The organism is Undibacterium sp. TC9W, from assembly GCF_049339865.1.
Taxonomy (GTDB): Bacteria; Pseudomonadota; Gammaproteobacteria; order Burkholderiales; family Burkholderiaceae_D; genus Undibacterium.
In genome coordinates this window covers 1-57,671 of the sequence record NZ_JBMPPJ010000022.1, presented here as the reverse complement: position 1 = coordinate 57,671, position 57,671 = coordinate 1, and the positions used below count along the sequence as shown (strand labels likewise).

At 50.2% G+C, this 57,671-nt stretch carries 47 protein-coding genes (1 of these 47 running past the window's edge); 26 read left to right on the top strand and 21 right to left on the bottom strand.

The window, feature by feature from the left end:
• Positions 1 to 196: the 3' portion of a DUF2855 family protein gene (locus tag ACO0LN_RS24250; RefSeq protein ID WP_422978291.1), read on the top strand. 926 nt of this gene lie to the left of the window's left edge; only the last 196 of its 1,122 coding nucleotides appear in the window; its start codon lies off the left edge, out of view; it ends in the stop codon at positions 194 to 196.
• Here the strand turns inward: ACO0LN_RS24250 and ACO0LN_RS24245 are convergent.
• Entirely contained in the window at positions 193 to 990 is a 798-nt protein-coding gene (locus ACO0LN_RS24245) for a substrate-binding periplasmic protein (protein WP_162058061.1), read from the bottom strand. The two genes, ACO0LN_RS24250 and ACO0LN_RS24245, sit on opposite strands and share 4 nt — an antisense overlap.
• A 220-nt stretch (positions 991 to 1,210) precedes the next feature.
• Between ACO0LN_RS24245 and ACO0LN_RS24240 the strand changes: the two genes are divergently transcribed.
• From ACO0LN_RS24240 to ACO0LN_RS24225, 4 genes are all read left to right on the top strand, one after another.
• Positions 1,211 to 1,591: a tautomerase family protein gene (locus ACO0LN_RS24240; RefSeq protein ID WP_422978289.1), complete on the top strand. Its 381-nt coding sequence runs from the start codon at positions 1,211 to 1,213 to the stop codon at positions 1,589 to 1,591.
• Between the two features lie 120 nt (positions 1,592 to 1,711).
• Positions 1,712 to 2,296 carry a TMEM175 family protein gene (locus ACO0LN_RS24235; RefSeq protein WP_422978356.1) on the top strand — a complete coding sequence of 195 codons (585 nt, stop codon included), beginning with the start codon at positions 1,712 to 1,714 and terminating at the stop codon, positions 2,294 to 2,296.
• Between the two features lie 5 nt (positions 2,297 to 2,301).
• A complete protein-coding gene (locus ACO0LN_RS24230; RefSeq protein WP_422978287.1) occupies positions 2,302 to 3,297 on the top strand; it encodes an alpha/beta hydrolase family protein in 996 nt (331 codons plus the stop codon).
• A gap of 103 nt (positions 3,298 to 3,400) precedes the next feature.
• Entirely contained in the window at positions 3,401 to 4,225 is an 825-nt protein-coding gene (locus ACO0LN_RS24225; RefSeq protein WP_422978285.1) for a DUF2189 domain-containing protein, read from the top strand.
• Positions 4,226 to 4,263: 38 nt separating this feature from the next.
• Here ACO0LN_RS24225 and ACO0LN_RS24220 read toward each other — a convergent pair whose 3' ends face one another.
• Both ACO0LN_RS24220 and ACO0LN_RS24215 read right to left on the bottom strand, forming a co-directional pair.
• Entirely contained in the window at positions 4,264 to 6,234 is a 1,971-nt protein-coding gene (locus ACO0LN_RS24220) for a hypothetical protein (protein WP_422978283.1), read from the bottom strand.
• Between the two features lie 200 nt (positions 6,235 to 6,434).
• The gene (locus ACO0LN_RS24215) at positions 6,435 to 9,755 is read right to left on the bottom strand and encodes a S41 family peptidase (protein ID WP_422978281.1); all 3,321 of its coding nucleotides are present in this window, start codon (positions 9,753 to 9,755) and stop codon (positions 6,435 to 6,437) included.
• Between the two features lie 325 nt (positions 9,756 to 10,080).
• Here ACO0LN_RS24215 and ACO0LN_RS24210 point away from each other — a divergent pair, with 325 nt between their 5' ends.
• On the top strand, positions 10,081 to 11,862 hold the full coding sequence (locus ACO0LN_RS24210) for a glycoside hydrolase family 44 protein (protein ID WP_422978279.1): 1,782 nt from the start codon (positions 10,081 to 10,083) through the stop codon (positions 11,860 to 11,862).
• A gap of 93 nt (positions 11,863 to 11,955) precedes the next feature.
• On the opposite strand, the gene ACO0LN_RS24205 is transcribed toward ACO0LN_RS24210, so the two are convergent.
• Positions 11,956 to 12,969: an NADP-dependent oxidoreductase gene (locus ACO0LN_RS24205; RefSeq protein ID WP_422978277.1), complete on the bottom strand. Its 1,014-nt coding sequence runs from the start codon at positions 12,967 to 12,969 to the stop codon at positions 11,956 to 11,958.
• A 168-nt stretch (positions 12,970 to 13,137) separates the two neighbouring features.
• Between ACO0LN_RS24205 and ACO0LN_RS24200 the strand changes: the two genes are divergently transcribed.
• The gene (locus tag ACO0LN_RS24200) at positions 13,138 to 14,031 is read left to right on the top strand and encodes a LysR family transcriptional regulator (protein WP_422978275.1); all 894 of its coding nucleotides are present in this window, start codon (positions 13,138 to 13,140) and stop codon (positions 14,029 to 14,031) included.
• On the opposite strand, the gene ACO0LN_RS24195 is transcribed toward ACO0LN_RS24200, so the two are convergent.
• The 3 genes from ACO0LN_RS24195 to ACO0LN_RS24185 form a co-directional block, all read right to left on the bottom strand.
• The gene (locus tag ACO0LN_RS24195) at positions 14,014 to 16,035 is read right to left on the bottom strand and encodes an alpha/beta fold hydrolase (protein ID WP_422978273.1); all 2,022 of its coding nucleotides are present in this window, start codon (positions 16,033 to 16,035) and stop codon (positions 14,014 to 14,016) included. The two genes, ACO0LN_RS24200 and ACO0LN_RS24195, sit on opposite strands and share 18 nt — an antisense overlap.
• 140 nt (positions 16,036 to 16,175) lie before the next feature.
• Positions 16,176 to 17,366: an acetylornithine transaminase gene (locus ACO0LN_RS24190; protein WP_422978271.1), complete on the bottom strand. Its 1,191-nt coding sequence runs from the start codon at positions 17,364 to 17,366 to the stop codon at positions 16,176 to 16,178.
• 274 nt (positions 17,367 to 17,640) lie between these two features.
• Positions 17,641 to 18,666: a CDP-6-deoxy-delta-3,4-glucoseen reductase gene (locus ACO0LN_RS24185; RefSeq protein ID WP_422978269.1), complete on the bottom strand. Its 1,026-nt coding sequence runs from the start codon at positions 18,664 to 18,666 to the stop codon at positions 17,641 to 17,643.
• 12 nt (positions 18,667 to 18,678) lie between these two features.
• On the opposite strand from ACO0LN_RS24185, the gene ACO0LN_RS24180 reads away from it, so the two are divergent.
• Complete coding sequence (locus ACO0LN_RS24180; protein ID WP_422978267.1) at positions 18,679 to 19,587, top strand: SDR family oxidoreductase; 909 nt, start codon at positions 18,679 to 18,681, stop codon at positions 19,585 to 19,587.
• On the opposite strand, the gene ACO0LN_RS24175 is transcribed toward ACO0LN_RS24180, so the two are convergent.
• From ACO0LN_RS24175 to ACO0LN_RS24165, 3 genes are read right to left on the bottom strand one after another with little or no spacing between them, the layout of a single operon-like run.
• The gene (locus ACO0LN_RS24175; RefSeq protein ID WP_422978265.1) at positions 19,521 to 22,253 is read right to left on the bottom strand and encodes a CHASE domain-containing protein; all 2,733 of its coding nucleotides are present in this window, start codon (positions 22,251 to 22,253) and stop codon (positions 19,521 to 19,523) included. The genes ACO0LN_RS24180 and ACO0LN_RS24175 overlap by 67 nt on opposite strands.
• A gap of 27 nt (positions 22,254 to 22,280) precedes the next feature.
• Complete coding sequence (locus ACO0LN_RS24170) at positions 22,281 to 24,062, bottom strand: GspE/PulE family protein (protein WP_422978263.1); 1,782 nt, start codon at positions 24,060 to 24,062, stop codon at positions 22,281 to 22,283.
• Positions 24,063 to 24,096: 34 nt separating this feature from the next.
• Positions 24,097 to 24,915, bottom strand: coding sequence for a spermidine synthase (locus ACO0LN_RS24165; RefSeq protein ID WP_422978261.1), 819 nt, complete (start codon positions 24,913 to 24,915; stop codon positions 24,097 to 24,099).
• A gap of 245 nt (positions 24,916 to 25,160) precedes the next feature.
• On the opposite strand from ACO0LN_RS24165, the gene ACO0LN_RS24160 reads away from it, so the two are divergent.
• On the top strand, positions 25,161 to 26,096 hold the full coding sequence (locus ACO0LN_RS24160) for a hypothetical protein (protein WP_422978259.1): 936 nt from the start codon (positions 25,161 to 25,163) through the stop codon (positions 26,094 to 26,096).
• Positions 26,097 to 26,152: 56 nt separating this feature from the next.
• On the opposite strand, the gene ACO0LN_RS24155 is transcribed toward ACO0LN_RS24160, so the two are convergent.
• Entirely contained in the window at positions 26,153 to 26,740 is a 588-nt protein-coding gene (locus ACO0LN_RS24155) for a DNA-deoxyinosine glycosylase (protein ID WP_422978257.1), read from the bottom strand.
• A gap of 223 nt (positions 26,741 to 26,963) precedes the next feature.
• Between ACO0LN_RS24155 and ACO0LN_RS24150 the strand changes: the two genes are divergently transcribed.
• The gene (locus ACO0LN_RS24150) at positions 26,964 to 27,476 is read left to right on the top strand and encodes a DUF3016 domain-containing protein (protein WP_422978255.1); all 513 of its coding nucleotides are present in this window, start codon (positions 26,964 to 26,966) and stop codon (positions 27,474 to 27,476) included.
• A 72-nt stretch (positions 27,477 to 27,548) separates the two neighbouring features.
• Here ACO0LN_RS24150 and htpG read toward each other — a convergent pair whose 3' ends face one another.
• Positions 27,549 to 29,456 (bottom strand): molecular chaperone HtpG, encoded by a 1,908-nt coding sequence (gene htpG / locus ACO0LN_RS24145; protein ID WP_422978253.1) that lies wholly within the window; start codon positions 29,454 to 29,456, stop codon positions 27,549 to 27,551.
• Between the two features lie 256 nt (positions 29,457 to 29,712).
• Here htpG and ACO0LN_RS24140 point away from each other — a divergent pair, with 256 nt between their 5' ends.
• Entirely contained in the window at positions 29,713 to 30,474 is a 762-nt protein-coding gene (locus tag ACO0LN_RS24140; protein WP_422978251.1) for a transporter substrate-binding domain-containing protein, read from the top strand.
• Between the two features lie 246 nt (positions 30,475 to 30,720).
• Entirely contained in the window at positions 30,721 to 32,868 is a 2,148-nt protein-coding gene (locus ACO0LN_RS24135; protein WP_422978249.1) for a TonB-dependent receptor plug domain-containing protein, read from the top strand.
• A 92-nt stretch (positions 32,869 to 32,960) separates the two neighbouring features.
• Here ACO0LN_RS24135 and ACO0LN_RS24130 read toward each other — a convergent pair whose 3' ends face one another.
• Both ACO0LN_RS24130 and cysS read right to left on the bottom strand, forming a co-directional pair.
• Positions 32,961 to 33,581: a hypothetical protein gene (locus ACO0LN_RS24130; protein ID WP_422978247.1), complete on the bottom strand. Its 621-nt coding sequence runs from the start codon at positions 33,579 to 33,581 to the stop codon at positions 32,961 to 32,963.
• 70 nt (positions 33,582 to 33,651) lie between these two features.
• The gene (cysS, locus tag ACO0LN_RS24125) at positions 33,652 to 35,025 is read right to left on the bottom strand and encodes a cysteine--tRNA ligase (protein ID WP_422978245.1); all 1,374 of its coding nucleotides are present in this window, start codon (positions 35,023 to 35,025) and stop codon (positions 33,652 to 33,654) included.
• 419 nt (positions 35,026 to 35,444) lie between these two features.
• On the opposite strand from cysS, the gene ACO0LN_RS24120 reads away from it, so the two are divergent.
• Entirely contained in the window at positions 35,445 to 36,530 is a 1,086-nt protein-coding gene (locus tag ACO0LN_RS24120) for a GGDEF domain-containing protein (protein WP_422978243.1), read from the top strand.
• A 61-nt stretch (positions 36,531 to 36,591) separates the two neighbouring features.
• On the top strand, positions 36,592 to 37,248 hold the full coding sequence (gene leuE / locus ACO0LN_RS24115) for a leucine efflux protein LeuE (protein ID WP_422978241.1): 657 nt from the start codon (positions 36,592 to 36,594) through the stop codon (positions 37,246 to 37,248).
• Positions 37,249 to 37,270: 22 nt separating this feature from the next.
• On the opposite strand, the gene ACO0LN_RS24110 is transcribed toward leuE, so the two are convergent.
• Entirely contained in the window at positions 37,271 to 38,692 is a 1,422-nt protein-coding gene (locus ACO0LN_RS24110) for a PLP-dependent aminotransferase family protein (RefSeq protein ID WP_422978239.1), read from the bottom strand.
• A gap of 183 nt (positions 38,693 to 38,875) precedes the next feature.
• Between ACO0LN_RS24110 and ACO0LN_RS24105 the strand changes: the two genes are divergently transcribed.
• The 10 genes from ACO0LN_RS24105 (at position 38,876) to ACO0LN_RS24060 (ending at position 48,623) form a co-directional block, all read left to right on the top strand.
• Positions 38,876 to 39,490, top strand: a complete 615-nt coding sequence (locus ACO0LN_RS24105; protein ID WP_422978237.1) for a LysE family translocator — start codon at positions 38,876 to 38,878, stop codon at positions 39,488 to 39,490.
• Positions 39,491 to 39,539: 49 nt separating this feature from the next.
• Positions 39,540 to 40,412 (top strand): DMT family transporter, encoded by an 873-nt coding sequence (locus ACO0LN_RS24100; protein ID WP_422978235.1) that lies wholly within the window; start codon positions 39,540 to 39,542, stop codon positions 40,410 to 40,412.
• Positions 40,413 to 40,750: 338 nt separating this feature from the next.
• The gene (locus tag ACO0LN_RS24095; RefSeq protein WP_422954251.1) at positions 40,751 to 41,209 is read left to right on the top strand and encodes a RidA family protein; all 459 of its coding nucleotides are present in this window, start codon (positions 40,751 to 40,753) and stop codon (positions 41,207 to 41,209) included.
• Between the two features lie 62 nt (positions 41,210 to 41,271).
• A complete protein-coding gene (locus tag ACO0LN_RS24090; RefSeq protein ID WP_422978233.1) occupies positions 41,272 to 42,465 on the top strand; it encodes a PLP-dependent aminotransferase family protein in 1,194 nt (397 codons plus the stop codon).
• Between the two features lie 212 nt (positions 42,466 to 42,677).
• Entirely contained in the window at positions 42,678 to 43,292 is a 615-nt protein-coding gene (locus ACO0LN_RS24085) for a glycine zipper 2TM domain-containing protein (RefSeq protein ID WP_422978231.1), read from the top strand.
• 217 nt (positions 43,293 to 43,509) lie between these two features.
• Positions 43,510 to 44,346, top strand: coding sequence for a substrate-binding periplasmic protein (locus ACO0LN_RS24080; protein ID WP_422978229.1), 837 nt, complete (start codon positions 43,510 to 43,512; stop codon positions 44,344 to 44,346).
• Positions 44,347 to 44,370: 24 nt separating this feature from the next.
• On the top strand, positions 44,371 to 46,365 hold the full coding sequence (locus ACO0LN_RS24075; protein WP_422978227.1) for an ATP-binding protein: 1,995 nt from the start codon (positions 44,371 to 44,373) through the stop codon (positions 46,363 to 46,365).
• 48 nt (positions 46,366 to 46,413) lie between these two features.
• Positions 46,414 to 47,130 carry a pseudouridine synthase gene (locus ACO0LN_RS24070; protein WP_422978225.1) on the top strand — a complete coding sequence of 239 codons (717 nt, stop codon included), beginning with the start codon at positions 46,414 to 46,416 and terminating at the stop codon, positions 47,128 to 47,130.
• A 132-nt stretch (positions 47,131 to 47,262) separates the two neighbouring features.
• On the top strand, positions 47,263 to 47,877 hold the full coding sequence (locus ACO0LN_RS24065; protein ID WP_422978223.1) for a ParA family protein: 615 nt from the start codon (positions 47,263 to 47,265) through the stop codon (positions 47,875 to 47,877).
• 137 nt (positions 47,878 to 48,014) lie between these two features.
• On the top strand, positions 48,015 to 48,623 hold the full coding sequence (locus tag ACO0LN_RS24060; RefSeq protein WP_422978221.1) for a lysophospholipid acyltransferase family protein: 609 nt from the start codon (positions 48,015 to 48,017) through the stop codon (positions 48,621 to 48,623).
• A gap of 44 nt (positions 48,624 to 48,667) precedes the next feature.
• Here the strand turns inward: ACO0LN_RS24060 and ACO0LN_RS24055 are convergent, their stop codons facing one another.
• Entirely contained in the window at positions 48,668 to 49,753 is a 1,086-nt protein-coding gene (locus ACO0LN_RS24055) for an acyltransferase family protein (RefSeq protein ID WP_422978219.1), read from the bottom strand.
• 330 nt (positions 49,754 to 50,083) lie between these two features.
• On the opposite strand from ACO0LN_RS24055, the gene ACO0LN_RS24050 reads away from it, so the two are divergent.
• Positions 50,084 to 50,734, top strand: coding sequence for a flagellar basal body-associated FliL family protein (locus ACO0LN_RS24050; RefSeq protein WP_422978217.1), 651 nt, complete (start codon positions 50,084 to 50,086; stop codon positions 50,732 to 50,734).
• Positions 50,735 to 50,792: 58 nt separating this feature from the next.
• On the opposite strand, the gene ACO0LN_RS24045 is transcribed toward ACO0LN_RS24050, so the two are convergent.
• From ACO0LN_RS24045 to ACO0LN_RS24030, 4 genes are all read right to left on the bottom strand, one after another.
• Complete coding sequence (locus ACO0LN_RS24045) at positions 50,793 to 51,668, bottom strand: EF-hand domain-containing protein (RefSeq protein ID WP_422978215.1); 876 nt, start codon at positions 51,666 to 51,668, stop codon at positions 50,793 to 50,795.
• A 100-nt stretch (positions 51,669 to 51,768) separates the two neighbouring features.
• Positions 51,769 to 52,788: an ATP-binding protein gene (locus ACO0LN_RS24040; protein ID WP_422978213.1), complete on the bottom strand. Its 1,020-nt coding sequence runs from the start codon at positions 52,786 to 52,788 to the stop codon at positions 51,769 to 51,771.
• Entirely contained in the window at positions 52,785 to 53,576 is a 792-nt protein-coding gene (locus tag ACO0LN_RS24035; RefSeq protein ID WP_422978211.1) for a response regulator, read from the bottom strand. The genes ACO0LN_RS24040 and ACO0LN_RS24035 overlap by 4 nt, the downstream gene beginning before the upstream one ends.
• Positions 53,577 to 53,578: 2 nt before the next feature.
• Positions 53,579 to 54,064 carry a CinA family protein gene (locus tag ACO0LN_RS24030; protein ID WP_422978209.1) on the bottom strand — a complete coding sequence of 162 codons (486 nt, stop codon included), beginning with the start codon at positions 54,062 to 54,064 and terminating at the stop codon, positions 53,579 to 53,581.
• A 389-nt stretch (positions 54,065 to 54,453) separates the two neighbouring features.
• On the opposite strand from ACO0LN_RS24030, the gene ACO0LN_RS24025 reads away from it, so the two are divergent.
• Complete coding sequence (locus ACO0LN_RS24025) at positions 54,454 to 55,281, top strand: HDOD domain-containing protein (RefSeq protein WP_422978207.1); 828 nt, start codon at positions 54,454 to 54,456, stop codon at positions 55,279 to 55,281.
• A 64-nt stretch (positions 55,282 to 55,345) separates the two neighbouring features.
• On the opposite strand, the gene ACO0LN_RS24020 is transcribed toward ACO0LN_RS24025, so the two are convergent.
• On the bottom strand, positions 55,346 to 56,953 hold the full coding sequence (locus ACO0LN_RS24020) for an NAD(P)/FAD-dependent oxidoreductase (protein ID WP_422978205.1): 1,608 nt from the start codon (positions 56,951 to 56,953) through the stop codon (positions 55,346 to 55,348).
• Positions 56,954 to 57,671 lie beyond the last annotated feature (718 nt).

Below are 57,671 nucleotides of genomic sequence, written 5' to 3'. Positions count from 1 at the left end.
GAATGGTGTGCAATCCCGTTTAGCTCTGGCCTGGAAGGCTTTCATGCGACCTGTTATGGAAGCAGAAAGACCATGGATGCAGGTGATACACGGGCAGGGCGAAGCTGCTGTACGACAAGTCTATGATGATATGCTGAGTGGCGCTGCCAGGCCGGATCAGGGCAATGTCCTGACTTTGCTCAGCACTGAGATTTAGTTTTTCCAGAGGGTGGGCAAGTCGCCAGACTTCCTGCCCTTGATGATGGCTGCGTTGATCTTGTTGATGACATCTAACCTGGTATTGGCGCCAGTCGTGAAATGGATAGGATCTACCAGCAAGGGCTTGGCAAATACTTTGACACCATAGTTCATCTGCGTTTCGTTGCGCAGGTTCTTTTCATCCAGATAAAGATTCAGTTCTGCTTCCAGGTCTTTGGCATTTGGCATGCGTGAATTGACCAGCATGACATCCATGCGACCCGATAAAAGTTTCTTCAGACGTGAGCTGTTTTGTGGCTGGTCTTCTTCTACGCGAAACATGACATTACGTAATTTGTCGATATCATCGCCAAAGCGTATGCCCCTGACTATGCCGACTGATTTGCCCTGCAAATCACTGATACCAGCATATTTCATGTGCGTATCATCCCTGGCCACGACCCAGACAAAATCTGAAAAAACAGCTTCTGAATAGCGCATGGTTTTCAGACGTTCAGTATTTTTCGATAAGCCAAATCCCAGTCCTTCACCCTTGCCTATGTTTTCTATGACGCGGGGCAGGGGATAACGGCGCACCTCAAATTTCACATCCATGGCGCGTTCAAAATAGGCGATGATTTTTTGGTTCTCTGGCCGGATGGGAGCAATTTCACCATTTTCATCGCGGGTTTCTGCGAGTAGCAAAGGCAGGACAGTTTCAGCATGCGCTTTTGATTGCAGGCAGCACAGACAGAGCAGCATCCCTATAAACCGGGAGGCCTTCAGCAAAACGGCGTGGTGCTTATCTGACATGCAATGTTTTTGTGCGGAAATGATGTGCGATGATACCTTTGCTGATATGCGCTTGCATAGCTGTCTTAGGTAAGGATTTGTTAAGCAATGCCTGACATAACCTAAATGTCGGGAAGCCTAACCAAAATAAGTATAAAGAATTTCAAAAGAGCTATTTAATTTGCTAAGATGGAAATAAGCTTCTTTAAGAAGTCGCAGTTTTTGTAGAAAAGGAGACATCATGCCCCTCGTCACAATTACCGTCTGCAAACCCAAGTCCCTGCTGTTCAAAGAGACTGTCCTGAATGCCGTGCACGCGGCATTGATAGAAGCGGGTGTGCCAGAGAAAGACAAGTTCCAGCGCATACTTGAACTTGATACAGAAAACTTCCGCTTTGATACTCACTACCCTGATCTGCACAAGGACAGAAACCAGGACTTTGTCCTGATCGAGATACTCTGGTCCGTCGGGCGCAGTGTACAGATCAAGAAGAAGTTACTGGATACTCTCATGAAGCGTCTTTGCGACAAGAGCATGAATCCAGAAAACATCATGGTCTGCTTCAGGGAAACTGCCTGGGAGAATTGGTCGTTCGCTGGTGGCAGGTTATTGCACACCTGAGGCGCTGACCACATCAGATGTGCATCTGCACGCTTACTCCGGCTTCACAAAGTTTTTTGCTGGCGCTGGGCAAACATATCCGTCAGAATAATTAAAGTTTAACAAGACGGAGCAAGCATGATGGGCAAAACCAGACTGGAAGCATTCAGCGATGGCGTGATCGCTATCCTGATCACCATCATGGTGCTGGAAATGAAGGTACCGCATGGCGGCACATTGGAAATCCTGCTGCCTGTATGGCCGGTATTCCTCAGCTATATACTGAGCTTTGTTTATGTCGGTATCTACTGGAACAACCATCATCATATGCTGCATACCTGCCGCAAGGTGACTGGTGGGATTTTATGGGCCAACCTGCATTTACTGTTCTGGCTTTCACTGATTCCATTTGCGACAGGCTGGGTAGGTGAAAATCATTTCGCCCCCATCCCGGCAGCCTTGTATGGTGCGGTTTTGCTGATGTCGGCGATTGCCTATTTCATCCTGCAACAGCAAATCATTGCTACTCAGGGTGAGGATTCATTGCTGAAAAAAGCAGTGGGTGCAGACTGGAAGGGCAAGCTCTCGCCAGTGGTCTATGCTACAGGCATGATGCTGGCCTGCTGGTATCCTCTGTTGGCGATGGCAATGTATGTTGCGATGGCACTGATATGGTTGATACCTGACCGCCGCATAGAAAAAGTTCTCAAAAACCACGAAGAGTAAATCCCATGCGCATGATGATATTTGCCGCGGCTGTAGTGGCAGTCGTTTTTTGCACATCGGCTATCGCAAGACAGGCCGATTATGATCAGGATATCGTACTTGCTACCTCGGGCGGCAAGATTGATGGCAGCCTGCTCATGCCCGCCAATGCGGTGAAACCGCCAGTTGTATTGATTATTGCAGGTTCTGGCGCCACTGACAGGGATGGCAATACGGTCGGCCTGAAAGGCAAGAATGACTCATTGAAAATGCTGGCAGCATCCATGGCTCAGGCTGGGGTAGCGTCTGTACGCTTTGACAAGCGCGGCCTTGCAGGCAGTGCAGGTGCTGTAGCATCTGAAGCTGATCTGCGCTTTGAAACCTATGTGCAGGACGCTGTAGCCTGGATAAGGCTGCTAAAAGCAGATGTACGGTTTTCTGGTGTTGCCATACTTGGTCATAGCGAGGGCTCGCTGATCGCCATGCTGGCAGCGCAGCAAGAAGCTGTCAAGGCATACATCTCTGTGGCAGGTCCGGCGAAAAATGCTGCCGATGTCTTGCGTTGGCAGTTGCAAGGCAAATTGTCACCGGCGCTGGCCGCCAGTAATGAAGAAATCCTGAGTGCTTTGCAGGCGGGCAAAACCTATGCTGAAGTACCGCCAGAATTTAAAATGCTGTACCGTGTCAGCGTGCAGCCATATCTGGTTTCCTGGTTCCGTTACACGCCGGAAAAAGAGATAACCAAATTGACTTGCCCGGTGTTGCTGATACAGGGTGACAAGGACATACAGGTAGATACTTCGCAATTGACGGCGCTTAAACTTGCCAAACCAGATGCTGAAAGCCTGCTGGTACACGATATGAACCATGTGCTGAAAATCACAGGCGATGATACTGCACAGCAAATGGCTACTTATACTGATCCGGTCTTGCCCTTGGCTCCAGAACTGACTAAAGGCCTGAGTTCCTTTTTGCTTGACAGGCTTAAAAGCAATCTCAAAAGCAATCTCGGAACCAAATAATTCTCTTGCAATGCAAGTGCTGATTGTAATTCGTGCCAGACTGTCTTAGGATGGAAATTGATCCGTATCAAAGAAACGGACATTTCAAAACAATGGAGACAGCATGACAAACCAATCGCAAGGCAGAAGTGGGGATAGTGCACCGCCCGACATCAGAACCGTCATCGATCATGAAGCCGTTTTCCCGCCCTTGCGCCGGGTCGGCATGTTCCGTCCCCTGGTCTGGCTCAGTTTGGGATGGCGTGATTTTCGCGCTTCTGGCAGTTCCAGCATATTTTATGGCGCTTGCTTTGCTGCGATGGGTTTGGTCTTGAGACTGGTACTCAATAATGTACCTGAATATCTGTCTGCACTCACATGTGGTTTTTTACTAGTGGGGCCTTTGCTTGCACTGGGTTTGTACGACATCAGCCGTCGCCTTGAAAATGTGCGTTCGGGTTTGCTGGGCAGTGTCTTTTCCATGCGTGGGCGCTGGAGTAATATTGGCGTGCTGGCTCTGGTGCTGGCCATTATCATGATGGTGTGGGCGCGTGCTTCGCTGGTGATCTTTGCACTGTTTTATAACAAGGGTATGCCGACAATGCAGGGTTTTCTGACGCAATTGTTCTCTCTGAATAATCTGGAGTTTTTGGCGGTCTATATTTGTATTGGGTTTGTCTTTGCCAGCGTGGTATTTGCCATCAGTTGGGTGTCTATCCCACTGATGCTGGACAGGGACACGGATGCCATCACTGCCATGATCATCAGCTGTGTTGCCTTGTTCATCAACGTGCCTGCGACCATGGTCTGGGCTTTACTGATCATCGCAAGCGTGGTGCTGAGTTTCATGAGCTGGAACCTGGGTTTCCTGATACTCATGCCCATCATAGGCCATGCAAGCTGGCATGCGTATAAAGACGTAGTTGGCAATGCGGGCGACAGGCAATAGACCTGTCGCTTGCCGTATAAAGCGTTGCCTTGATTTGTTCAGATATTGACGTTGATATTACCCGCAGCTTCTTCATTCTCTGGCTCACCCAGTTCTTCTGCCCGGTGATAAGCCGCGTCAGCCTCCGCATCATGACGCTGGCTTTGCGCGTGTTCATGCAGATCGAGGGTGACGGGCTCTACCACCGTAACCGGCTCGGGCGCTGTGACTTCGTCGCTCTCTGCCGACCGCAGTTTATCTATGCTATCAGCCTGTATGCCGTCCTTGACCCTGTAGGCAGCGACTGCGGCAGAAATCAGGGGATTGATGCTGGCCTGTATGCTGGTGGCCGCATTGGCTGTGATTACTGCGCTGTTGCTGACAGGGGTGGTTTGTTCAATGACAGTAGCGGTGGCGACGGGATTGGCGACAGTTGTTGATGCCGGGCTGGCTGATGCCGTTTGACTTTTTGCCGCTATATTATTCGCCGCTGCCGTGGCCTGATTGATGGTATCGAGCGTCTTGCTGACTTCATCAAATGTGGAAGGGGTAGCAGCCGTTGCCTTGCCATTATATATCGTTGCACTACTTTCTGCGTCAGAAGCAGCGCTCTCATTTAGTTTCTTCGAATTTGCAGCTACCTGACTCTCCAGCTGACTTTCTGTCAGTAGTGACGGTGGTGTCGTGGCGTTTGCGGCCAACTTGTTTTCAGCAGTCAGAGTACCTGATGGTGTGGTGCTATCCACATTATCTGATGGCGATGTTTGCGTGGCGGTTTGTGTATTCAGTGCCCGTAAAGACGTATCCCCCGCAATGTCAGTGGTATCTGTCGCAGTTGAATTCGTACTTGTGTCCTGAGCTATTGCTTGCGTATTCAATGCCGCACTTGAGGTGTTGGTGCTTGTATCAGTGGCAGGAATAATCGATGTCGCATCCGCAGGAGTATTTGTTGCTGCCTTGGCCGCCGTGCTGGTTTGAATGGTACTTTCCACATTATTTGTAGCAGACAGATCTGCGGTACTTGTTGCTGGTGTAGGCGATATGTCTGACGCTGCCTGTGCTGTATTGTTCGTGGATTCGGTATTTGCAATGGCGGCTACTGTCTGGGTATTTCTGGTGGTATCAATTGCATCACGCAGCGCCCCATCTTCTAGTGTCTGTTGCAGTTGTATATCGGCGGCTGTACTTGTATTGGTATTTGGAATCGTGGATGTGTTAATGGATGTAGTGGCGGGTGTATTCACTGCTTCTTCATTCAAAGTGTTGGGTAGGACTGTGGTACTGACATTGCTAGTTGAAATAGAATTTACCACATCCGTGTTCTCCGTAGCAGTAGGAGCAGTAGCATTAGTAGTAGCTGCAGTAGCCAACAGGTTGCCAGAAGTTAGTTCCTGATTCTGTGTAAGGACGGCGCTCTCGGCGCTGCCCAATATCTGTAATGCCTGCGCCAATAATGCTGCCGTTCCTTCAGGGTTTGCGGTGAGTGCATTTTGAAAAGCATTCACATCCAGCGTCAGCAAGCTATTGCTGTCTGGCCGGGCAGCATTTTGCAAATTGATTCCTATGTCAGCTAACTGCTCGAACAGATTACTGCCGTCTGCATTTTGTGCGCCAGCATTCATGACTTGCAAGAGACTGTCACTACTGCTGGGTATCAAGGGGTTTTCGGACAGATTAGAGTTGCTGGCTTGCAGTTGGTTAAATGTGTCTACAAATGAAGTCGCAATCGCAGTGAGCTGGGCAATGTCTGCTTTAGATTCAACTTTCGTTTGCGTGGGATCAGCCTGCGTTACGGCATTCGCAGTTGAGCCATTGGCAGTTCGCCTGCTTTGTAAACGCGCTGTGTAGGCCAACAGTTCACCCAGCGCAGAAACATCAACAGTGATGTTATTGCTACCTATTGCAATTGCATCAAGCAAGCCGGGGTTGCTGGCTCTTGCTGGCGACAGAGGATTAATCGTACCAAGATTGATTGCTGACGCTGCTTGCAATGCCGGCGTGGTCACTGAACTGATGGGCGAGATAATCATGGGCTACCTGCTTTCTGGAAACTTACTTTTATACGTATTTACAACGTATAGCTAATTTCACAAATACTCTGTACGTTGTCCCACTTAAGGTGCAAAACCAATGACATTAAGAAAAAAATCCTCATAGTGATTAGCTATGAGGATTTTCACGCAGCAAAAAAAACTATTTATTTCCTACATATCTACTACTTATTTGCCATTCATTTCAATGGCGGAATGACTTGTGGCACCAGTGCTTTAATGGGCTGTTCTTTCAGTTTTTTCTCCAGCAATTGTATCGCTGCTTCCAGTTGCTGGTCTTTGCCATTGAAGGTTGCGTGCGGCAGATTCTCTACCTCGACATCTGGCACCACGCCTATGCCTTCTACCAGCCAGCGGCCATCCATACCAAACTGCGCGTTTTCTGCTGCCCTGATCATGCCATTGTCAGACAAGGTATTGTTATCTGACAGCCACACACCTGCACCTGCCGTGCGTTTGCCTACCAGTGGGCCCAGCTTCAGGGCCTTGATGCCGGCGGCAAAGGTTTCGCCATCAGAGTAAGTCAATTCATCCACCAGTACCACCAGGTGACCACGGAAGGTTTGCTGCATATTGGTGTAAGGCGCAGAGGTTGGCGATGCCCAGTAAGCCCATGCCTTGCGCAAGAGTTTTTCTATGATCCAGCTATCGATATTGCCACCACGGTTGCGGCGTACATCAATGATGAGTCCATCGCGTTCGATATTACTGTAAAAGTCACGGGCAAAACTGTTGATGTCCTGCGCACCCATGGCACGCAAATGCAGGTAGCCAATACGGCCTTGCGATGCCTTGTTGACTTCCTCGCTACGGCTTTGTTCCCAGTCGCTATAACGTAGATTCGCATGCTTCATCATATTGACAGGTGTGACGATGATCGCACGGGCGGCATGGTCGCCACGCTTGACATGCATTAATACCTGCTTGTCTGCCTGGTTGATCAGCAGGTCTGAGATGTCGCGCGCTTCCATCACAGCCTGGCCATTGATAGCGGTGATGATATCGCCTTCCTTGATGTCCAGATCCGGTTGTGACAGAGGGGTACGCTCGGATGGCAATTCCGCTTCGGTTCGATAAATATGGTCGATGCGGTATCCAGCATTGGTGCGACTCAAAACCGCACCGAGTGAGGCAGCTTGCCCTTCAGGTGCAGCGCGGCGTATATCACCTGGGCGGCTTTGTGAATGCAGAGTACTCACTTCGCTGGCCATCATGCCAAGTACATCATTCAACTCTGCCCTGTCGGTGATACGCTCTACCAGCGGAGCGTATTTGCTACGTACCTTGTTCCAATCTACCCCACGCATTTTGTCGTCAAACAAAAAGTCCCTGTGCATGCGCCATGCATCGGCATACATTTGCTGCCATTCAAGTTTAGGACTGAGGAAGAAAGTCCAGTCATTCATATTGACTTTGGACTTGCTGACATCGCCCGGTTGTTTTGCACCAGCTTCCACGACATAGAATTCATTGGGGCCAGTATTGATTTGCTGGCGGTAGAACACGTGTTTCTTGTCGGCAGACAAGTCAAACTGACGGATATTGCCCGCAAAAATTTCTGGCTGGGGAGAGGTCTTGCTGATCGCCAGAGTTTTCAAGGTAGCTTTGCCATCGCTGCCTTCGAGTTCTGTGAAATACAGGCGTTTGTCATCAATGGCCAGATCACGATAATTGCCATACGCCAGAGGCACCTGATACAAGCGTTCGGCCAGACCTGCATACTGGATGGCGGGCAGCGCAGGCTTGACAGGTTTTTTGGTTTCTTCTGCCTTGTCTTTTGACTTGTCGGCGCTCTTGTCGTCAGTTTTATCTTTGTCTGCTGGTTTGTCAGTTGCCTTGTCGCTGGACTTGCTCAACTCATCATCTGCCTTGAAGGGAAAGCGGTTCCCTGCCTGCAGGGCCAACGCATACAGGCCAGTACGCTTCTCGAAATGCGGGCCCATATTGCGGTCCCCCCAGGGGGCACGGTTGCTGACCTGAAAATTGCGTTCAGAATAAAAATACAGCCAGCGGCCATCCGGGGAAAATACCGGGGCGCGTGAGTTATACCTGTCGCTGGTGACGAAGTGAATCTGTTTGCTTTCTATCGAGTACAGGCCTATCTGTGGTCTTTGCAATTTATTGTCAGCCCTGACGATGGCGATGGTCTTGCTGTCCGGTGACCAGATGACTTCTTCCTGCCTCTCAGCACCTATCTTGCCTGCATCATCAATGACCTGATTGGTCTTTGTCGCCAGGTCCAGCAACCACAGCCTGCCGCGCTTGTCGGTATGCGCCAGCCATTTGCCATCAGGGGAGGGGATGATACGGTAGCGGTGGACGTCGCCGTTGCTCGTCAGGACTTCTGGTTTGCCCAGGCCATTGGCCGGGAATTTCCAGATTTCATTTTCACCGGTAGTATCGACGATGGCATAGACGGATTTGTCGTCATGCGAAAACACGGCTTCACGTGCGCGGGCGTTTTCTGGTACCGGTAAGTCTATGCGCCTTTGCGGGCCAGAGCCAGCTATGCTCAGGCGTCCGCGTGCGGTGAACAGCAGACGCTCTTCTTTGCCAGCGATTTCTATATTCGATACATACTCCATAGGGTTTTTGATCTGGCGCTTGCGCTGCTGATCAAAGTCGGACACCAGGTCTATAGTCAGAGTCTGGTCTTTGGCACTGCTGATGTCGAGTACATGCAAGTCTGCGCCCAGTTGATAGGCTATCTTGCCATCGGCTATGCTGGGGTTGCGTACTTCCCATTCCTTGTGCTGGGTCAGGACACGGGCATCTGTGCCGTCAGGATTGGCGCTCCAGATATTGAAGGCGCCATTGCGGTCGCTGATAAAGTAGAGCTTGCCCTTCCATAGCATGGGGCGACGGTTATTGCTTTTGTCGTCGGCAAATAATTGTGTGGCTTCAGTCTTGGCCTGCATGTCATAACGCCAGACTTGTGCAGTAGCGCCGCCGCGATATTGCTTGGCATTGTCATTGGTCATATGCAGGCCAAAACGGGTGAAGTACAGATACTTGCCGCTATCGTCGAGCACAGCTTCATTCGCATCTGCCACCGGGAAAACCCTGCGCATCAGGGTTTGTGGATTGATGGCGGCGATGATGCGGTGCGAAGCCGGGCCTGTACTGTTGAGTGTTGTTACCAGTACTTCACCATTGGCAGTCCAGCCCAATACGGATACCTGGTCATTTTCAAAACTGATGCGCTTTGGCACACCACCTGCCATGGGCATGACATAAGCTTCGGTCGCACCTTCATAAGCGGCTGAAAACGCCAGCCACTTGCCATCTTGTGAAATGGCGGGCAAGACTTCTGCCGCAGGATGGCTGGTCAGCCTTTGCGCCTGGCCACCACTGCTTGCCACTTTCCAAAGATCGCCTTCTGCAGTAAACACCACAGCATCACCACGAATGCTGGGGAAACGATAGTAGGCTGGTGCGGCAAGCACGGTTGTTGCCAGACTGGTCAGGCTAAGGGAGAGGGCGAGTTTGCTTAGTCTCATTGTTCTTCTCGAAAATGGATTTGGATGGTTTTTTAAAATACTTGTACAAATTAAAAGACAAATAACAAAGTCGTGTTGCAAACAAAAACAGCCTCAAGTACATACAAAGGCTGGGTAAAAGCTATATCAAAAGCTATATCAACAACGGGATTTGCAACATTCTGTAAGCAGTTTTTCGCTATTACCAAGGAAGCCCTTGGGTAATGTGTCTTACAGTTACATTTACTCGCCGGATATTTCTTGAATTGTTAAAAACGATGAAGTACCCTGAATATTAAATTTCCACTTGGAAATAATTTATTGACGAGCAGACCAAGGGTGCATCATGAGACAAGTCAGCTTGTGCAAAGTTCTTTTAATTCTGGGCATTTCGGCAGAAATTTCGACAACGTCGGCACAGAATGTCACATTCTCCATTGATACCCAGGCAGAGCGCAAGACCATCAGCCCCTTGATCTATGGTTATAACGCCTATGCCGATGGAACCGGCCGCGCAGGCTGGGCCAATCAGGGCGGGCAAGCTAGTTTGCAAAGCCTGAACCTGCGCTCGCGTCGCCTGGGTGGCAATAATATGACCAGCTACAACTGGGAAAATGGCGTTAGCAATTCCGGTAATGACTGGTGCCATTCATCCAATGCGGGTGTCAGTGCGACAGCCGGAGCGGGCAATCCCAATTCAAATAATGGCCTGGCGTATTACACTCCTGGTGCAGCACTACAAAATTTCCAGGATCAGTCGCTGGTGCTGGGCACTTATTCCTTGCTGCAATTGCCTGCCGCTGGCAAGCTGCCCAAAGACATCATCAATCTCAATCCACCAAGCACTTGCATTGGTTCCCAGCTTTGGCAAAGCACTGCCGGGCCATCAAATGTAGATACCGCGCGCTGGGTCAATATTGTCAATGACAAACCGGCTGCGGCTGGTGGCCTGACTCTGGCACCAGGTCTGAATGATGGCGTGGTTTATATAGATGAAGAAATCAATTTTCTTGTCCAGAAATATGGCAATGGTGCATCCACAAATGGTGTTAAAGGTTATGAGCTCGATAATGAGCCTGATCTCTGGCATCACTGGACAACCAACAGCGGTGAAAGCGGTACGCATGCGAATCTGTATCCAACGCTGACCACGGTTACTGATGTCTTACAGAGAAATATCAGCCTCGCAAACACAGTAAAACGCATGGACGCCAGCGCAGAAACCTTTGGGCCGGCAATCAGCGGCTACCTCGGTCTGTTCAGCTTGTGGGCAGTATGGGATGGTTCAGCCTCGCATCAGCCATCTGACTGGGCGCAATACAATGTAGAGCCTTATTACAGCAATAATACTGGTGACCGTTATCGTTACAACGGCATGTCCATGGCGAATGCCTATTTGGCAAAAATGAACCAGGCTTCGCAAAGCGCTGGCCGCCGTTTGCTCGACGTGTTTTCTTTCCACTACTATCCACAGGCTTCTTACAATGCCACTGACAGGGTGCAGGCTGCGCGCAGTCTGTGGGATGCGACTTATGTAGAGCCTAGCTGGATTACCCAGAATGGTAATGGTTTCACTGATGGACGCTCTTTGCAAATGCTGCCCAAGCTGCAACAAGCCATCAATGATTTTTACCCAGGCACCAAACTGGCCGTGACTGAATATGATTTCGGTGGCAAGAGCGATATCACAGGCGCAATTGCCCAGGCAGATGCACTCGGTGCTTTTGGCAAACAAGGCGTGTATCTGGCGACTTATTTTGGCGATACAGAGCAGTACATCGCTTCCGGTTTCAAGATTTACCGGAATTATGACGGTAACAAATCTGTTTTTCCAGCCACTTCTGTGAAAGCGGTTTCCAGCAATAATAGCAATGCAGCAGTATATGCGGCAGTCGATCTCAATGACCCTAATGTCATCCACGTCATTGCCATCAACCGCCAGAGCAGCAATGTCACGAGCAGCTTTCAACTCAGCCACCCTGTGAATTTGAAATATGCGCAGGTCTGGGGTGTCAGTGGCAACAGCATGAATATCACTGCCAGGAGCGGGCTCAGCAATATCTCCAAGAACAAGTTCAGTTACACTTTGCCTGCTTTGTCTGTGCTGCACTTTGTATTGAAGCCATAAGTAACTAAGCTTAAGCAAAAAGCCACCAGCGCGCTGGTGGCTTTTCATTTGATGTTTACTATCAATGCTTACTATTGATGCTTACTATTTTCCTTAGACTCCAGCTACTTTCAAGATCAGCTTGCCATTGTTTTCACCGGTGAACAGTTTCTGGAAAGTCTCAGGGAAATTTTCCAGGCCTTCGACGATATCTTCACGGCTTTTCAGTTTGCCAGACATGATCCAGCCACCCATGACCATCGCCGCTTCCATGGCACGTGGGTAAAAGTCGGATACCATCACACCTTTCATCGTGGCGCGTTTCACCATCAGGTTCAGGTAGTTCGATGGACCCTTGATAGGTGTCGTATTATTGTATTGGGATATCGCACCGCAAATCACCACGCGGGCACCAAAGGCCAGTTGTGCCAGGGCTGCATCCAGAATGTCGCCGCCGACATTATCAAAATACACATCGATGCCTTTAGGGCAATGCTGCTTCAAGGCGGCGCTGACATCTTCGCTTTTGTAATCGATTGCAGCATCAAAGCCCAGTTCTTCTGTCAGGTAACGGACTTTATCTGCACCACCGGCGATACCAACAACACGCGCACCCTTGATCTTGGCAATCTGACCAACGATGGTCCCGACTGCGCCTGCCGCACCAGAGATGACAACTGTATCACCTTCCTTGGGCTGGCCGACTTCAAGCAAGCCAAAGTAGGCAGTCATGCCTGGCATGCCAAGCGTACTCAGATACAGTGGCAGAGGGGCCAGTTTTGGATCTACCTTACTGATGCCATTGCCATCAGAATAGGCATATTCCTGCATGCCCAGTATGCCGCTGACATGTTCACCGACAGCAAATTTGGGGTTATTCGATTCAACTACCTGGCCAACAGCCAGCGCGCGCATGACTTCGCCTATCGCCACTGGTGGCATATAAGAATTTTTGCTTTCATTCATCCAGCCGCGCATGGCTGGGTCGAGCGAGATATACAGGTTCTTGATCAGCACTTCACCTGCTTGTAAATCACGCAACTGTTCTTTGACGTGATTAAAATCGCTGGCTTTGACATTGCCTTGTGGGCGCGCTGCAAGTTTGAATTGAGAATTGATGGCGTTCATTTTTTTTCCTTTGTCGGCTAGTGAGGACTTACTGGGAGTTTATTGTGGCAGCACGCTGCTGACCATGGAAAGCAGTATAAGTTGCTTATTGTTGCTTGATAAGTCAGGTATATTGCATAATATTGTTGTCTTAATCAGGACAATCTCAAGGCAAAAAAGAGGATATCCATGCTGAATCCACAACACCTGGCCGTATTTGCCACCATCATCCGTGCTGGCAGCATCAGCAAAGCGGCATTACAGCTGGGCTGTGGCAAGTCCTTGTTATCGCGGCAACTGGCCAAGCTTGAGCAGGATCTGGGCGCACGGCTGATACAGCGCTCCACACGCAAGCTGACTCTGACCGAGATAGGCGAACAAGTCTTGCACGAGGCTCAGCGCATCGATACTGCTTTAGCCAACATAGAACAAATGGCGGGGCAACACCAGCAAGAAGTGAAAGGGCGCTTGCGTGTTACTTGCCCCATTCCTGCGGTTTCACGGCTGGTGCCCGTCTTGATGGAATTCTGCAGGCGTTATCCGCAAATTGATTTTGCCCTGCAAGTCGAGGACAGGCTGGTCGATCTGATTGCCGAGCAAATTGATGTGGCCATCCGTGTTTCTCACCTGGAAGACTCCAGCCTGATAGCGCGCAAGCTTGTCGATAGTCAGCGCATACTTTGCGCATCGCCTGCCTACCTGGCCAGCGCCGGACATCCTGTTGTGGCAGAGGACCTGGCACAGCATGCTTGCCTGCTGTATATCTATGCGGGTCGCGCCAATGATGAATGGACTTTGCTACAGGATGGCGAGGTGAAAAAGGTCAGAGTGAGCAGCCACTTCCAATCCAATAATGGTCTTGCTCTGGTCGCTGCCGCCTGCTCAGGCGCTGGCATCGTGCTGATCGATAAACTCATCGTCAGCAAGCACTTACAAAGTGGTGAGTTGGTGGCGGTGCTGGACAATTATCAATTGCCCAGCGGTTCACCAGTGTATGCAGTGTATCCAGCGCGTGACTGGCTGGCACTGAAGACGGCCACTTTCGTGGCCTTTTTGCAGGAAAGATTATTTACCGGCGTCTGATACTGCCAGTGGCTGGCCCTTGCCTATATTCTGATCAAGGAATTTCTCCACACGGCCCCAGAAGTCAACATTGTTTTTGAGCAGGAAGAATCCATGGCCTTCTTCTGCGTATTCTACCCATTCGACATTGGGATTTTTTTCCTTGATGGCTTTATAGAATTGAGTACCATGGTCGATGGGAACGCGACGGTCACGCTTGCCATAAGCCATCAACAAGGGACGCGTCAGCTTGTCGGTGTTTTGCAAAGGTGAAGTCGCCTTCAACTGGGCTGCATCCTTGACCTGGTCACCAATCAGCACTGGCATGCCGAACCATTTCCATTCGTCTGAAAAATCACTCCAGTGGATGTCGTACATGAGATTGATATCGGTCACGCCCACCCATTCTATGCCGCAGCGGAAGATGTCGGGGTCTTTGATCAGGCCCATCAGGGTTGCATAACCACCATAGCTCGCACCCGCTATGCAGATACGTTTTGGGTCTGCATAACCCTGAGCGGCTGCCCATTTGGCGGCGTCAGCGACATCATCCTGCATGGCCAAGCCCCATTGCTTGATACCCGCACGGAAATGCTTGGCGCCATAGCCTGTGCTGCCGCGATAATCCGGCTCGATGACAACATAACCGCGTGAGGCCAGGAATTGTGCTTGCGGATTCCAGTTCCAGTGATTGCCACGCAAATAGGGGCCACCATGCACCAGTACTACGGCTGGCAGATTTTTGCCAGTGCTGTTTGGAGGCAGAGTCAGGTTGACCGGGATTTGCAGGCCGTCACGCGCTGCATAATTCAGCATCTGTTTTTCTGCCATCTGCTCAGGTTTGATGTCAGGTTTGCTGACACCCAGGCGTACCAATTTTTTTGAGTTGAAGTCGAACAGTTGCCATGTGCCAGGTGCGATATCTGAATGAGAATAAATCAGGGCGATATTGGTTTTCAGGTCTGAGGGGAAATGCAGGGAGTTATGGGTGTCTGGCAAAAGTGCATCAATCTGCTTTTGTTTTTCTGCCATGGACTCGTCAAACCATACGGTCGCAGGTCTGCTCATTTCATAGCGCAAACCCAATACTTTCTTTTGTGGGCCGTTGTAAATCAACTGACCAGTAAAATCATAGCCTTTCAATGAAATGACAGGTTCTGTTTCTAGCTGATTCTTTTCCAGATCAAAGCGATACAAGGAACTCAGGTCTTTGCCATTATTGGCGCGTACATACAAATCACCTTCGGGGCTAAAAAACATAGGGGTAATCCTGTCATCCGATGTCCAGTTGGATGTTGCCAGTTTGCGCCAGGCATTTGTCTTCGGGTCTTTATAGTTAATGACAGATTTGTCTTCTTCCGTCGTGACTGCAATGCGTGCAACACCAGCCTTGTCTATCAACCAGGAGTTGACCTTGCCAGGACGGGGTATCAATTCGGTATTGCCTGTGATGGTGTTCAGGCGATACAGGTCATAGATGCTGGAGCCTGCTTCCACAGCTTGCGTGACATAGATATCAGGTGAGCTGGAACCATGGGCAATGTCGAGGTAATGGGTGTACCACGGCAATTCATTACCTTCCACCTTGGTACGTACACCGGTGAACTGGTGCGTGACCAGGCGTATGCGCTTGCTACGGTCTTTGTTAACGGCATACAGGCCATGACCGAAAAAGCGCTGAGCTTCCTTATATTGCAAGTCAGTCAAGTCATATACTAGCCGCTCATTATTAATCCAGTGAAACGAGTTTAAGTCCTTGTCTTCATAGTTCGCGATAATCTCAGGGCGCAGTTGGCCCACTTCCAGTACTGCCAAAACCATGCGGTCGTTAGCACCCTTCATGATCATGGCGATGTTTTTGCCATCGGGAGAAAGGCGCGCATCCCGGAACTGGGCTTCTTTGAAAAAGCTGGCGATTGGAATAGGCTCGCTCGCTGCATACGAAACCGGCACATGAAACAAAGACATGCTACTGAAAATACCAAGGGCGATCTTGCAGGCGAGAGGCTTATAAAAATTGTTCATGCACGCTTTCATTGCTGGAATGGAATTGTGCATTATATACATATTAAAAAATGTTAAACATGCTTTAGAGGCAATATGTTTGCCGTAAAAAAAAGCCTGCACAGCGTTTGCTGTGCAGGCTTTTTCAAAGAGTACTGATATCAGTTTTTGACTTGTTTGATCACCACACGCAACATGCTGATCAATTGATCAATCTCTTCCTTCGTCACATTCAATGCAGGCATGAAGCGCAGCAGGTCTGGGCGAGGTGAATTGATGAGCAAACCAACAGGCTCCATGTCGCGGGCAGCTTCGACCAGCTTGCCACCGATATTGTCACCCAGCTTCAGGGCGCGCAGCAAACCAAAGCCACGTTCGCCTTGCATGCCAAATTCTTCAGACAATTCTTCCAGTTGCTGGCTCAGGTATTCCGCTTTTTCCTGAACCGATGCCAGGAACCCAGGCTTGGTCAGCTCCTTGAATACCGCAATACCGACAGCCGCCATCAACGGCGCGCCATTGTAAGTGCCACCCTGGTCGCCAGGAACGAAGCAGGCTACTTCTTCACGGCACAGCAGGGCACCCAGTGGTACGCCACCGCCTATGCCTTTTGCCAGGGTCATGATATCTGGTTCTATGTTCGATAATTGATAGCCAAACAATTCACCGGTACGACCCATGCCAGTCTGTACTTCATCAACGATGAGCAGCAGGCCATGCTTCTTCGTCAACTCACGCAGGGCTTGCATGAATTCAGGGCTGGCAGGAATGACGCCACCTTCGCCTTGCACAGGTTCCAGCATGACGCCGACGGTTTTGTCGGTGATCAGTTTTTCTACTGAAGCGATATCGTTCAAATCTGCTTTAGGGAAGCCGCTGACCTGCGGGGCAAAGATCGTGTCCCAGCCTGGTTTGCCGGAGGCCGACATCATTGCCAGAGTGCGGCCATGGAAACCATGGTCAAAGGTAATGATTTCAAATGCGCCATTCTTGTTCAACTGACCCCATTTGCGCGCCAATTTGACTGCGCCTTCATTGGCTTCTGCACCGCTATTGGTGAAAAACACGCGGTCAAAGCAAGAGTTCTTCGTCAGAAGATCAGCAAATTCCACCATAGGCGCGTTGTAGAAAGCCGGGGAGGGGTTCAGCAATTTTTTCGATTGCGTTACCAGTGCGTCATGTATCACGTCCGGGCAATGACCGAGGCAATTGACCGCCCAGCCTTGCAGATAATCGAGATATCGCTTGCCCTTGTGATCAGTCAAGTACATGCCCTTGCCTTCAACGAACACGAGTTCGGGGCGTGGGGTGATGTACATCAGGGAATTTACGTTGTACTGACTGAATTCCATTTCAAGACTCCTAAGGTCGTTACAGTGGGTGGGAATAGACAAAAATTCAAGGTAAAAAAAAGCCACAGGGCGGAACCTGTGGCTAGATATTCGTGGTGCAGCTTTTTACGCGCACGCTCACTCCTACATCGGCCCAGGCTCGCTTGGCGAGTTGCGACGTCGTGCAATATTTGGTGAGGACATGTCAGTAAAAATTTTCATAAAACGGATAGTAGGACTTTTTTTGCAATGCGTCAAAATAAATTTTGGCAGTGACGCAAAAAGTTTATTTGTCTCAATTTGTCAGATCAGCTTCCGAAGTAAACGAGTCCGCATAGAATTCGTCGGCAGGTAACTGGCACTGGGCCGTAAAGTCGCGCTTGGCAGAGTCAATGACGACAGGGGCGCCACAGGCATACACTTGATAGCCAGACAAGTCCGCATGGTCAGCCATCACAGCCTGGTGCACAAAGCCGCTACGACCAGTCCATGCATCTTCAGGCAGAGCGTCAGAAACCACGGGGATGTAGCTAAAGCCAGGTATCTGCTTTTCCCATTCCTTGCACAGGCTGTGCATATACAGATCAGCAGGGCGGCGGCCACCCCAGTACAGGCTGACCGGGCGCTTGGACTCAATATGGATCAGGTGTTCCACCAGAGCCTTGACAGGGGCGAAGCCAGTGCCTGAAGCCAGCAGGATAATTGGTTTTTCACTATCTTCACGCAGGAAGAACGTGCCTTGTGGTCCTTCAAAGCGCAGGATGTCGCGTTCTTTGAGGGTAGTAAATACCTGGTCAGTGAACAGGCCACCTGGCATATGGCGTACGTGCAGGGTTATGTGCTCATCCAGATGCGGGGCATTCGCCATGCTATAGCTGCGGCGCTTGCCGTCCCTGAGCAGGAATTCTATGTATTGACCAGCGCGGTATTGCAGGCGCTCATTGGCAGGCAATTGCAGGGCGATGAGCATGACATCGTGCGACAGTTTTTCCAGTTTGGCAATGCGGCTGGGCATTTTCTTGACCGGGTAATCGCCGTCCGCAACGATTTCGCGCGCTTCTATGGTCAGGTCTGATTGTGGCTTGGCACAGCAAAACAGGGACATGCCCTGGGTTTCTTCCAGCTCGGTCAGGGCGCGTTGCTGGTGCGGGCCATGTTGCACAGTTCCGCTGGCGATCTTGCCCTTGCAAGAGCCACATGCACCATTTTTACAGCCATATGGCAAGATGACGCCTGCGCGCAGCGCTGCCGACAATACGGTTTCATCTTCTTCACAGCTAAATTGACGGCCACTGGGGGTGACGCTTACTTGAAAAGTCATACTATCCTGAACATGAATAAACAGTTTAAACAAATTGGCAAGCCACGCTTGCTTATCATAGGTTGTGGCGACGTGGGCATGCGCCTCTTGCCATTATTGCGCCAGCATTTCCGCATTTTTGCGCTGACCAGCCAGGCTGAACGCTGCACAGAACTACGTACTGCCGGCGCTACTCCCTTGCTGGGTAACCTGGACCTGCCTGATACCCTGGCCCGCCTCAAGGGCCTGGCAGAGTATGTGGTTCATCTGGCCCCACCACCCTCAGAAGGCAAGGCTGACAGGCGCACACAAAATTTGACCGCCATTTTACCTGACAAGAGCCGCCTTGTTTATATCAGTACGACAGGCGTGTATGGTGACTGTGCGGGAGCCTCGTTTGATGAGACCCGCAGCGTAAAGCCACAAAACGCCCGCGCACTGCGCCGCGTGGCGGCAGAAAACTGTTTGCGGGCCTGGGCCAGGCGCAGTCAATCCTGCCTGTCCATACTGCGCGTACCTGGTATTTATGCGACTGGGCGCCTGCCGCTGGAGCGTTTGCACAAGGGCACACCCGCATTAGTAGAAGCTGACGATGTATATACCAACCACATCCACGCAGATGACCTCGCGCAATTGATCAAACTGGCCTTGTTCCGGGCGCTGCCCAACCGTGTTTATCATGCTGTCGATGACAGTGACATGAAGATGGCGGCTTATTTTGACCTGGTCGCTGATGCATTTGCTCTACCGCGCCCGCCACGCTTGCCGCGTGTCGAACTGGCGCAGCAGGTCAGCCCCGTATTATTGTCTTTCATGTCAGAATCAAGACGCATGCAAAACCAGCGCATCAAACTGGAGCTGGGTGCACGCCTGCGCTATGCCTCGGTGACAGAGGGCGTCGCGGCAGCGGTGGCTGCGGCCACGAGTGGCAAGGTGATATAGAAGCAAGAGCCGAGGTTTTCTGTACTGGTGAAACCGATCTGCCCGCCCATTTTTTCTATCATGGTCTTGGTCAGGCTGAGACCCAGGCCGGTTCCTGCGTATTTGCGGGCTGCCTTTGCATCTTCCTGGGTGAACTTCTGGAAGATGCTGCTCTTGAATTCTTCTGAAATACCTATGCCATAGTCTTGTACTTCTATGCGTACCTGATTCTGGTCGTGATTCGGCGTGACGCGCACATCAATTTGTCCATGCGGCCGCGAGAACTTGATGGCATTCGACAACAGGTTGGACAAGACCTGTACAAAACGCTGTGAATCTACTCTGACCTGGGCAGCAGGATCTACTGGTGAGTCATACTGTATGCCTATGTCAAAACTTTGCGCATAACCAAGGTTGGACTGCAAGCTGCTGTCCATCAGTTCAGCCAGGGGCAGGGTCTCGAAATGGAACTGCATGCTACCATATTCGAGTTTTTCAAAGTCCAGCAAATCATTGATGAGTGCAGTCAGGCGCTTGGCATTGTCGTTGGCCATGACGAGCATGGACTGCGCTTTTTCCGGAATACCCCCGGCAACGCCACCTGCCAGAAGGCCCAGCACGCCACGGATAGAAGTCAGCGGCGTGCGCAACTCGTGTGACACGGCAGAGACAAATTCATTCTTGAGTTTTTCTACCCGTTTTTTCTCTGACAGGTCATGCACGATGATGACATACAAGACCTGCATGCCAAGGCGCACGCGGGTAATGGCCAGCTCTACTGGTACGTCATGACCATCCTTCTGCCTGGCCAGCAATTCTTTGCGCTCACTTTTTCCTGCAACCTCAAATTGTCTTTCACGATTGGTCGTGTGCAAATGGGTGGTCAGGAATTGCAGCGACTCAGGGTCAGGGAAAAGGCTGAACATGTTTCTGCCACGCAGGCTGCCATGCGTATATTTCAGCAAGACTTCGGCAGAACGGTTGGCTGATTCTATGATGCCATGTTCATTCGTGGTCAATATGCCTTCTGCCGCATTGTCGAGTATGGTACGCAACCTTTCTTCACTGTCGTGCAGCTCTGCGGTTCTTTGTGCAACCAGGTTTTCTATGCCAAAAGTATGGGCGGTCGCGACCAGCAGGTAAGCACCGAGCAAGCCGGTGAACAGCAGGCCACCTATCATGGTGATCCAGGTGATCCAGGCAACATGAGTGCGCCAGTATTCTGATGAAGGTTGTGCCAGTAATGCGAACTGTCTGCCACCAAAATTGATGGTGGACTGGAATAAATAAGTCGGGTTCAGCCCGCTGATTTCATCGATGAATATACCTTTCTTGCCAGGGTAGGAAAGATCATAAAATTTGATGCGCACGCTGCGCATGTCTTCATTGGACAGTATCTCCCTGACGACATCAGCCATACGTATCATGCTGACAGCCGTCCCGGAAAAAGCAGCTTTCCTCTGTTCCATGGTTTCTTGCGATTTGCCATTTTCATAGACTGGCGCAAACAGCAGCACATGCAATTGTTCCCTGCCATCGGTCTCGCTGGAAATTAACGGGTCGGTGACTGTCAGGTGGCCACTGTCACGCGCATCCTCTATGGCAATCCTGCGGGCGGTTGTAGAGCCCATGTCATAGCCAAACATCTGATGATTATCAAAAAAAGGTTCTATGTACCTGATGGGATAATATTCATCCCTGACACCGACTTCCACGAGCTGATTAAACTCATTCATCTCCTGTATTTGGTAATTGGCGAAACCTTCACGTAATACGGTGACTTCAAAGTTCTCGCGCTGCTGCAGATCTACCTTTGGCACCCAGGACAAGAAGGAGATGGCTTTCTGGCTTTGCAGGGTATGACTGACAAAGGTGGCAAAGTCATTGCGGCTTACCTGTATGGAGCTGGCATACAGGCGCTCGATATTGCGCATGATGTCGGCGTGTGTATCAAGCTTGTTTTGCAGGTTCTGGCCTATGCGTTCAGCTTTCAGGCGGAATTCAAGTTGCTGTTTTTGTTCTTCGCGGTAACGGGTAAAGGTAAATGCGGTAATCACCAGCAGCAGGCAGATCAACAGCGGGACCAGCACGCTCCAGCGCCTGGCATACCATATCTCACGTGGCTTGCCATAGATCACCATGATGATGGGGGTGATCGTTAAAACACCAAAGGTATCGCCCACCCACCAGCCTATCCAGTTATTGAAAAAATCCTGCCAGGGTATGACACCAAGAGCGACCAGCGCAGTGACGCTGATGCTGGCGTTGATGAGGCAGGCAACCCCGCCGCCATAGATAAAAAACTGAAAAATAGCCCTGTCTGTATCCAGCGCCAGGTTGTCATGCAATTTCTTCAGGATCAGCTTGCAAGCTACCAGGGTTTGCAGGCTGGCACCAGCAGCGACGATGGTTGAGGCAATCAGGGCATTGGTATTGATGTTGCCAAAAATATTCAGGTTAATGAGTAAATTGGCAACGAAGGCGCCGATGGCCACACCCGGCAAGAGGCGGTAGCCACCTGTAAGCACCATGCCCAGTGCAACACCGGCAGAAGGATAGATGGCTATGGAATAGCCTGGCGGGATGGCGAGCAACTGGGAAAGGCGTCCAAGTGCCGCATACAGTATAGCAAGCACCAGCATTTGCCATAGTAGTTGTCGCGTATCACTTTCCGGTGTCGAACGCATCCCTGCCTTCCCAGAAGACTAACTAAGCTAGATCAGTGATGAAGTGACTTTCAGAACCTCATCTGCCGTGGTAACGCCTTCGATGATCTTATATGCGCCTGCAATGCGCAAGGGTTTCATGTCATCCTTGATACTTTGTGCACGCAGAGCGTGAATATCGGCACTTTCAGTAATCAGTTTGCTGAAGGGCAGGGTGACTGTCAGCAACTCATATAAGCCGGTACGTCCCATGAAGCCGGTCTGGCGACATTCAGGGCAACCGACAGGCTTATAAATTTTCTCGGGTTTGCTGATGCCCCAGCCTTCGGTCAGGGTATCCCAGACGGCATCCTGTAATTCACCTTCAGGTGATTTGCAGTGTATGCATAGTGTTCTGACCAGACGCTGGGCCAGGATACCGATAATGGTTGCTTCCAATAAATAATAGGGGACGCCCAGTTCCAGCAGACGCATGATGGCGGACGGCGCATCATTGGTATGCAGGGTAGATAAGACCAAATGACCTGTCAGTGCGGCTTGTATGGCCATCTCGGCAGTCGGCAAATCGCGTATCTCACCAACCATGATGATGTCAGGATCCTGACGCATGAGGGCGCGTATGCCATCAGCAAAACTCAGGTCGATGGCAGACTGTACCTGCATCTGGTTGAACGAGCCCTCTACCATCTCGATAGGGTCTTCGACGGTACAGACATTCACGTCGGGTGTCGCCAGCGCTTTGAGCGTCGTGTACAAGGTAGTGGTTTTACCGGAACCGGTAGGTCCGGTGACCAGGATAATGCCGTGCGGTTTGCTGGTCAAATGATCCCAGCGTTTTGCATCATTGATGGGGAAACCCAGTTCGGGCAAGGTCTTGACCACAACTTCGGGATCAAAAATACGCATGACCATTTTTTCGCCGAACACCGTAGGCAGGGTCGATAGACGCAATTCCACCTCCTGGCCTTCGCTGGTACGGGTTTTGATACGGCCATCCTGGGGGCGACGTTTTTCGATGACGTCCATGCGGCCCAGCAATTTGATACGGGCTGTCATGGCGATCATGATGGTGGCAGGTACCTGATACACCTGGTGCAAGACACCATCGATACGGAAACGGATAACGGAGATATCGCGCTTGGGTTCCAGATGGATATCTGAGGCGCGCTGATCAAAGGCAAATTGCCACAGCCAATCGACGATATTGACGATGTGCTGGTCATTCGCATCGACTTGCTTATTGGTCTTGCCTATCTCTATCAGTTGTTCAAAGTTCTGACGCAGGTTGGCATCATTCTTGTTCGATTTGCGCGCATCCTTGATGGATTTGGCCAGTGAGAAAAACTGCACGATGTATTGCGAAATTTCCAGCGGGTTCGCCACCACCAGGCGAATCTCCTTACGGCTGAATTTCAGTATTTCATCCTGCCATTCGGTATTGAATGGCTCTGAAGTCGCAACGACAATGACATTGCCCGTGGATTCCACAGGCAGAATGTTAAAGCGGGTCGCATAAGAAGCCGACATGACATCGGATACGCTGGTGAAATCTATCTTCAGGGGATCAATACGGTAAAAAGGTAAATTTACCTTGGCAGCTGCCCATTCCGTCAGCCAGTCCAGCGTCAGCAAAATATGCGGAGAAATGGCCGAATGCAATCTGGCCTGCGCCACTGCAGTCAGGGGATGCATGCTGGCCGGGCCGTTTTTCAACAAACCCTGGGTCGCGTGGAACTGGGTCTTGGCTTCTTCCTTGGGGATGATGCCATCGGCCATTAGCCAGGTAAAAATTTGTTGCAGGTTCAGGCTGCGGTGTGCTGGTTTATTCATGCTTGGTGACCGTTTCCATCAAATTATTTTGACATTATTTTGGATCGCAGGCTGCCTTGAGTCCGTTCACCCAGGATTTTGCAGGTAATTTGGTACTCGCCTTGATCTGTTCCGCTTTTTCGTACAGCTCAGGGAAATTCAATTCGGGCTTGCGCTTGAAGGCCAGGGCAACGACATTGCCATCGTGCACTTCTGGCAGGCATAACACGGTATCAAAGGCAAAGCGCATGGCTTTGAGGTTGCGTGCATAACTGGGGTGGTCGCCAAACAGGTTGACTGTCAAGATGCCATTGTCCTTCAGGCAGTTTGCACAGGCCTGATAAAATTCAGCACTGTCAAGCACCGGGCCACGGGCAGTAGCATCATATAAATCCACCTGCATGGCATCGATATGGCCATGATTATTGTCATCGTTGACAAAGTCCATGGCATCCATTTCCAGCACCTGCAGGCGCTCGTCATTGGCGGGCAATTTGAACATGCTTTCGCAAATCGCAATGACAGAGGGATTGAGTTCTACAGCGGTGACCGTGGCATCTTCAAATTGACGGTAACAGAATTTGGTCAGCGCGCCAGTTCCGAGCCCCAGTTGCACCAACTGTTGCGGGACATCAATGAACAGCATCCAGGCCATCATCTGTTGTGCATATTCGAGTTCTATTGCGTCGGGCTTGCGCAGGCGCATTGCGCCCTGCACCCATTCGGTACCGAAATGCAGGAATCGTACCCCATCCATCTCAGACAGGGTGACAGGAGCAAATTTGGGTTTGCGGTTGGCCTTCTTCGGAGCAGCGGCGGTGGGGCCAGAGCGGTGATTGGCCTCGGCTTCTATGGATTTTCGTTTGATCAGCATCCGCTTATTTTAACCTTCATAGTGTTTGTCGAAAGCAAATTTACATTTTCCATACAAGTTGTGATGAATTCTGACGAAAAAACGTGAGGATAGAGTTGCTTTTGCGCAATTATACTTGTGTGTACTTGTCTGATGCTTCGCAGGTGGAAATTATATTGTCAGTATGGCTATGAAAGATGTGTCTGAGGTAAAATCCCAGCTCGCTCAAATTGACACATACATTCATTTATTTCCCCGCATTTCACATGAAATATAAAAAAACAGCCGTTGCTGCCTTCATTTTTATCGCCTTGCTCGGCCTGTCTGCTTTTTTCCTGTTTGGCCGTGAACCCCTTGATCCTGCCAAGCCTGAGGTTTTCAATGCCGATACCGCCATGCTGGCGATTTTTGGCACATATAACGAAAAACAACACGGAGTATTGCTCCCTGAAAAAAATACAGCATCCTGGGATATAGGGCAGGCAGACACCCTGGCCACGGCCCTGCTGGCAGATACCTATACTGAGGCCGGTAAAAAGAAAGCAGTACTGGTCGTGCAGCGCCAGCAAATTCTTGGCGGTGTGGTGGAAGAAAGCCATGCCACTGCGCCGGTCGTTTCTGTGTATGTGTTTGCCTACAACGGCAAACAATGGCTGTTCGAAAAAGGCAAGAAAGAAGTCGCTGCCTATGGTGCTAATGGCATGGCACCGATGGCCAGCCTGATTCGTCTGGGCCAGGATAAATTTGGCCTCTTGTTCGAAGGCGGAGACATGCATCAGGGCTATACCAATGACTATGCCTTCATCGTGTCTTTGAGCGACGCCAAACCCGTCATCGCGCTGGAATTGAACATGGGTGAGAGTAATAATGGTGCCTGCACCGACGATGTGGAAGAGCAGGGGCCTCTGATGCAGGCATGCTGGGAAAACACCGGCAAACTCAGTTTCTTGCAGAATGCGGCTGATGAATACTATACCGTCAAGCTGAGCACCACAGGCAATAAGCCGGAGGGAGACAAGCCGCCATCAGCAGCCAGGCAGCAGGATACTTATTTTGTGCATACCGCCAATACCTACAAGGCCAGCAAGGACCAGCGCTTGAAAAACGCCAGCCCGGTTGCTGAAGAGCTTGTCAAAAATGCCGGTGAAATGAAAAAGCAGAAGCCCCCTGTCGCCAGTGATGCCAGCAAACCAGGAACTTAGTTCATTAAAGTTTGCTGCATATTTTGATGTGATATCGCTTTTCAGGTAGTCAGAGGCTAGTCATAAGATTGCAAGCCAGCTTGCCAGTCGCTCAATTTATCAGCAAAACTGCGCGTTGCGTGGGCCGGTGAAGACGATGGCAGTATCAGCGTCTGATACCCACGCTGCTGGAAGAAAGTCGCCATTTTGCCTGCAGTCTGGCCATTGAAGCAAAGCTTGCGCAAATGTGGATGTGTTGCTTGCAAGCTGCTGAAGTCATTGAGTTTGCCCTCGCGTATGGCCGAATCCAGGCTGCCTGCCCGCACGCAGGAATGAAATACATCCCATAAACCTATGCCATGCGCCAACAAAGCTTGCAGGCGCTGTTCATAATCAAGACCGGTCAGATCGGTTCCCAGTGAGGCTGAGACCAGTCGCCAGAACTGGTTTTGCCTGTAAGCATAATATTGCGTTGCCGTCAGTGAGGCTGCACCAGGGAAGCTGCCCAGTATCAGGGTATGCGTGTGCTTGTTTATTACAGGAGGAAAACCCTGCAGAACAGGTGTTTTTACAGGGACTTGCGCAGGCGTGCCTGACGCGTTCGAGAAGTCTGAGACATCCGATGCATTTAAGGTATCTGAGGCACGTGACTTTGATGCTTTCATAAAACTGATATCTGGGCAAATTGGTCAATTGCAAGCGCACGGTGCTTGCGGCCCTTGTGTGGCAGCAGCGATCCCGCGACCGCAGTAGTGGATAAACTTTGTGACAAATTTCATGATAACTGATGACAAAGCTGTCTGGCTGTTTTCGTGCTGGTGGGCTATTCTTGAAGCATGACAAAAGCTTCAATTTGATTTGCAGTAGAATGGGACAGGAGGTGGCGTGATGAAATTGATGACAAGTGCAATATTGCTGGCAATTGCGATGATGACACAGGTGCAGGCTCAGGCTGGCGAAGTGAAAGTGACCTGGCAAGAGCCTGAAAAATTTACTGATATTCGCCCAGGCAATGAATCCAAATCAGGTTTCCAGGAACGCATGATCAAGGACTTTGATCAGATATTTGCCGACCTCGCAAAAAAACTGCCTGATGCTTACCAGTGGGATGTGACCGTCACTGACCTTGATCTGGCTGGTGATGTACGCCCTTTTTACCGTAATACCGTTGGTGACATACGGGTCATCAAGGATTTGTACTGGCCACGCATGACTTTGACTTTTGATTTGAAAGACGAAAAAGGTAAAAGCATTGCTACGGGCACAGAAAATATCAAGGACATGAACTTCCTCATGCGCTCTGGCCTGGCGACTGGCAATTCCAGCTTCCGCTATGAAGAACAGATGTTGCGAGACTGGTTTGCCAAGCAGCAGCGTGACAAGATTTTCCCCTCACGCTGAAGTTGTTCACATCACATAAAAAACGGACTCAATATTGAGTCCGTTTTTCATCATGCAGAGTTATAAGCGAAATTATTTACTCAGTAGCATCTCATTAAGACGTTTCACAAAACCGCTAGGGTCGGTGAGATGACCGCCTTCTGCCAGCAAAGCCTGATCAAACAACAGGTGCGCCCAGTCGTCGAACTTGGCTTCCTCATACTTGAGTTTCTGCACCAAAGGATGGTCAGGATTGACTTCCAGTATAGGCTTGGATTCTGGTGCACTTTGACCAGCAGCCTTCAGCATGCGCGCCAGGTTGCCGGACAAATCGTGCTCGTCCGCTACCAGACAGGCTGGTGAGTCTGTCAGGCGGAAAGTCACGCGTACATCCTTGGCTTTGTCAGCCAGTGCTGTCTTCATTTTTTCGACCAGGTCTTTGAACTCTGTCTGGGTTTCTTCATGCTGTTTCTTTTCTGCTTCATCTTCCAGCTGGCCCAGATCCAGGCCACCTTTGGCGACGGATGCCAGTTCCTTGCCTTCGAAATCATTCAGGAAGGACAGCATCCATTCATCAACGCGGTCAGTCAGCAGCAAAACCTCTACACCTTTCTTGCGGAAAATTTCCAGGTGTGGGCTGTTCTTGGCAGTGGCATAGCTTTCTGCCGTGACATAGTAAATCTTGTCCTGGCCTTCTTTGGCGCGGCTCAGGTAATCTGCCAGAGAGACATTCTGTACATCACTGTCATTGTGAGTAGAGGCAAAGCGCAATAGTTTTGCTATACGGTCTTTGTTGGCACTGTCTTCGCCAACGCCTTCTTTTAACACCTGGCCAAATTCACCCCAGAATGTGGTGTACTTGTCTTTTTTCGCTTGCGCGTCGTCGCCGTCTGCATCTGCCAAGTCTTCCAGCATGCCCAGTACGCGCTTGGTGGAGCCTTCGCGTATCGCCTTGATGTCGCGACTTTCTTGCAGGATTTCGCGTGAGACATTCAAAGGCAGGTCATTTGAATCAATGACGCCTTTGACAAAGCGCAGATAGACTGGCATCAGTTGTTCAGCATCATCCATGATGAAGACACGTTTGACGTAGAGCTTGATGCCGCCGCGTTTGTTGCGATCCCACATGTCAAACGGTGCACGTGCCGGGATATACAGCAATTGCGTATATTCGCTGCGGCCTTCAACACGGTTATGGGTATGTGTCAGTGGTGCACTGTAGTCGTGCGAGACATGTTTGTAAAACTCATCATATTGCTCAGGCGTGATTTCAGACTTGCTGCGCGCCCACAAGGCGCTGGCCTGGTTGATGGTTTCCAGCTCATCTTTCAAGACCTGTTCTTTTTTCTCTTCATCCCATTCTTCTTTCTGCATCTTGATAGGTAGGGAGATATGGTCGGAATAAGTACGGATGACGGATTTGAGTTTCCATGCGGACAGGAACTCATCTTCGCCTTCACGCAAGTGCAGGGTGATGCTGGTACCACGACCTTCTTTTACTATATCTTCGACGCTGAAGTCGCCGGCACCTTCGGATTCCCAGCGTACGGCCTGGTCTGCAGGCAGACCGGCGCGGCGGGTTTCTACGGTGATACGGTCAGCAACGATAAAGCCGGAATAAAAACCAACACCAAACTGGCCTATCATGGCCGCATCTTTTTGCTGGTCACCAGACAATTTGCCAAAGAATTCCTTGGTGCCGGATTTTGCGATTGTACCCAGATGTTCTATCGTATCAGCCTTGCTCATCCCTATGCCATTGTCGGCGATGGTGATGGTGCGGGCTTCTTTGTTGAAGCTGACCTGGATTTGCAGCTCAGGATCATTTTCAAACAGGCTGGCATTATTGATGGCTTCAAAACGCAGTTTGTCTGATGCATCAGAAGCATTCGAGATCAGCTCGCGCAAAAAAATTTCCTTGTTTGAATACAAGGAATGGATCATCAACTGCAACAATTGTTTGACTTCGGCCTGAAAGCCCAAGGTTTGCTTTTCTGACATGGTTTCCCTCAAAGATTTCTTTGGTTTTAAATAATATTGGCAATGACTTGCCTGATGCTGTTTTTATAACATTTTTTGCAGCATTGCTTGAGCAGTGAAGGTGAGGCCGCTTTGACATATTTCAAGATGATTGTTTAAAAAGCATGCCAGCACGTGCCAGCGGGCATGAATATTTGTAGTTTTTACAAAATTTCACTAGACTTCACTGCAGTAGTGTCTGTTTCTTTGAACTTTTCATGGACATGGAGTCGCCGTAATGTTGCTTAAAGTAGCGTGTTTGCTATCTTTTATTTTCTTTTGCGGGTACGCCCCTGCCTTGCGGGCGGCCAACCTCTATCTGACTGAGGTCGCTCCTTTTGCTTTCGTCAAAGATGCCAAGGGTACTTATGACGGCATCAATGTGCGCATAGCCAATGAATTGCGCAGAAGATCTGGCGTCGCGCTGGAGCTTGTAGTGGTGCCCAGCGCCCGCCATGTGGTGATGTTCCCTGCCGATAAAGAGGCCTACAGTATTTCCCAGGCAGAAAATTTCAGTGAGCAGGAAGGTATCCTCTTGAGCGAGGTTACCCAGTTTCCCATTATGGTGATTGCACCACGCGGGGCCGTGCTCAGAAACTATGACGACATGATTGCCCTGTCCATGGAAAAAGGCATAGGCATGATGCGCAGACTCAGTTACGGCGCGTTTGGCCAGGATGAGCGCGTCAGGAAGGTAGAAATCAATACCCTGGAGAATGGCATGCGCATGCTGGAAGCTGGGCGCATATCGGGTATCGTTGGCAGCCAGCCCGCTATCCTGGCGGCGGCAGAAAAAAATGCGTCTGCAAATTTGTTAGGCCCCGGCCTGGTTATTTCTTATGGTTCACATGTCATGCGTGTGCGGCCAGAGTTCGCTGCGAGTGCGACTTCTAAAACCATTAGTGCGACTTTGCTGGCCATGAAAAATGATGGCAGCATCGCGCGTATACTCGACGACTATCTAAAAGACCTGAAGGCGGGATTGTCGGCCGCAAAATAATTCCTGCTATCCCCTGATTTCGGGCTTTTATCACAAGCCTGTATTGCCTGAGTCCTGCCCTCTTTAAAATCCATCCTGTTGTTCAATTCTGCTAATCCTGCCAGCCGTGCACGGCAGCTCACTGTCTCGCTAAAATTCTGCTATCACATGTCCAAGTTCGCCTTAAAGAATAAATTTCTATCGCCTGGCTTTGCGCGCCAGGCATGCATGAAAATCAGCATCGCTGGGATCGGAGCCTCGCTACTTATGTGTAGCACAGCATTGCGAGCTGCTGACGTAGTCAAAAGCGGGGTCAAAGTTGAAACCACGAAGTATGCAGATACGATACAAACCGTAGAAGTGGCCGGGCCCGGAACAACAGCGCAAAGAAAGAATGACACTGCCGCAAAAATCATAGTCAGTGCCACTGAGCTGATGCAATATGGTGACACGCAATTATCTGCAGTATTAAAACGCCAGCCTGGCATTTCTGTCGTGGGCAATGAATTGCGCATGCGTGGTCTGGGCGCAGGCTATACGCAGATATTATTGAATGGCGATCCGGTGGCACCGGGATTTTCCATCGACAGCATTGATCCCGCACTGATAGAACGTGTGGAAATTCTGCGCACAACAACCGCAGAATTTAGCGCACAGGCAGTGGCGGGTACCATCAATATCATTCTTAAAAAGGGTGCAATCAGTGCCAGAAAAGAATTGAAGCTTGCAGTTGCACATAGTGAAAGTAACTGGAATCCCATGTTTTCTCTGGAAGTGGCTGACGAGCACGCAGGTTTTTCTTACACTGTCACTGGCACTGTAACAAAAACCGGTGATGAAAATTCCCCCGGAGTCACCGAGAGCATAATGAGCCCTGACGGCAAATCCAGGGTACTGAGATCAATACAGCAAAAAAATCTGGCTGACTTCTGGCGCCTGGCGCTGACACCCCGTCTGAACTGGAGCATGGACAATGGCGACACACTGAGCTGGCAGAGCCTGATTGATTTTTATCGCAATGTGAACTGGGGACATGATCATGAAACAGCGGCGCCGGAAGATGCCAGTCAATATCCTGATAATAATTATCGCGCATCTTCACATACGGGTTTGTTACGCTCAGACCTGAGCTGGGCGCACAGGATAGATGCAGACAGCAAACTGAATGCGAAGCTGGGCCTGAACTACAACAAGCGCGAGACTGACTATAATTTCTATGGCTATCCCCTGGCGGAGAACCAGGCTTTCAACCGCCATGTGGTGTCGAATGCCATAGACAGCAGTGTCAGCAGCAGTGGCAAGTACCTGAGCCGCTTTCGTGATGACCATAGTCTTGCACTGGGTTGGGATATCACTCAGACACAACGCAGCGAGACCCGTTCGCAGTATGACCTGCAGCCGCATGATACAAAGATAGATACACTGTTTGAAGACTACAAAGCCAATGTACGCCGCGTAGCTGTGTTTGCCCAGGATGAATGGGACGTGACTAACCGCCTGCAAGCTTACCTGGGTTTGCGCTGGGAAGGTTTGAATACAGAAACCACAGGCCGGTTGATGTCCAGCGTCCAGACCCGGTCCAGCGTATGGAGCCCGGTCATGCAATTATTATGGAAATTGCCTGAGCAGGAGAAGGATCAGTTGCGCTTTGCCTTGTCCCGTACTTACAAGGCTCCCACTACACGTAGCCTGGTACCCCGTCGCTATACGGCAAACAATGATAATGGCCCGAACAACCCGGACTTCCAGGGCAACCCGCAACTCTTGCCAGAGCTGGCCTGGGGTGCTGACGTGGCGTATGAATCTTATTTTGCTAAAAACAGCATGTTCAGTCTGTCAGCCTATATCAAACGGGTACAGGACGTGACGGTGCAAAACCTGGTTGAAAGAAATGGTGTATGGATTACGACACCTTTTAATAACGGTACGGCCAGGGTGATGGGGCTGGAATTTGATGCCAAATTTAGCCTGCAGGATTTGCTGCCAGCCTCAGTGCCGCTGGAAGTACGTCTGAATGCCGCACGCAACTGGTCCAGGCTGGATGCAATACCGGGGCCGGATAACCGACTGACCGACCAGGTACCATTGACTGCCAATCTGGGCATGGATTACAAGCGCAGTGAGCAGCAGTCATTTGGCTTTAATTTTAATCTGCAGACAGGCGGCAATGTGCAGGTTACACCTGGTCTGCGCAACTATACGGGTGTCAGTCGCATTCTTGATTTGTATGGATTATGGAAGCTGGGAAACAAGATGCAACTGCGCAAGACGCAACTGCGCCTGTCTGTCAGTAATCTCTTGCATCAGGATGTGCTGCAGTCTTCGCAATTCAGTGATCAGGAAGGGCGCAAATCACGTAGCTCAGTAATGCCGGGTACTGCCACGATACGCCTGCAGTTTGAAAAGAGTTTATAAAAAAATGGGAGAAAACATCTCCCGTTTTTTTTCTCAGTATTCGCTCACTATTTGCTCAATATGTTCTTACTATTTGCTTATTAATTTTCTTATTATTTCGCACCCACACCCTTGAATTTTTCCGGATCAAAATCAGCGATGTCGATTTTCCCAAAATGTTTGGGTGGCGTATAAATCTTTTCCTTGGCTTTTTCCGGGTCACTTGTATGGAAGGACGATTCAGACACTTTCACCAATTGCCAGGAGTCATCCTTGCGTGAATAATTGAATTGATATTCATTTGCCCAGCGCCAGGCACTGCCGCCGTAGTGGGATACGGTGAAACTTTTCTTGCTGGCTGTCAGGTCAGCAAATGGGTCGCCCATCATGCCGCCACAAGTCGAGCACAGCACAATTTTTTCATTGGTCTTGACCAGCTTTAATTTACCATCGGCCTGACGTATGGCGATATGCAGGGGACGCTGTCCTTGCTCCATATCTTCATCTGCAGCGTTTTTCTTTTGTTTTTCGAGGATGAAGACGTAATCAGCCTTGTCGTCGCCATTCAGGTCAGCACTGACAAAGGCCAGCAATTTGGTATTGGCTGTGATGAAAGGTCGTAAATCTGGGGGTACATCTTTGCCTTCAATATAAGTGCCTGCATGACCAAGCGCTGGCAAAAGCGTTATGCTGGCGATGATGGCTGCTTTTTTCAAAAAGCTCATTCTTTGCATGGGGTGTTCCTGTCGATCTAAAAAAACAGGGGAAACAATCGTTTCCCCTGAGTTATTTCAATATTACATTTTACAACGCTTTGATTTGCATACCGTCGGCCTTGTCTTCCACTTCATAGCCCAGCGCATGCAGTTCACCACGCAAACGGTCTGCCTCGGCCCAGTTCTTGGCCTTGCGTGCAGCCTGGCGTTGTTCTGCCAGACTTTGTACTTCCGCCGGGATAGCCAGCACGGCAGGTTGCCAGTGCGCCAGACCCAGGCCAAATACCTTGTCGAATTCTGTCAGCGTGGATTTTTTGTCGGCATCAGACAAATCAGCTTTCAACATTTCCCAGACCAGTGCCAGGGCGCGCGGTACGTTCAGGTCTTCGTTGATGAAGGTAGTGAATTTTTCGCGGTATTCTGCACTGACGTCGCCACCTGTAGGCCATGCATGGTAAGTCTCGCGCAGGCGCTGCAAGGCGGTTTGCGCGGACAACAGGGCTTCAAAGCTGAACTGCATCTGGCTGCGGTAATGCGCAGTCAGGCACAGATAGCGATAGGCCAGCGGATCAATATTCTGATCAAGCAAAGTTTGCAGGCGCAGGAATTCACCCGTCGATTTGGACATCTTGCCAGAATCGATTTGCAGGAAATAACCATGCATCCAGAAGTTGGCCAGGCGGGTACCATGACAAGCCTGGTTTTGCGCAATCTCGTTGCTATGGTGGATGGCGATATGGTCTTCACCACCGCAATGGATATCAAACCAGGGCGTCAGGTATTTGGCTGACATGGCCGAGCATTCTATATGCCAGCCAGGGAAACCGCGGCCCCATGGGCTGTCCCATTCCATTTGACGGTGTTCATCTGGCGGGCTGAATTTCCACAGCGCGAAGTCAGTCGCATGCAATTTTTCACCAAGCTCAACACGGCTGCCGGCCTTGATCGCATCACGCTTGATACGCGCCAGGAAACCGTAGTCGTCCTGCTTGCTGGTATCAAAATAAATGCCATCGCTAGTGCGGTAGGTGTAGCCATTTTTTTCTATCGCCGCGATGAAATCGATTTGCTCGGCGATGTGATCGGTAGCCTTGCACCAGATGGCGGGTTCCAGGATATGCAGTTTTTGCAAGTCATCCTTGAAGGCAGTCGTGAAACGGTCAGCAATCTGCCAGGCAGATTCACCGGCTTTGCGGCTACCTTTTTCCATCTTGTCTTCACCATCATCACCATCAGACACCAGATGGCCAACATCGGTGATATTGATGACATGGCGCACGGTATAGCCATTCCATTCCAGGGCGCGGCGCAGCAGATCTTCAAACAGATAAGTACGCAGGTTGCCGATATGGGCATAGTCATACACGGTAGGTCCGCAGCAGTACAGGCCCACCCAGTCTTTATTCAGTGGGCTGAAGGGGCGCAGGCGGCGTTCCCAGTTATCGTAGAGAAGTATGTCCATTTGTTGTGAAAATAGCTAAGTGTGAATGTAGTAAATCGTGAGAGCGGGTATTTTTCAGCAAAGACGGGCAGGCAGGGGCATTCCTTGCTGCACACAGTTTTGCAGACTCAACAACAGTCTGAGTAACAGTCTGAGTGACAGTTTGAGCAACAGCTTGAACAACAGCGGTCTGAGTTGAAATCTTGTGTTTTTATGGACGCAGACATGCCCGGCACTGATGTGTCGCCTATGCAATCTTTAACATCTTGCAGGTACAAGTGGGGCATATAATTAAGTCTGACTGGTTCCGTTAGGACTGAATTTAAAAAGTTCAGGGAGAGAATGTAGCATAGATATGCACTTTTGATCAAAATTGAACTGCCTGACCAGGCTCCAGACTGGCAAAGCCAGGTGCAGCTGAAAAATAAAACGGTGCAAAAATGCAAACGAATTATAAAGACGTCAGCGAAGAAAATTACCGCTCTCATTACACCAAACAAGACAGGGCGCAAGTCCGCCGCGTTGTCCGCATCATGCTATGGGCTTTCCTGCCGCTGGCACTGGTCGATGTACTCTTCCATGAGTTTGATATTCCGCTTGCCGTCTTGCTGCTGATGCGGCTTGCCGGATTCTCTTATTCGCTATGGCTGATCAAGCAATACGGCATGGAAGAGAATGTGCCCAGGCTGGACCGCTATGCGATGCACTGGATAGTTCTGGTGTTGTCGATACAATTCATCAGCAATATCTGCTTGCCACGTGATTATCTGGGCCATTACATGGTCGATGCCTGGCTGGTGCTGATGGCATTCATTTCCCTGCCTTTGGCTTTGAACATATTGCGGATACCGCTGTTCCTCTTTGTCGCAGCATCCTGTTTGCTGTTGTTGTATAAGCAATCAGGCACTTTTTCACAGGCAGCCAGTGTTTTGCTGATCATGCCTGCGGTAGCCATTACTGGTCACGCCATTGCTGCCTACGTGCACAGGTACAGGCGCAAGCTCTTGAGCGCCGAGCATGAACTGGAAAGACAGGCAAATACCGACCCTGTCACCGGCGTCGCCAACTGGAAAGAATTCATGCGCATCTCCGACTCTGAGCTGCAGCGTCACCAGCGCCTGGGCAAGCAATTGTCCATGCTGGTACTTGATTTGAGTGACTTCAAGCATATCAACGATACGCACGGGCCACAGGTCGGCGATGTGATCCTGGTCGAAGTCAGCCGCCGCGTAAAACGGGCGATGCGTGCTTATGATTGTGTTGCCCGTTTCAGTGGTGAAGAGTTCTTTGTGCTCTTGCCTGAGGCCTCCGCCGAAGATGCAATCAAAATTGCTGACCGTGCCCGTGCCACGGTCGTCGCCATGCCGATTTCCGTCTCTGGCAAGGAAATGAAAGTCAGTGCCACTGTCCGTACTGCTACCTTGCGTGAAGGGGATACTGCATTGAGCCTGCTGCGCCGTGCGGGTGAGGGCACTGGCACACGCGAGCAGGAAGTACCGCAAAATGTTAATCTCGTGCCTGTATAAATTTGCTGCATATGGCAAAGCAAGCAACGAAGATTAATCTGTAATTTTAAGGATGTAGAAAATGGAGTTCTACGGCGTCACCGATTTATGGACCTATGTATTAGGTGCGCTGGGCATAGTCTTGCTGCCCGGCCCCAATTCTTTATATGTATTGGCCGTTGCCACCACACGTGGCGTGCGTGAAGGCTATAAGGGAGCCGCGGGTATTTTTGTCGGTGATAGTATTTTGCTGCTGCTGACGGCCCTGGGTGCAGCCAGTATCTTGCGTACTTATCCGGCTTTGTTCATGGTGGTGAAATATGCAGGTGCAGCTTATCTGGCCTGGGTGGGCGTCAATCTGATCTGGGCTGCCATACAAAAATGGCGTAACAAGACAGTGACTGTGGCAGAAACGCAGGCGACAGCTGTCAATATGCAAAACCCGTTCAAGCGTGCGCTGGTGATCAGCTTGTTGAATCCCAAGGCTATCCTGTTCTTGCTGTCTTTCTTCGTGCAATTCATAGACCCGCATTATCCGACACCGGCAATTCCTTTCCTGATACTCAGTATTGTCGTGATGGTATTCAGCACCACTTATCTGTCGGTATTGATTTTCCTGGGTTCTCGTCTGGCACGCAATTTCAGCAAGCGTCGTCGCCTGTCTGCCAGTTTGTCGAGTGGAGTGGGCAGCATGTTTGTCTGGTTTGGCGTCAAGCTGGCCAATGCCAGCCTGCACTAGGTTGTATTAAGTATTGCAGCAATTATTTGATTTCACGTTTCAAGAACTCCCAGACACCAGGGTCAGACATCGCCGCTATGTTGATGCGCATCTTGGTGGAGGGCAGCTGGCTCGGTGAGAATAAACTGCCAGGTGCCAGCAAGTAACCCTGTTCCATGGCTTTCTCGGTCAGCTTGTTGGTGTCACAGCCCGTCTCTGTCCACAGGAACATGCCGGCGGGCGTGCGGTAATCGACCTTCATGCCCATTTGCTCAAGACGTTTGGTGATGTCATCGCGCACCCCGTCCAGCTTTACCCTTATGCGATCTACATGCTTGCGGTAATGACCTTCTGACAGGATTTTATACACCACGCGTTCGCCAATTTCTGTGGTCGTCAGAGTAGATAACATCTTCCTGTCTGCCAGGCGTATCGCCAGTTCAGGAGATGTCGCGATAAAGCCTACCCGCAAATTTGCCGCCAGCGATTTGGAAAAACCACCTAGATAAATCACCCGGTTCAACTGGTCCAGCGCAGCAATGCGGGTGGCTGCCTGTACTGCCGGGCCGGGGTGCATGTCGCAATACACATCATCTTCAACGATCATGAAGTCATGCTCTTCTGCCGCTTTCAAGACCTGGAAAGCCTTGGCTGCAGACAGCGAAGTCGAGGTCGGATTATGCAAGACCGAGTTGATGATATACAGCTTGGGTTTGTGCACTGCTGCCAGTTCAGCGAGTTTGGCCACGTCAGGGCCATCATGCAGGCGGGGTATGCCTATCACCTTGGTGCCCAGGATGGCGAAAGAGCCAAACATCAAGAACCACGCCGGGTCATCGACAAAGATAGTGTCACCGGGCTGGGTGAATTCTCGTGCCACCAGATCCAGTGCCTGCGTCACACCGCTGGTCATGACGAGTTGTTCAGGTGAGGCGGCAATTTCCAGTTCCGCCAATTTCAACTGCAATTGCTGGCGTAGCGGCAAAAACCCTTGTTGGGTACCGTAATGCAGTAACAGGTTCTGGTTCAGCCTGCTGATGGAGCGCAAGCCATTCGCCACCAGTTCGCCATCGAGCCAGTCGTGTGGCAAGACACCCGAGCCCGGCATTTTTTGCGGTGGCAATTGGCGAAACATATTGCGTACCAGCCACACCACATCGAGATTTTGGGGGATCGGGGCGATTTGTGCCGTGGTCGGGACATTGTTCAGCATTGACGCTCGTTCGCGCACAAAAAATCCTGCCCCCCGGCGCGACTCCAGATAACCCTTGGCAACTAGCCTGTCATAGGCTTCTACCACGGTAAAACGCGATACTTCCTGTTCGTCGGCAAACTGGCGTATCGATGGCATGCGCGCGCCTGTGCGCAGCAATTTGTCGTCGATGCGATTGGCTACGGCATTGACGATTTGCTCTACCAGTGAGCCACCAGAATCGCGCGAGATAAAAAAAGTGGGTGTCAGCATTGCATGTCTCCTGCCTATGTTCTGTAATGGATAGTTGACCATTACAGTACGAATATTATCGTTTATAGTGTATTGGTACTGTATCGGTTTTTGCGTTTAGGATAGCACAACACTAAAGCAAAAACGGGAGAAACAACATGGGCGGACGACAGAATTCCAGTCTTGACCGACGGGGAGAACAGCATGGCAATTGATACCCTCATGGCATTTGCCCTGTTTGCGCTGGTGTCTTCGATCACACCCGGCCCGAATAATCTGATGTTGCTGGCTTCTGGCGTTAACTTTGGTTTTCGTGCCACCTTGCCGCATATGCTGGGCATCAGCATCGGCTTCATGATACTGGTACTGGCAGTCGGTGTGGGTCTGGCGGGCCTGTTTGCGGTTTTCCCCTGGTTATATGTCGTGTTGAAATGGGCAGGGGCTGCGTATCTGCTCTACCTGGCCTGGAATATTGCCAATGCCGGGCCCGTAGAAAGCAAGACGCAAGAAGGCGCACACAAAGCTGGCCCCATGAGTTTCTTGAGTGCTGCTGCTTTTCAATGGATCAATCCCAAGGCCTGGGTCATGGCGCTCGGTGCCTTCAGTACCTATATCCCCGCAACTAGTGGCTTCTGGATCGTTGCGCTGGCAGCTGGTGTTTTTGCGGTCATCAATTTGCCCAGCGTAGGCTTGTGGGCATTGTTTGGTGCCAAAGTCAGGCATTTGCTGAAGGTGGAGCGTAATCTGCGCATTTTTAATTATGGTATGGCCCTGCTGCTGGTCTTGTCGCTTTACCCCATGCTGACAACTTCATCATGAAATGCGATCTCTTGATGTCCAATATTTATCTGAATCAGGCGACTGCAATATGCTGAAGCAAGAAAACAAAGGCATGGTGCTGGGTCTGGTAGGGGTCATGATTTTTAGCCTGACCCTGCCATTCACCCGCATGGCCGTGGCAGAGCTTAATCCCGTCTTTGTTGCTCTGGGGCGGGCCGTGGTGGCAGCATGCTGCTCTGGCCTGCTGCTATGGATGCAGGGCGCCAGCTTGCCAAAGCGTGAACAAATGAAACCTTTGCTGATTACGTCGCTGGGTGTGGTGGTCGGGTTCCCCTTGTTCAGCTCTGTCGCGATGGCTTATGTGCCCGCTTCTCATGGCGCTATTGTGCTTGGTATCTTGCCACTGGCAACCGCCTTGTTCGCTGCCTTGCGCTTTAATGAAAAGCCGTCTGTTGGTTTTTGGGTGATGGCCGTGCTCGGCAGTGGTCTCGTCATCGTCTTTGCCCTGATGCAGGGTGGTGGCTCATTCCAGTTTGCCGACCTAGCCTTGTTCATCGCAGTTATTGCGGCAGCCATGGGCTATGCCGAAGGCGGACGCTTGTCGCAAAGCATGGGCGGGCAGCAGGTTATCTCCTGGGCTTTGTTGCTGGCTTTGCCGGTTTTATTTCCTGTTACTACCTGGCTGGGCTGGCATTATGGGGTGCAGGCTTCTGGCCGCGCCTGGGCCGGGTTTGCCTATGTGTCAGTGTTTTCCATGTTCATAGGCTTTTTCTTTTGGTACAAGGCCCTGGCTATTGGTGGTATTGCCCGCGTCGGCCAAGTGCAATTGCTGCAGCCATTTTTGAGTTTGCTGGGTGCTGCCCTGATATTGGGTGAAGTGTTAACTGGCCGTGAAATCTTTTTTGCGCTGGCTGTGATCATTGTCGTTGCGCTAGGGCGGCGCATGAATATTCAACGGTGATTTTCTTGCAAAACACTGACCGACCAAATTTAATCTGTCATTCGCTGTGTACTAGGGGGTGTTAATCGCATCGGTGCGGGCTTACAATAGAGGACTGGTATGATAGGACATACGCAAAACTGCCCCAGCTGCGTTGCAGCTCCTAGCCGTACCGCAGTACTGTCTTCGTCGCTGACGCCTTGCTGGGACAATTTTGCGTAAGTCCTATCAAAATGGGATCGGCTTGAATACGGGTTGGAATTCTGCAAATTATTGAAACTTGCAGAAAATAATAATAAAAATTCAATTATCTCTAGTGCATCAGTGAGGGCTGCTGCGCTTTTTCCTGGAAAATAGACATGTCATTTTACGAAAAGCTTCAAGCATTAAATATTGAATTGCCAGCCGTGGCGACACCCGCTGCTGCCTACGTCATGTATGCACAAACTGGTAATACCGTATTCCTGTCTGGCCATATTGCCAAAAAAGATGGCAAGCCATGGGTAGGTCAACTGGGCAAAAATATCTCTACTGAAGAAGGCAAACTGGCCGCACGTGCGGTAGCGATTGATCTGATCGCCACTTTGCAGGCTGCCTGTGGCGGCGATTTGAACCGCGTCAAACGTATCGTCAAACTGATGAGCCTGGTTAATTCCACACCTGATTTTATCGAGCAACACCTGGTGACGAATGGCGCATCTGAACTCATCGGTGAAATCTTTGGTGAGCAAGGCAAGCATGCGCGTTCTGCCTTTGGCGTGGCCCAAATCCCTATGGGTGCTTGTGTAGAAATTGAAATGATCGTCGAGATCGCCTGAATTTTATAAAACAATAAACTTGCCCGAGATGGCAATCCCAACCGAGAGATAGTGAGACCAGCATGAAACTTGAGAATCCCAGCCCCATAGAGTGGAAATTTTCTGACCGCGCCGAGCAGTTGCAAAGCTCTGCCATCAGGGAAATTTTAAAAGTGACCATGCGTCCTGAAGTGATTTCTTTCGCGGGCGGTTTGCCATCTCCAGAAACTTTCCCGGTAGAGCGCATGCGCGCTGCCTTTGACAAGGTACTGACACAACAAGGCAAGTCAGCACTGCAATACGGCCCCACTGACGGTTATGCCCCTTTGCGTGAATTTCTGGCCGACTCTTTATCTACCAATGATTCAAAAATCCTGCCTGACCAGATCATGATGGTCTCGGGTTCGCAGCAAGGCCTGGATTTGCTGGGCAAAGTACTGGTGGATGAAGGCAGCAAGGTATTGGTGGAAACACCGAGCTACCTCGGTGCCTTGCAGGCTTTTTCTGTGTATCGCCCTGAGTTTGAATCGGTGGATACTGATGACCATGGCCTGATCCCCGCTTCTGTCGCCGCCAAAGGCGCAGGCGCACGTCTGATGTATGCCTTGCCTAACTTCCAGAACCCTACCGGACGTACCTTGTCGGTAGAGCGCCGTTATGAACTGGTAGAAACCTGCGCACGCATGGGCATCCCGCTGGTCGAAGATAATCCTTATGGTGATCTGTGCTATAGCGGCGAGCCTTTGCCAAAAATGCTGAACATGAACCCGGGTGGTGTGATCTACATGGGTTCTTTCTCCAAGGTGCTGACGCCAGGCATACGCCTCGGTTATGTTGTTGGCCCTACACCGCTAATACGCAAACTCGAACAAGCCAAGCAGGCAGCCGATTTGCATACAGCCCAATTGACGCAGATGGTGGTGTATGAAGTCATCAAGGATGGTTTCCTGAGTGAACACATCCCGACCATACGCACTCTTTACGCAAAGCAATGTAACGCCATGCTGGATGCCATGAGCAGGCATTTCCCTGAAGGTGTGCAATGGACCAAGCCTGAAGGCGGCATGTTCATTTGGGTCACCCTGCCAGAACACATGGACAGCAAGCAATTGCTGGATGAAGCAATCCAGCAAAATGTCGCTTTTGTGCCAGGCGGCCCTTTCTATGCAAACAACCCTGCAAAAAATACCTTGCGCCTGTCCTTCGTGACTGTGTCGCCAGAGCGTATCAATGAGGGTATAGAAAAACTGGGCAAGCTGATCAAGGCAAGGCTCTGATTTTCTTTTCAAATGATTGCAAGGCCCTTGGGCTTGCCAATGAAACCCGCCGTCTGGCGGGTTTTTTTATGTTACAGAGATATTTCTTTCGTTCTGCTCTAATATGTAACTGTCAACTATTGTGATTTAAGTCATCGATTTCTCGCCCAGGTCGTTAATGTATATATGTTTCGCAATGCGATACTGAACTTTGATTAACTGAGGAGTAGTAAATGAATAAAAAATTGTTCCTGGCCAGCTTGATGTTAACTGCCGTGACGGGTGCATTTGCACAGAATATGACGGCCAAACAACAATACGCTGCAGACAGCAAACGTGCCACGCAAAGATACAACGACGATAAAAGGCTGTGTGCTGATGCTGGCAGTTCCTCGGCCAGAATGCAGTGTCTGCGTGATGCCAAGACTGAATACAATACAGCGCTGGCTGTTGCCAAACAAAATATGAGTAGCAGACCTGTATCTGCACCAGCCAATGCCAGGAATGAGCCGGTTTGCCCTGATTGCGGCAAGGTTGTTGCAGTTGCAGTTGTGGATAAGGAAGGTGAGGGCGGTGCCCTCGGTGTGATTGCTGGCGGCGTTGCCGGTGCCTTGCTGGGCAACCAGGTTGGTGGCGGAACTGGTCGTGATCTGGCCACGATAGCCGGTGCTGCCGGTGGTGCGCTGGCCGGGCACAAGATAGAACAAAAAGTAAAAACAACCAAGGTATGGAATGTGACTGTCGCTTTTGATAATGGCAACAAGCAGACCTATTCTTTTGACCATGACCCTGGCTTGTTGTCTGGCGATGCAGTCAGAAGTAATGGTAATTCTGTCGTCAGGCGCTAAACTTCATATCATATAGAAAAGGATTGCTGTGTCAGGGAAGTCCTTATTCTGCCTGATTTCAAAGTGGTAAAAATCTTGCACTTATAGTCAGGATTTGGAGGAATTATTTTCTTTTTGGAAATCGTTCCTCCTTCACAACTACTTTCTTGCCAAGCCTAATTCCAGCAGTTAGACTTAGGCATCCATCCCCTCACGTTCTTGCCGAGAAGGTCGTGCCATGAAGCTTGATACTTGCGAAGCCAGTCCTTCAAATAATGTCCTGTTGCAGCTGTTCTGCTGTGCGGCATTGTTGTTGATGGCAGCGTTTAGTTCAGCAGCGCATGCCAATGAGTCTTGCAAGAGCCTGTTGGCAACTGGTAATCCTGAATATCCACCTTATCTGTGGCGCGATCCTGAAGATGAAAACCGCCTGATAGGTGCAAATGCAGAGTGGATGCAGTTATTGTCCAAAGAAATTGGCATACCTATAGACATTAAATATGTAGGCCCATGGGGAAGAGTGCAGGAAGAGGCCAAGCTGGGACGTGTAGATTTGCTGGCAGGCGCATTTTTTACCCTGCCAAGACTGGAATACATGGATTATTTCTACCCGGCCTTTCGTGAAACACGGACGGTCATCTGGACCCGAAATAATTATAATTTGCCATACAAGAAATGGGCTGACCTTGCTGGCAAGCAGGGTGTCACGGTGATTAATAACAGCTTTGGCGAAGACTTTGACCGTTATGCCAAAGAGTCACTGAAGATTTCCATGGTGCCCAGCCTTGAGCAGGCTTTGAAGATGCTCAGCCTGTCCCGTGCTGATTACCTGATTTATGAAGAAGACCCAGGCCTGGCCTATGTCGCCAAGCTGAATATCACTGGCTTGAAAACCGTTACGCCACCGATTACAAACGAAAATTTATATTTGACCCTGTCCCATAAATCAGCCTGCAATACGCCGGAGATGCGTGGCCGTATTGCCAAGGCAGTGTACAAACTGGACAAGCAAAACGTGATGAATAAACTCATCGCGGCAAATATACAATTGTGGCGCAAGCAACAATTGAAGTAACCGCTGCAAATAACAGGTAAACCATTGCGTACACTCTCCCTCCGACAAATTCTTATTATCGGCGTTGTAGTTGGCATCGTATTGCCCGCGATTGTTTTGGGGCGCTTTCTGGTGCAGGACAGGTATGAGCGGGAGTTGCAACTGCGTGTACGCAATCCCATGTCGCAATATGCCGATATGCTCTCACGCGGCATGGCAGTGCCGGTCTGGACGCTCGACAAGGCGGTCGCCAATCAATTCATACAAGCCGTCATGCGCAACCCCGAAGTGGTCAGCGTCGAAGTGCTGGACGAATCCAGGTCCGTCTTTGCCTATAGCAGCAAATTCAAGAAAGAGGGCGCCAAACTATTGCGCGAAGAACGCCCCATCCTGCTGGAGACCAAGGTCATCGGCAGTGTCATGCTGGAGCTGACTACCGAGCACATAGAAAAAGAACTATGGGCAGACTTCCTGAAGCTGGGGGTGGCCTTGCTGGTGCAGGTCGTGTTTTCTTTTATCCTGATCTGGCTATTGTTTGAGCGCCGTATTGTCAGGCCTATCATGGAATTGCAGTTGGCGACCGGGCGGCTGGCGCGTGGCAAACTGGATCAGCCGCTGGAATGGGAAAGACAGGATGAAATTGGTAATCTGGCGCAGGGCCTGGACAAGATGCGCCTGAACCTGGGGCGTTTGATTACGGAGCGCGAAGCGCAAAATATCACCCTGCAGCAAGAACTCAACGAGCGCTTACGCGCTGAGCAGGCCCTGAAGGTGACCGAAGAGAAGTTCATCGGTATTTTCCAGGCATCACCCGTTGCCATGACGGTACTGCGAAAAAGCCAGCACTACAGCATGATCGACGTCAATGATGCCTGGGTCAGGCAGTTTTACTGGTCGCATGATGAAGTTCTCGGGGACAACGAAACGCAGAAAGCGCTGTGGCGCAACGAAGCTGATTTCGCGGAGATATTACGCATCATAGAACGCGATGGTGAAATCCACGATTATGAAGCCTGGCTGACTTGTGGTCAGCAAGAAAAAATCATTCTCTGCCAGGTGTCGGGGCGTATGATCAGGCTCGGTAATGAACCCCTGATTATCCTGGTGCAGGAAGACATTACCGAAAAACGCCAGAATGAGCAGGAAATCCGCAATATGAATACCACGCTGGAAAGGCGGGTCTCTGAACGCACCCAGGCGCTGGAAGCGGCCAACAGTGAACTGACCATCGTGCTTGAAAACCTGCAACGCGCCCAGCGCGAATTGCTCAGGACAGAAAAAATGGCGGCGCTGGGTTCCCTGGTCGCAGGTGTTGCACATGAGCTCAATACGCCCATAGGCACCAGTGTTACCGTAGCCAGCACGCTCGCCCAGCACACCGATGCTGTAATGGTTGAATTTGACAAAGGCTTGCGCCGCTCTGTGCTGGAAGAATATTTAAGAAATGCCAAGACCGGTGCCGATTTACTCTTGCGCAATCTGAGCAAGGCATCTGAACTGGTGATCAGCTTCAAGCAGGTTGCGGTCGATAGAACCAGTGCCAACCGCCGCGTCTTTGCGCTGGATGAAATGTTGTCTGAGTTGATTCTGACCATGGGGCCTACCATACGCAAGACCCGTCACGATGTTGTTCATAGTGTCCCGCCCAAGCTGATGATGGATAGTTATCCGGGGCCATTGGGCCAGGTCATGACCAATTTGATCAACAATGCCTTTATCCATGGTTTTGATGGCGATTATCGCGGTACAGTCAGTATCACGGCGCGTATTTTTGATGAGAGTTTCGTCGAAATAACCGTGCGCGACAATGGTAAAGGCATACCAGAAAGCAATCTGGGGCGCATTTTTGATCCCTTCTTCACGACTCGTCTGGGTCTGGGAGGCAGTGGCCTGGGTCTCAATATTGTCTATAACCTGGTGACGGGTATTCTGGGCGGTAATATCGTGGTTGAGAGCGATGTCGGCAAGGGAACCTGCTTTAAAATCAGCTTGCCGCTGGAACCAAAGATGGCCGACGAAGATGTCGCCGAGGTTCATTGACAGTACGGACACTAGCGGGGCGAGTACTACATCTGATAAAGTCGCGGCATGACAAAATTAAGCTTAGATAAAATCCTGCAGTCGCAAGGATTTGGAACCCGCAAATATTGCCGCGACCTGGTAGAAGATGGTGAAGTTACCATCAATGGCGAAGTGATACGCAACGTCAAAACAAGTTTTGAAACTCAGGGTTTGCAATTTCATATCTTTGAAGAAGACTGGGAATACCGCGAGCGCGTATATATCGTCCTCAACAAACCGGCTAACTTTGAATGTTCGCGCAAGCCCAGCCATCATCCCGGCGTATTGACACTTTTGCCTGAGCAATTCAGCTGGCGCGATGTGCAGCCTGTAGGGCGGCTTGACCATGACACGACCGGCATGTTGCTGATGTCTGACGATGGTCCATTTATCCATGCGCAATCTTCACCCAAACGTCATGTGCCCAAAATTTATCAGGCCACCACCGCTGAGCCGGTGACTGAAGAGCTGGTAAATTTATTACTAAAGGGTGTCAAGCTGCACGATGAACCAGAGCCATTGGCGGCCATACACTGCCAAAAGCTGGGGGAACATCTGCTCGAAATCGTGCTGGAGCAGGGCAAATACCATCAAGTCAAACGCATGCTGGCAGCCGCAGGCAATCATTGTGCTGCCTTACAACGCACTGCCATAGGTAAATTGACACTGGCCTCACTGGAGCTGGAAGTGGGCGAGTGGTGTTATCTGACTCCTGAGCAGCTGGATTTACTGGTGCCTGCCTGAACATTTTGACGGTGTTGACAGGTTTCAGATGGTGTTGTGTATGCTCTGATCAGATGAAGTCTTGCTATCTTCTGGTTAATATGGATAATCTGATCAGATGCTGTAGTTCTTACACTGTCAAAAGGAGCGGACATGCCTGTCATTGCAATTGTCAATCCCAAAGGGGGCGTCGGTAAAAGCACGGTGGCTACCAACCTGGCTGGCTATTTTGCTGCGCATGGTCATAAAGTCATGCTGGGGGATACCGATGTGCAGCAGTCTTCCCGCACCTGGTTGACATTGCGACCACAAAATCTGCCGCAAATCCAGCCCTGGGATATTGCTGACGGCAATGTCCTGAAACCGCCCAAAGGCACTACCCATGTTGTGCTCGATACTCCCGCTGGACTGGTAGGCAGCAAGCTCGACATGGTGTTGAAATCCGCCGATAAGATCATCGTGCCCTTGCAGGCATCGATTTTTGATATCCTGGCCACTGAAGAATTTTTGAAAAGCCTGTCCCAGCATAAAAAAAATGGCTACCAGATTGGCATACTCGGCATGCGCGTAAATACCCGCAGCAAGGCAGCCGAGCAGCTTGAGCACTATGTGGGGCAACTCGGCTTGCCCGTCCTGGGTTTTTTGAGGGATACACAAAACTACATACAACTCGCGGCCCATGGCGCCACCTTGTGGGATGTTGCTCCATCCAGAGTGGAAAAAGACTTGCCGCAATGGCAACAAATCGTGAGCTGGGTCAAGACTTGATAGCCCGTTTTGATATCGCTTTCGTTAATTAATCTAAAAAAAGCCGATATTTAGTTCCTATAGTTGCTACTGCTCACTATAATGCCGCTTGCTTGAAGAGAAGGCAGAATTCTCTTTTCTTATCAAAGACTTACGGCATGCATCTTACCATTTTTGAAACTCCCATCATTAATACCTTCATGCGCTGGTTGTCCGTCATAGGACTCAAGTTGGCTGGCTGGAAGGTCGAAGGTATCGTTCCTGTCGAGCAAAAATACGTCCTGATCGCTGCTCCGCATACGAGCAACTGGGATTTTCCTGTGACTCTGATGGTGTGTTTTGCCTTGCGTCTGCGCGTTTACTGGATGGGTAAGTCCAGTCTGTTTCCGCCAGTATTGGGACATATTATGCGCTGGCTGGGCGGTATTCCGGTCGACCGTAGTAAATCTGGCAACTTGGTGCAGGGTACGGTAGATGCCTTCCATGCCAATCAAAGATTGACTGTCATCGTGCCACCTGAGGGTACCAGGGGTAAGGTCAGTCATTGGAAAACAGGGTTTTACTATATCGCATTTGGTGCCGGTGTGCCGATCGCGCTTGGTTATCTTGACTTCAAACGCAAGGCAGGTGGTATAGGCAAAATGTTTGCCGTGAGCGGTGATATTGAAGCCGATATGGTACAAATACGTGAGTTCTATTGCGGCATCTCAGGTAAGAATCCACAGCAGTTCGATGAAGGCAAAATACAGGCAAGATCGCATGACTGAGCAAGTGCAGCACTACTGACACGGATTCGCGTATCAGTACAGATTCAAGGCTCTTGCTGGACAGGATTTTTCTGGGCATCCTGAGCGTCTATTACCAGTCCCGCTGGCCTGTTGGCCGCTTGAGGGATCAGCAGCCACGCAAGTGGAGCAAGGATCAGGCGCTTGGTCAGGGTTTCAGTTTTTTCATGCGCGCATACCCATGTGATAGCCATGGAAACCACAACTGAAACCGCCAGGGCTACAGTATTTTCATGCTTGAAAATGGCGCGCAATACACCAGTTTCTTGCAATATGATTAATGCCATCCCATGCCACACCAGCACATAAATAGAACGTTTACCTATCTGTGCCATACGCAGGTCTTTTTGCGCCAGCAAATACAGGACGGACAATCCGATTACCGTTGAGACTGCATACTGCAGTAACTGATACATGCTGCCCGTCAGGTTGGCCATTTCCAGTCTGTGCAAAGAGTAACTGCCATAGAACCAGCGGTAATCAAAATCACTCTTCAGCATAAAAGCAGCAATGAATGCAGCGATCACTACTGCCGCACTGATCACCAGTCTTTCTTTTTTCTTCACATTGAATATTTCAGGGCCAAGTTTCCAGCCTAACAAGAAGTAAGGGAAGAAGACCAGAGTACGTGAGATGCCGAGGAAATAGCCTGCATGCTCAGAATAGCTGCCGGCCAGAGACAGGGCAAGCGCGAGCATGACGCCAAATTGCATGCGCGAAAATAATGGCAGTAACAGGCGCCAGCACAACAAACTCAGCAAATACCAGAGCATCCAGTAAGGCGCGACCAGTCCAGCATAGACACTGCCTGTACCCTTCAGGGCGAATTCGGTTGCTTCATAAATAATCTCAAAGCCTATCAAAGGCACCAGCACTGTCGAAATCAGCTGCGTGGCATTTTTATCATCCCAACTGGCCTTGGAAAACATGCCTGACATCAGGGCAAACATGGGCATGTGGAAGGAGTAAACAAAAATCCAGATGGAACGCAAAACATGATCTTCGCCCACGTAAATTTCTATCAGATGGCCAAACACGACTAAAAATATCAAGACAGCCTTGATATTGTCTATGCTGGTATTTCTGATTTTGGGAGTTGTGGGATTGGTCATGCCTGTCAAGCTAGTGCGGGGGAATGTCGTCATGATAGCGAAGTTGGCTGGCTATTTACACCCTTAGTTTGTAACGAAGCATTTAAATTCCGGTATCCGGGTTACATTAACGCAATGCGGGTAGTAGAAAGTGGATTGCAAAAAAACAGCATCAACATGCCATAAAAACAAAATTTGAAGCTGCATTTTTTTCGCCAGCTTGCCTTGGAATTTGATGAATTTGGGTAAAATATGGGCTATGCTTTCCATTCTTTAAAATTTCCACCTGGAAATTAAATGCACGATCAGTGTGTTGAGTGTATGGACATCTGCAAGCTATAAGAGGTAGTTATGTCTAAGGATAGGTCAAAGGCCAGCTTGCTCAGTGCACAGCTGGACTTTGAAGCGATAGATGGCAGTGAACCCCAAAAAACAGGCAGTGCTCTGGATTTTGAGGCAGGACAAGCTACCTCTGCCGTCCAGGCAAAGGGGGCAGCGGCTAAAATTAGTACCGGCCCCAGTTCTGCGATCAATGCTGCGTCGGCATCCATCTCCCGCACAGCGGCACTTGCCAAAAAGACATCGAAAAAGCCTGGCGCGGCCAAAGATCGTTTTGGCCTCTATGCGGCCATCATCGTGTTGTTTGGCTTTGCAATCTTGCTGGCGATTTTTTTCTATATCCGTAGTGTAGGCAGCAATGCAGCCGGACTCAGCTATTATGTCTTGCCGCAGCAAGTCGCCAATCTGAATGGGCAAGTGGTGCGTATGCAAGTCACAATACAAGTCCGCACTGAGGATAAGGAATGGTTATTTGAAAACAAGAAAATATTGACGAGTATATTTCAAATCGAATTTGCCAAGATTGATCCTGACGATTTGCATAGTGAAGAAGGCTTTGACACGGTCAGGGCGCAACTCAAATCCGGCTTGAATTCAGCCCTGCAGACTGACAAGATAGAGTCTGTGCTTATCAATGAGTTATTGATGCAGAACCGGGAATAGTAAGTAATCTTTTGGCTATAAAACATCAAGGCACATGATTTACATGTGCCTTTTGTCTTTATGCGCTGACGGAAATACTTTGACTGCTGGCGTTGGCTGGTGGTGAACTATAGGCACGCAATAACTGCAGCGCTTTGTTGAACAGGGCTGCATCGGTATTGGTACTGCTGCTACCTGTCACCGAACTGGTCGTACCATCCGATGCGCTGCCAGTGCTGCCAGAACTGCTGCTTGTGCTGTAGCTGCTTGTACTGGTAGTGGCGGTTGGACTGGTCGTGGTGGACGTGCTGCTCGTCTGTGTAGTACTGGCTTTTTCCAGGTAGGCCAGGGTTTCCTGCAGACTGACCTTGCCATCCTGGTTGGTATCGGCAGCGTCAAAATTCTGCGCCACCTGGCTCAGTGCTGCACCGGCGCTGCTATTGGTTTTCCCCACTTCTGTCGATAAGTCCGTCAGCTGGGTTTTATCCAGGCCCTGGTCGCTACCTTCACCACCTCCTGGTGGCGGAGGTGGGGGCGGTCTCGATCCTTCTGCGCCTCGGGTGCGTCTGGCATTGAATTGTGTTTCCAGGGCATCGCCGAGTTTTTTGATGCCATCGCTAAACTCGCTTTTGGTGACCTTGCCATCGCCATCACTATCGAGTTTTTTGAACAAGTCATTGATGCTGGCGCTATTGCCGCTGGCATTGGCAGAACTTGTGCTGCTGTCACTGCTGCTAGTGCTGGCGGTGCCAGTCGTACTGGTAGATGTCGATGATGCAATATTGCCAAAAGCACTTTCCAGATCCGAGACTTCAAGATAGCCCTGGTTCTTGGTGTCAAGCTTGGAAAACACATTTTCCGCTATCTTGCTGGTATCACGTTCGCGTCTTTGGGTGCCGCCAGTTTGCGGGAAATAGCTGCCAGAACTTCCACTTACTCCAATGATGCTGCTCATCGCGCTCTCCTTCAGTCATGCGTTGTCGTGATCTGAAGTGTCGCATCCACATGTTGCCTGCTTGTGTCAGCTTTGTATCGGCTTTGACACAAAGAGGAGCTCAGTTCCTTGGCAGGCGTAATTCCACCATCAAGCCTTGATTGCCTGGGCGGTTTTTTAGTATCAGGCTGGCCTGGTGGCGTCTGGCGATTTCCCTGGCAATGCTGAGCCCCAGGCCAACACCACCAGTATTTCTATTTCTGGAAACAGCCAGGCGGACGAACGGGGCGAATACCTTTTCCAGTTCAGCTTCTGGTATGCCAGGACCCTGATCCTCAATAATGATTAACAATTCATGTTGGCTATCATACAAACTGATCAGTGCAGTTTTGCCATAGGCAATCGCGTTTTCCAGCAGATTGCTGATACAGCGTCTCAGTTCATTCGGCAGAGCCATCAGAGGGCGGGCCTCGCCATGCATGCTGACAGCTTTGCCTTCATCCTGCATATTATCGACAATGGCGGCCGCCAATGATGTGACATCCAGCATTTGCGCAGACTCTTCGCTGCCACGCAGGTAATTCAGGGTAGCGTCCAGCATAAGGCGCATTTCTTCTACATCGTCGAGCAGTTTTTCACCTGCTTCATTGTGCAGTTGCTCTATGCGTAGTTTTATACGTGTCAATGGCGTACGCAAATCGTGGGAAACCGCAGCCAGGAAGCGTTCCCTCTCTTCCATTTGCTGGAACAGGCGTTCTTGCATCTGATTAAAGACCCGGGCACTCTGGCGTGCTTCTGCCGGCCCTGTTTCTGGAATCGCCAAAGGTTCTTTGTGTTTCCCCAGCTTGCTTGCCGCTTCTGCCAGTTGTTGCATGGGGCGCGCCAGACTGCGCGAACCTGCCCAGGCCGCGATCGCCAGCAAGAGCAATTGTATGGCCATGCTCAGGCAAAAACCCAGGAAAGGGCCATGCAAGATGCCACCCGGATGATGTTGTGGCATATGCGCTGGTGGGGGCGGTGGACGGTGATCACCCAGAAAAACAAATAGCAGGATAAAGGTGATGATGTGACTTATGACTACCGCAGCCATGGCCAGGCCAAACAGGCGGCTGAAGATGGTATCGCGCAGCAGCTTGTTCATGGCACGCTGGCGTTAAACAAATAGCCTTCGCCACGTATGGTTTTTAATAGGGCAGGGTGGCGGGGATCATCCCCCAGTTTTTGGCGCAGGCGCGACACCAGCAAGTCTATGCTCCTGTCAAAGACTTCAGTCGATTTGTTGTGCGCAAAATCGATCAACTGGTCACGGCTGAGTATCTGCCCCGGTCTTTTAAGAAAGGCCAGCAAGAGCCTGAATTCTGCATTTGACAGTGGAACAATCAATTTATCGGGACTGCACAATTGTCGCGCCGGCAAATTCAATACCCAGGCATCAAAGCGTATTTCTGTCGCTCTGCTCTCCGTCGCTTCTTGCGTTTGTTTTGCCGATGTATGGGCGCGTCTGGTGACGCTTTGTATACGGGCGACCAGTTCACGGGTATCGATGGGTTTGATCAGGTAGTCGTCAGCGCCTGATTCCAGACCCTGTATCTTGTCGGCAAATTCACCGCGGGCAGTCAGCATGATGACTGGTGTACTGGCATGGCGGCGCAGCTGGCGTAGCAGGCTCAGGCCATCTTCACCTGGCAGCATCAAGTCCAGTAAAATCACATCAAAATTATGTGACTGCAGTGCCGCACGCATGGCCACGCCGTCTTGCACTGCAACACAACTTATATCAAATTTCCCCAGGTAGTTGCTGAGCAAGGCTGCAATTTCTACATCGTCATCGACCAGCAAGATATGCAGGCGACTACCATGCGCGGCCAAACCTGATCCTGATGACTGATGCTGAGGCGCATCCACAGTTGCCGGCAGTGCAGTCAGCAATTTTATAACTCCTTGATATACCTGAGTAATTTATCCAGGGCATGAACGACAGTTTGCTCCCTGACTGATTTTCTGTCACCTGCAAATACCAGCCTTTCGGTATGGGGGATTCCGCCGACTACCCAACCAAAGCAAATGGTTCCTACAGGTTTGCCAGGAACAGCTCCGGTAGGCCCGGCAATGCCAGTGGTGGATAAGGATAAATGGGCTTCAGAATTAGCCAGGGCACCTTGCGCCATGGCGGCGGCAATTTCTTCGCTGACTGCACCATGTTGAGCTATCAGCGCTGCTGGTATGTCGAGCAATTCCGTCTTGGACGAATTGGAATAAGTCACAAAGCCACAATCAAACCATTCTGACGACCCGGCAATTTCTGTAATGGCATGGGCAACCCCGCCACCCGTGCAGGATTCGGCGATGCTAAGTATCAATTTCCTGGATTTGAGTTCTTCACCGACTTTTGTTGCGAGTTCTATGGCATTTTGCATGATGCGTCTCCTGGCTGCTGGCTCTGACTGGATGAACTGTTCCAAAACCTGTCCTACATTACTCTAAACTACTTTACCACCATGTACGCACTGAAGTGAAGCAAAGAAACAAGTCAAAAAGTAAGCTGACACGAAAGTAACAAATTACATTTGCGCATGTAGAAAAGTGTCGTGTCAAATATTGTTTGAGACTTCAATTGTTAGCAATCTTGAGTTAAGCGCTGCAAGCAACAAAAAAGCATTTCTGAAAAACCAATATCAGAGTATGATTTTTGATAGCAATGCGCATTCTTCCTGTTTGTTCAGGGAATTTGCTGAAGGTGTATCAATTTCCGGAAATAATAAGAGACATAGACCTCTTGTATCTACATCCCCAAAGGAGATGCCCTATGAAAATCGAGAATCTGTTTCAGCAGCAAAATGCTTTGCCATCGATACCCAAAGTCGTCCAGGAAGTCATCGACAGTTTTAATAATGACGATGTCTCCATAGACGAGATTGCCCGCAAGCTGTCTGCAGACCAGGTCCTCAGCGCAAAACTGCTGCGCCTGGCAAATTCTTCTTATTATCATGCATCAAGGACCGTCGGTTCGGTTGATGATGCTGTGCTGATGCTGGGTTTCATGACCGTACGTACTTTGGTGGTCAGCAGCGGTTTAACCAGCGGTTTCAAAGCTATGCCTGGGGTAGATCTGAAGCAGTTCTGGCGTTATAGTCTGCATACTGCTGTCGTATCAAAATGGCTGGCCAAAAAAGCCCATTGCAATTCGGACTTTGCCTTTACTGTTGGTTTGATGCACGCGATAGGCCAGTTGGTTATGCATGCAGGCATGCCAGAGCAAATGCTGCAAGTCGATAAAACTGCCGGTCCTTTGGACCCACGCAGGCCAGATGTCGAGCGCACATCCTTTGGTTATGATTTTTTTGATGTGGGTGCTGAGTTGTCCAAGCGCTGGCGCTTCCCTGACACGTTTGCCACTGCCATCAAGGCTTGCGGCGAACCACTGCAGCAATCAGAGTTTGATCAGATAGGTGCGGTCGTTCACATTGCTTCCTGGTGTGCAAGAGGAGAGGAAAGTCATTATTCGAAAGAAGAGCGCGAAGCCACTTTCCCAGTAGAAATAGCAAAAAAACTGGGTATCAAGCCAGAGCTTATTCTTGAAGAAATGCCGCCGTTGGCAGAGTTGAGCGCGGGGCTGGAAGATCTTTTAGGTTAAAGCATCTGCAAAAAATGGCAAAAACGAATTCGTTTTTGCCATTTTTTATATCTGCTTCATTCTTTTAAGTGTTTGCTTGGATGTCAAGGGCAACTGCTTCCGCAACCCGGATACCATCTACTGCCGCAGACAAGATACCACCGGCATAGCCAGCACCTTCACCTGCCGGGAACAGGCCTCGGGTGTTCAAGCTTTGCAAATCGTCGTCATTACGCTTGATACGGATAGGGGAAGACGTGCGGGTTTCCACACCAGTCAAAATTGCGTCCTTCATTGCAAAGCCTTTGATCTTTTTCTCAAACTCCGGCAGGGCTTCGCGTATGGCTGTGATCGCAAATTCAGGCAGTACCGTCGCGAGATCGCACAAGGTAATGCCAGGTTTATAGGATGGCTCTACCGTACCCAATTCGGTGGATGCGCGCGCCGCCAAAAAGTCGCCAATCAATTGGCCAGGCGCATTATAGTTACCACCACCAACTTCATAGGCCTTCTCTTCGAGCGCCCTTTGCAAATCTATGCCCGCCAATGGATTGCCAGGATAATCTGCCGGCGTAATGCCAACAACGATAGCCGAATTTGCATTGCGCTCATTGCGCGAATACTGGCTCATGCCATTCGTCACAACACGGCCAGGTTCAGATGTCGCAGCCACAACCGTCCCACCAGGACACATACAGAAGCTATACACAGAGCGCCCATTTTTGGCGTGATGCACCAGCTTGTAATCTGCCGCACCCAATATCTTGTTGCCTGCGTTCGGGCCAAAGCGCGCCTTGTCGATGACAGATTGTGGGTGTTCTACACGGAAGCCGATAGAAAACGGTTTTGCTTCTACATACACGCCACGATCCGCAATCATCTTGAATGTATCGCGCGCGCTATGGCCTATCGCCAACACAACGTGGGCAGTCTCCATATATTCACCATCATTCAGTTGCACACCCTGAACCTTGCCATCAACGATATCGATGTCCGTCACTTTTTGCTCGAAGCGTATTTCGCCGCCGAGCGCCTCTATATTCTGGCGCATTTCTTCTATCATCTTCACAAGACGGAAGGTGCCTATGTGCGGCTTGCTGACATACATGATCTCTTCTGGCGCACCGGCCTTGACGAACTCGGTCAATACCTTGCGGCCATAATGCTTGGGGTCCTTGATTTGGCTATATAACTTGCCATCAGAAAAAGTACCGGCTCCACCTTCACCAAACTGCACATTCGATTCTGGTTTCAATTCACGTTTGCGCCACAGGCCCCAGGTATCCTTGGTGCGCTCACGCACAGTCTTGCCGCGCTCCAGCACGATAGGGTTAAAACCCATTTCCGCCAGCAGCAGCGCAACAAATAAGCCACATGGCCCAAAGCCAATCACAACCGGGCGTTTAAATGGCTTGCCATCCGCATGCGTGACAAACTTATAGGTCGTATCAGGCGTCTCGGATAATTTCGTGCGGTTTCTGTGGCTGGCCAGCAAGGCAGCTTCATTCGTCGTCTCTACATCTATTGTGTAGATCAAAATGATCGCGGTCTTTTTACGCGCATCATAACTACGACGGAACACCGTAAAATTAATCAGTTCTTTTTCTGTTATCCCCAATTCCTTCAGCACGGCTACTTTCAGCTCGTCTTCGGCATGGTCAAGCGGGAGTTGTAAATCGGTAATGCGCAACATAAATTCGGTCCGGATAACACTAATGACAAATGATCTGCATATATATACATAGGCAGATGTTGTGTTAGTGGTTTGATGAATCCGCTATTTTACCCGCATGTGCATTGATATACGGATTTCCTTGTGAGGAAAGCCGTTGTTAACCAGGTATGTGAAATCAATTTTGTATTACTGAGAGAATTTTGCAAAGCCGTGCAAACTCCTTCCCTTCAAGGGGATGGGGTCGGGGTTTCACGAAGCATGCTTTGTATCGACAGAATCTAAGCCGCCTATGAGCGGCGCGGTGGAGTGGCAGGGAGGATGAGTCGTGATGCCCGTTCACAGACATATCCATAAATAATAAGAAAGCAAAAGGGTGCGCGCAGCGCACCCTTTTGCTTTTCTACAAACGCCCTAAATAATTTACGCCAGGGTATTGCAAAGGGGTGAGGAAGTTTGCTATAGTTCGCCTCCCGCTGAAGAGCGGGCGAGAAGAGAAGCAAAGCCAGAGATTGAGCGGAGAAGTAAATGCTGCGGAAAGATCTGGTGCTGTGAATAGTTTGCAACAGTTTAAGTCGTTCGCAAGAACGAAACAAAACGAAAAGAGTTGCAGGTGTTGACAGCGGCGAATAAGTGCTTCATAATCTCGTTTCTCTGCTGCTGACGCACACAACGCTGCGACGCAAAGCTGGATCAGAAGATGGTCTGGTAGGGTAGAAAAGATTTAGGTTCTTTAACA

Bases quoted from the DNA above. Each gene is read 5' to 3' on its own strand.
- ACO0LN_RS24025 (WP_422978207.1), top strand. From the start codon at position 54,454: ATGAAAATCGAGAATCTGTTTCAGCAGCAAAATGCTTTGCCATCGATA.
- ACO0LN_RS24195 (WP_422978273.1), bottom strand. From the start codon at position 16,035: ATGAACAATTTTTATAAGCCTCTCGCCTGCAAGATCGCCCTTGGTATT.
- ACO0LN_RS24095 (WP_422954251.1), top strand. From the start codon at position 40,751: ATGTCATTTTACGAAAAGCTTCAAGCATTAAATATTGAATTGCCAGCC.
- ACO0LN_RS24070 (WP_422978225.1), top strand. From the start codon at position 46,414: ATGACAAAATTAAGCTTAGATAAAATCCTGCAGTCGCAAGGATTTGGA.
- ACO0LN_RS24150 (WP_422978255.1), top strand. From the start codon at position 26,964: ATGAAATTGATGACAAGTGCAATATTGCTGGCAATTGCGATGATGACA.
- ACO0LN_RS24220 (WP_422978283.1), bottom strand. From the start codon at position 6,234: ATGATTATCTCGCCCATCAGTTCAGTGACCACGCCGGCATTGCAAGCA.
- ACO0LN_RS24120 (WP_422978243.1), top strand. From the start codon at position 35,445: ATGCAAACGAATTATAAAGACGTCAGCGAAGAAAATTACCGCTCTCAT.
- ACO0LN_RS24225 (WP_422978285.1), top strand. From the start codon at position 3,401: ATGACAAACCAATCGCAAGGCAGAAGTGGGGATAGTGCACCGCCCGAC.
- ACO0LN_RS24235 (WP_422978356.1), top strand. From the start codon at position 1,712: ATGGGCAAAACCAGACTGGAAGCATTCAGCGATGGCGTGATCGCTATC.
- ACO0LN_RS24240 (WP_422978289.1), top strand. From the start codon at position 1,211: ATGCCCCTCGTCACAATTACCGTCTGCAAACCCAAGTCCCTGCTGTTC.
- leuE (WP_422978241.1), top strand. From the start codon at position 36,592: ATGGAGTTCTACGGCGTCACCGATTTATGGACCTATGTATTAGGTGCG.
- ACO0LN_RS24210 (WP_422978279.1), top strand. From the start codon at position 10,081: ATGAGACAAGTCAGCTTGTGCAAAGTTCTTTTAATTCTGGGCATTTCG.
- ACO0LN_RS24050 (WP_422978217.1), top strand. From the start codon at position 50,084: ATGTCTAAGGATAGGTCAAAGGCCAGCTTGCTCAGTGCACAGCTGGAC.
- ACO0LN_RS24100 (WP_422978235.1), top strand. From the start codon at position 39,540: ATGCTGAAGCAAGAAAACAAAGGCATGGTGCTGGGTCTGGTAGGGGTC.
- ACO0LN_RS24130 (WP_422978247.1), bottom strand. From the start codon at position 33,581: ATGCAAAGAATGAGCTTTTTGAAAAAAGCAGCCATCATCGCCAGCATA.
- ACO0LN_RS24170 (WP_422978263.1), bottom strand. From the start codon at position 24,062: ATGAATAAACCAGCACACCGCAGCCTGAACCTGCAACAAATTTTTACC.
- ACO0LN_RS24245 (WP_162058061.1), bottom strand. From the start codon at position 990: ATGTCAGATAAGCACCACGCCGTTTTGCTGAAGGCCTCCCGGTTTATA.
- ACO0LN_RS24190 (WP_422978271.1), bottom strand. From the start codon at position 17,366: ATGGAATTCAGTCAGTACAACGTAAATTCCCTGATGTACATCACCCCA.
- ACO0LN_RS24090 (WP_422978233.1), top strand. From the start codon at position 41,272: ATGAAACTTGAGAATCCCAGCCCCATAGAGTGGAAATTTTCTGACCGC.
- ACO0LN_RS24040 (WP_422978213.1), bottom strand. From the start codon at position 52,788: ATGAACAAGCTGCTGCGCGATACCATCTTCAGCCGCCTGTTTGGCCTG.
- ACO0LN_RS24185 (WP_422978269.1), bottom strand. From the start codon at position 18,666: ATGACTTTTCAAGTAAGCGTCACCCCCAGTGGCCGTCAATTTAGCTGT.
- ACO0LN_RS24055 (WP_422978219.1), bottom strand. From the start codon at position 49,753: ATGACCAATCCCACAACTCCCAAAATCAGAAATACCAGCATAGACAAT.
- ACO0LN_RS24020 (WP_422978205.1), bottom strand. From the start codon at position 56,953: ATGTTGCGCATTACCGATTTACAACTCCCGCTTGACCATGCCGAAGAC.
- ACO0LN_RS24045 (WP_422978215.1), bottom strand. From the start codon at position 51,668: ATGAGCAGCATCATTGGAGTAAGTGGAAGTTCTGGCAGCTATTTCCCG.
- ACO0LN_RS24155 (WP_422978257.1), bottom strand. From the start codon at position 26,740: ATGAAAGCATCAAAGTCACGTGCCTCAGATACCTTAAATGCATCGGAT.
- ACO0LN_RS24030 (WP_422978209.1), bottom strand. From the start codon at position 54,064: ATGCAAAATGCCATAGAACTCGCAACAAAAGTCGGTGAAGAACTCAAA.
- ACO0LN_RS24205 (WP_422978277.1), bottom strand. From the start codon at position 12,969: ATGAACGCCATCAATTCTCAATTCAAACTTGCAGCGCGCCCACAAGGC.
- htpG (WP_422978253.1), bottom strand. From the start codon at position 29,456: ATGTCAGAAAAGCAAACCTTGGGCTTTCAGGCCGAAGTCAAACAATTG.
- ACO0LN_RS24085 (WP_422978231.1), top strand. From the start codon at position 42,678: ATGAATAAAAAATTGTTCCTGGCCAGCTTGATGTTAACTGCCGTGACG.
- ACO0LN_RS24160 (WP_422978259.1), top strand. From the start codon at position 25,161: ATGAAATATAAAAAAACAGCCGTTGCTGCCTTCATTTTTATCGCCTTG.
- ACO0LN_RS24165 (WP_422978261.1), bottom strand. From the start codon at position 24,915: ATGCTGATCAAACGAAAATCCATAGAAGCCGAGGCCAATCACCGCTCT.
- ACO0LN_RS24105 (WP_422978237.1), top strand. From the start codon at position 38,876: ATGGCAATTGATACCCTCATGGCATTTGCCCTGTTTGCGCTGGTGTCT.
- ACO0LN_RS24060 (WP_422978221.1), top strand. From the start codon at position 48,015: ATGCATCTTACCATTTTTGAAACTCCCATCATTAATACCTTCATGCGC.
- ACO0LN_RS24180 (WP_422978267.1), top strand. From the start codon at position 18,679: ATGAATAAACAGTTTAAACAAATTGGCAAGCCACGCTTGCTTATCATA.
- ACO0LN_RS24230 (WP_422978287.1), top strand. From the start codon at position 2,302: ATGCGCATGATGATATTTGCCGCGGCTGTAGTGGCAGTCGTTTTTTGC.
- ACO0LN_RS24215 (WP_422978281.1), bottom strand. From the start codon at position 9,755: ATGAGACTAAGCAAACTCGCCCTCTCCCTTAGCCTGACCAGTCTGGCA.
- ACO0LN_RS24135 (WP_422978249.1), top strand. From the start codon at position 30,721: ATGTGTAGCACAGCATTGCGAGCTGCTGACGTAGTCAAAAGCGGGGTC.
- ACO0LN_RS24080 (WP_422978229.1), top strand. From the start codon at position 43,510: ATGAAGCTTGATACTTGCGAAGCCAGTCCTTCAAATAATGTCCTGTTG.
- cysS (WP_422978245.1), bottom strand. From the start codon at position 35,025: ATGGACATACTTCTCTACGATAACTGGGAACGCCGCCTGCGCCCCTTC.
- ACO0LN_RS24175 (WP_422978265.1), bottom strand. From the start codon at position 22,253: ATGCGTTCGACACCGGAAAGTGATACGCGACAACTACTATGGCAAATG.
- ACO0LN_RS24110 (WP_422978239.1), bottom strand. From the start codon at position 38,692: ATGCTGACACCCACTTTTTTTATCTCGCGCGATTCTGGTGGCTCACTG.
- ACO0LN_RS24200 (WP_422978275.1), top strand. From the start codon at position 13,138: ATGCTGAATCCACAACACCTGGCCGTATTTGCCACCATCATCCGTGCT.
- ACO0LN_RS24065 (WP_422978223.1), top strand. From the start codon at position 47,263: ATGCCTGTCATTGCAATTGTCAATCCCAAAGGGGGCGTCGGTAAAAGC.
- ACO0LN_RS24140 (WP_422978251.1), top strand. From the start codon at position 29,713: ATGTTGCTTAAAGTAGCGTGTTTGCTATCTTTTATTTTCTTTTGCGGG.